Source organism: Carnimonas bestiolae (assembly GCF_051251145.1).
Classification (GTDB): Bacteria; Pseudomonadota; Gammaproteobacteria; order Pseudomonadales; family Halomonadaceae; genus Carnimonas; species Carnimonas bestiolae.
The window spans coordinates 1-56,549 of sequence record NZ_JBPCZK010000008.1 but is presented as its reverse complement, the minus strand read 5'-3'; the positions used below and the strand labels follow the sequence as shown (position 1 = coordinate 56,549).

Below are 56,549 nucleotides of genomic sequence, written 5' to 3'. Positions count from 1 at the left end.
CTGGTCGATGTACGCGCTGATGGGTATGGCGCTGGCCTACTTCAGCTTCCGCTACCATCTGCCGCTGAGTATTCGCTCGGCGCTGTTCCCGCTGATTGGCAAGCGTATTTACGGCCCCATCGGTCATACCGTTGATACCGCAGCGCTGCTGGGCGCGATTTTCGGTATCGCCACCTCGCTGGGCATTACCGTGGTACAGCTCAACTACGGCCTGAACTTCCTGTTTGGCGTTAAGGAAGGCATCGGACCGCAGGCGGTGCTGATTGTCATCTCGGTTATCATCGCGACCATCTCGGTGGTATCAGGCGTTGGGCGCGGCATTCGCCGTCTTTCCGAGCTCAACGTGCTGCTGTCGATTCTGCTGTTCGTGTTCGTGCTGTGCGCCGGCGATACGGTATTTTTGCTGAACGCACTGGTGGAGAACGTCGGTGACTACATTGGCGGTTTCATTACCATGTCGATGGATACCATGGCCTATAACCGTCCGGTCGAGTGGCAGAACACCTGGACGCTGTTCTTCTGGTCATGGTGGATTGCCTGGGCACCGTTTGTCGGACTGTTTTTGGCACGTATTTCGCGCGGCCGCACCATTCGCCAATTCGTGTTGGGCACGCTGATTATTCCGCTGATCTTCACCTTGATGTGGCTGTCAGTATTTGGCAATGGTGCGCTGTACGAAGTAATGCACGGCAATCACGCCTTGGGCGACATTGCCATCAACCATCCTGAACGCGCGTTTTATGCGCTACTTCAGCAATATCCCTGGGTCCCTTTCTCGGCTGGGCTAACAACGCTGACCGCCCTACTGTTTTACGTAACGTCAGCGGATTCAGGCGCGCTGGTACTGGCCAATTTCTCTTCCTACCTGAAGGACCCCGAGAGCGACGCGCCCAGGTGGCTGCGTATTTTTTGGTCGGCTGCGATTGGTCTTCTGACCATCGCGATGCTGTTCGTCGGGGGCATTAGCACTCTGCAAAGCGCCACCATGATCTTCGGGCTGCCGTTCTCGTTCGTGATGTTTTTCATCATGTGGGGGCTGTTCAAGTCGCTGAAGGTGGAATCCTTCCGCAAGAACAGCCTGCAAGGCAGCCTGCCCGGTCAGCTCTCTGGCCGTCTGGACGGCGAGAAGAACATCGCCAAGACCTGGCGTCAGCGTATTTCGCGCTCAATGAGCTATCCCGGCAAGCGTCAAACGCTGAGGGCCATCGAGACGATTTACCGTCCTGCGCTGCGTGAAGTTGCTGACGAACTCGAGAAACAGGGCGCGATTCTCACCCTCGATGAGGAAGTCTCGGAGGAGTCAGGGCTGCCCAATCTGAACCTGCATGTGGCACTGGGCGAAGAGCAGAACTTTGACTACTCGCTGTGGCCAACCCGCTATGCCTCGCCTGCGTTCGCGATTAACGGCAAACGCGCTGACGACTACTACTTCCGTATGGAGGTGTATCTGCTGGAAGGTACTCAGGGCTACGATCTGATGGGATACAGCAAGGAACAGGTGATCAACGACGTGCTCGACCAGTACGAACGTCACCTGCACTTCCTGCATTTGAATCGTGAAGCACCGGGTAACAATCCGCAGGTACCGGATACCGAATAGGTACCACTCGATAACGGATGCTAGAGACGTCAATGCCCGCAACAACACTGTTGTTGCGGGCATTTTTTTGGCTTGGAAAAAGCGTTTCGAGCTGATCGGCTGCGTCAGCTAACCGCCCCCTTGGCGATTAGCTGACGGGCCTAAGCGACGTTACGAGGGCACGCGCGTTAGCGCTAGCTGCTGCTGGCGTGCTACGTAGTGCGCCTTACCGTCCCGCGCAAAAAAGGCAACGCGACCGCCATTGCTGTCGGTCAAGGTGATGCCATCGGGCGTTGGACGCCAGCCGGTGGCTTCATCGATGGCACTGCACTGCCCCGCCTTGCGATCGAGCTGGAAGTCGCGAAACCGAGAGTTGGGTGACAGCATGAACTCGAGCTGACACTCGCCTTCCGCGGACGAGAGCTGCCATTCACCGCTTAGCGACTGCGGCGAAGGCAACGGCAACATACTGGCCATGGCACCTCCTGTTGTTATTAGCGTTACGACGGTAACGATACCTCGATGGATAGCGTGCATAGGGCACTCCTGAGGGCAACGGCGGGCATCGCACTGGCGATGTTAGCGGCCACCCACCGACACCAGCTTGCTTCAAGAGAATAGTCATCAGACCACGGCGAACCCGCCAGCACAATCGCTCGTTTGCGGTTTTGGGTGCGCCCGCTGCGTTCAATTAAGTATAAGACAGCTACAGCGAGCGCCGTACCGAGCAATGGTCGCCGCCTGTCGGGCGGTACTAATCAACCTCTTTCAACGATAGCCCACGCACCGGCAAGTCGGTGAAGAATTGCGCAACACGGAGGATATCCTGCTCTTCGAGCGAGCCTGCTTCCCAACGCAGCGATAGCCAGGCCAGCAGCTGATCGTAGCGGGAACGGCGCAGTTCACTGAGCGATTCGTAGTACTGCTGTTCGGCATCCAGTGCATCGAGGTTGGTACGCTCCCCCCCGCGAATACTCATACGGGTAGCGTGCAGGCGCTGCTGCGCAGCATCGACGGCTTCGGCATAGGCATCACCGCGCCGCTGGCTGCTGACCAGCGTACGGTATTGGTGATCGACATCGTTGAGCATGTCACGGGTGTCACCATCCAACTGCGCCAGCGACTGCTCGTACTGCGCCGAAGCCTGATCGGTTGAGGCCAGTACTCGCCCGCCTTCGAAAATAGGCACGTTGATCTGAACACCCAGTGAGTTGGTTTTGTAGTGCTGGCCTACCTGGTTGGCAGAATCGGAGTCGCTGATCTGATGGCGCGCGAAGGCTTGTACTACCGGCAAATGTCCGGCCATCTCAGCATTGATACGCTGCCGACTGGCTTCGACCATATGCCGCCCTGCCACTAGCTCAGGGTTGTGACGCAGCGCCTGCTCGCGCCACTCATCAATCGACTTGGCAGTGTCCAGCGACAGCACGGAGTCAGTCTTCAGCTGTACCAGCGGCTCCGTGATCATCACCGCGCCGATCATCTTGCCCAGGGTATTGCGCGCATCGGCTACCTGATCTTCTGCCTGAATCACCTGAGCATCGACCACCTTCAGGCGCGCCTGAATTTCGAACTGATCGGTTTTGGTGCCCTCACCGCCGGCGATAAAGGCATGTGCGCGCGCCTCGTCCTCGACCAGCGAACGCTTCTGCGCCGTGGTAAGCGCGAGTTGATCCTGTGCATACAAGAGGTCGGTATAGGCTTGCAGCACCTGCACGGCGAGCGCCTGACGAGCGCGCTCAAGGGTGTATTCAGCAGCTTCTGCACGTTCAGAGCCTTCGCGATACTGCGCAAAGGAGGCCGCATCGAAAAGCGGCTGGCTAAGCGAGAAGGAGGACGAATAACTGTTGTAGTTGCGCTTCTCGCGATTGGTGCCGTTGAAGTTTTCGATCCGCGAATGCTGCCAGTTACGTGCACGGCTATAGCTATAGCTGAGGTTTGGCAGCAGGCGTGACCGACCCAGCGCGCGCTCCTGGGCATCGGCATCGCGCTGATGCTGAGCCGCGCGCCAGGTGGGATCCTGCTGAAGTGCCATCTTGTAGGCCGTCGCAAAGTCGAGCGGCGCGGGCTCAACCGAACGTGTGTCGCTTTGGGCGTGGGCGGAGGCGCTTAGCAGCACGCTAGTGCTGACCAGCGCAGCCGCCAGGCCACGCATCATGTTCATCGTGGGTGCCATTAGTCCCCCCACGCGGTGCGTGCGCGGTCGAACAGCGGCTTGAACAGGTAGTTGATCAGCGAACGCTCACCAGTGCGTACGAATATCTCAACCGGCATACCCGCTTGCAGTTCTCGACCGTCCAAACGTGCCACCTGCTCGGGCGGCACCGATACCCTGATCTTGTAATAGGGATGACCATCGTGTTCATCTTCCAAACGGTCAGCCGACACCATGCTAACCTCTCCATCGAGGCGCGGAGTTACGCTTCTATTGAACGCGGTAAACGACAGCTCTACCGGCAGCCCCGTGTGCACGCGATCGATATTATCGACGGGCAGCTGGCCCTCAACCGTAAGCGGCTGGTTATTGGGTACTACTTCCATCAGTTGGTCGCCCGCCTGCGCCACTCCCCCTTCCGTGTGCACCTTCAAGTTAACCACTACGCCATCTACCGGCGCCGTAATCAACTGGTGGTGCAGCTGGAAGTCCGCTGAGCCGCGACGCTGCTGCAACTGATCGATTTCGTTACTGGCATCAGACAAGTCCTGACTGACCTGCTGCTGGAAATCCGATACCGTGCTCTGCGCGCGCATTTGCAGTTCGCCGATATCGCCACGCACCCGCCCGAGCTGGCCGCGATCGCTGGCGATATCACCATCGAGCTGGCTGCGCTGCTGGGCAATTTCGAGCAGGCGGTTACGCGCCACGTAGCCGCCATCCGCTAGCCCTTTCAGATTCTGCCACTGCTCGTTCAGCAGCTCGCGCTGCGACGTGCGTGAAGAAAGCGATGCTTCAAGCCCCGTACGCAGCGACTGCTTACCCGATAGCGATGCCTGAATACCCGCCAGCTGCCCTTCCAGCGCGGCCTTACGGCTGGCGAACAGCGCCAGCTCGAGCTGCATGGCAGGAGTGTTTGCCAGCGCTTTGGGCACATCAACGTGGCTCGCTCTGTCGCGTTCGGCAATCAGTCGCGCGCGGCGTGCCTGTGCAGATTGCAGCTGGCTATCGATTTCGCCGAGTTCACTGCGTGCCTGAGTAGGATCGAGGCGCACCAGCGGGTCCCCCGCCTTCACCGAATCGCCATCGTTCACCAGCAAGCGCTCGATGATGCCGCCGGTGAGCGTATCCACTGTCTTGCGTTCACCCGTAACCGTCACCACGCCCGAGGCGGTAACACCGTTATCGAGCGGCGCAAATATCGCCCACGCCAGAAAAGCCAGGAAAGCGATCAGCAGAATCCACCAACCCAACCGCGCTGGCTGTTTATCAGGCGTCTGCTGAGCCTCGCTGTCGGACTGCGCAAGCTTTTGCCAGTCGGGCACCGAATCCTGCTGTTCCTGCTGCTGCGTATCAGCCTTCGCCATGCTGATCCCCTTTATTGTTATCCGGCGCTTTATCGTGGCGGGACGTACTGTTATTGAAACTCACCGAGCTCGACCGATAGGGGTTGCCACCCGTGATACTCGAGGATGCTGAAGACGCTGACGGTTTATCACCCTTCTGAGGCATCTGCGCGTTATCGCCTTGAGGCGGCCCTGATGGCTGCTGTGGCTGTTGCTGTGCCTGCTGTGGCTGCGCTGCCGAAGCCCTTGAGGAAGGCTGCCGCTGCGCTGGCCCCGCCGACGGTCGAACACCCGGCGGCTGACCGCTAGCGCCCTTCGCGCCAGCCTGACCGCCGCCCTGCCCCTGCCGCGCTGCATTTAGCTGAGCGATAACCTTGCGGGTTTCGTCGATCACCTGAATAGAGCCTTTCTGCAGCACCGCCAGGCGATGGGAAACCGCCAGCAGCCCCGGGCGATGAGTGACCACGATAACCGTGACTTTTTGCTCGCGGAGCCTTGTGAGCGCCTCGACCAGCGCCTTGTCACCTTCGTCGTCGAGGCTGGCGTTGGGTTCATCGAGAACCACCAGCCGCGGTTTGCCAAACATGGCGCGCGCCAAGGCAACACGCTGGCGCTGACCGCCAGAGAGCCCTACGCCACCGACGCCAATGCGCGTGTCGTAGCCTTGTGGAAGGTTGAGAATCAGCTGATGCGCGCCTGCGATGCGGGCCGCTTCAATCACCTGCTCGGCAAGCTGCTCGTCACCGCTTTCCGCGACAGCAAACCGGGAGATGTTTTCACTCACGGTGCCTTCGAATAGCTCGACATCCTGCGGCAGATAGCCGACATGACTACCCAGCCGCTCGGCATCCCACTGCGCCATGTCGGCACCATCGATACGCACCTTGCCGGAGCGCGGTTTCCATACGCCAACCGCGGCGCGCGCCAGCGTCGACTTGCCCGAACCCGATGGGCCTATAACACCGAGAATGGTACCGGCCGGCAGCGAGAATCCCACGTTGATCAATGACGGCGCCTTGCTCATTGGCGGCACTACCGTCACGGCCTCAAACGACAGCTCTCCCTGCGGAGCAGGCAGCGGCGTCGCCTTATCCCGTTCGGGATGCTTTTCAAGCAGCTGCTCAAGACGCTGCCACGACAGCCGCGCCCCGGACCACTGACGCCACGCATTGATCAGCAAATCGATGGGAGCCAGCACTCGACCACCCAGAATCGAGCCGGCGATCATCATGCCGGGGCTAATCTCGCCGTTCAGTGCAAGCAGCGCGCCCAGCCCCAACAACCCCGACTGAAGGCCGATACGCACCGACTTCGAACATGCCGTAATGAGCGCGGTACGCTCACTGGCAATCGCCTGACGTTCGACGTAGCCGTGATGCAGTCCGCGCCAGCGACTGAACAACCGCCCGATCATGCCCATCGCCTCGATGGCTTCAGCGTTGCGCAGATGACCTTCGGCAATCTGATTAGCATGAACCGAGAGCTTGCCCGCCTCGCTGAGCGGGGCGCGCGAGAAGCGTTCGTTGATCCACGCCAGTATGATCAGAATGACCGCACCGGCCGTCGCCAGCAGCCCCAGCCACGGGCTGAACAGATAGAGCAGAATGAGATAAAGCGGAAACCACGGCGCATCGAAGAAGGCGAAGATGGCGTTGCCGGTAAGAAACTGACGCAGCGAGTTCAGATCGCTGAAGGCCTGAGAGGCGTTGGCCTGACCAGTGGCCAGGCCCCTTTCGAAGCTGGCGCCGTGCACTCGGCCGCCCAGCGTGCGGTCAAACTTGCGCCCCATCTGAATGACGATCAGGCTGCGGACGTACTCCATGGCCCCCATTAATGCCAGCAGCCCGACGACTATCAGGGTGAGCATCAGCAGCGTAAAGCCGTTGCCCGAGGTGAGTACCCGGTCATATACCTGCAGCATGTAGATGGAGGGCACCAGCATCAGAAGGTTGATGATGGCGCTGAATACCGCTATTCCACGCAGCCCGCTCTTGTTGGCCTTTAGTGCTTCTTTTATTTCACTGCGGTTGAGAGGAGTTGTCGTTGACATCGAAATCCTGTTCTTTAGCAACACGCGGGGCAACGCCTAACGCCGCTCCGACTTACGACTATTGTTGTTTGGCTGCGGATGTGCGTCTACCGCCAAGCTACTACTGGGGCTAACGACCCTCTACTGAATCAAGCTAGACGTTATCTGCAACGTTCGCCAGTCACTCAGGAAAAGCGTGCCTTCGTACCGCTGAATTATAGCATGGTGATATTTAATTACCGCTTATTTTAATGGCGCTGGGGACTACTTACTCATACGAGCACTCCCTGACAGCGACGAGAAACTCTTTTTAGCATTGCAAATAAACTGCAATACAATGTTGCTATTAAACTATCCTCACACTATCGCAACGCCCCGCTGCGGTGCTAGAAGAGCTACGAGCGGCATCACAGCGCATCGCCTTCCGCACGAAGGAGCATATCAATGCCGCGCATGCACGCGTTTATTATGAAGAACACATGACATTAAAAGAAGAAGTCACCCTACTTTTATAATCACCCGAAGCGCCAGATAACCCCACCACCAAGTAACTCTATTTGCGGCGTGCTGATTATTTCCCCATTAAAACCATGATGGCATTATCATATAAAATCGGCATATAATAAATCCGTGACAACACATAACCGGACGCGTCCATTTAGCACCTTACTTATGTTATTTAGCCGCTAACTACTTTCCCCTTTGGTGTGCCCCCTGCCGCAATGCCGCGTCGACGCTGGGTTTCCCCCACCGTTCAGCGTTCGGATTCCCGCAGCCGCGTCGCCTTCACGTGGTGCCGCTCACTTTTATTATCATTATCTTAAATTTTTTAAATGCCGACGATTATTCGTGGGCCCGGCAGCAGCGAGAGGTGGACCGATTAATTTCCACAAACACTATCGCATTCCGCGCGACATATTGCTCAGAGATGGCCTAAGGCAATGAATTGCACATCCGAACACATTTGATGGTAATGTTAATCATTATCATTACTGGAACGAAGATGTGAAACGCCGACACTCATTAGGAGGTTATGTCGCACTCAGTGCGCCGACACTCGCCGTCGTTATGCTAGTGGCGGCAACGCCTGATGTCGCCACAGCTGCCGAAAATTTGCGCAACACGTCCCTCGATAGCAAGCGCAGCTACCGGTTTGACCAACCGGCAATGCCGCTAAGCGACGCGCTCAAGCGTATCAGTCAAACAAGCCACCTGCCTCTGCGCTATCAACAAACGCCCAGCACCACCACCATGGCACCTGCTTTACACGGTGAACAGACGCTCAATCAAGCACTTACGACGCTCCTTGAGGATTCCGGCTGGCAAGCACAGCGGGCCAGCGACGGCGCTATCGTTATCCATCGCGCGCACGAGACATCGTCGCCACCATCGGCCGTGCAGCAGCTCGATCGCATTACCGTGCTGGCAAACCGGAGCGACTACGTTTACAGCGCTCCGCGCGCCGTTAGCGAGATTACCGAAGAAGAGATTCAGCGCGTTCCCATTCGCCATACCGCCGAGCTATTGCGCGATACCCCGGGGGTAACCAGCGCCGTCAACCGTTACGACCCTGGGCTGTCGATCAATATTCGCGGCATGCAGGACTTCGGCCGCGTCAACATGATGATCGATGGCATGCGTCAGAACTTCGTCAAAACCGGCCACCAGCAGCGTAACGGCCAAATGTACGTCGATTCAGAGCTGCTGTCGGGCGTTACCCTTGAGCGCGGCCCGCGTTCGAACGCTCACGGTGCCGGCGCGATGGCGGGGCAGGCTAACTTTCATACCATCGACGCTGACGACATTATCCGCCAGGGCAACAGCGCGGGCGTTAGGCTGCGCGGCAATAGCGGCCTGTTCGGCGAAGGCAATGGCGTTCACTTTATCGGCAGTGCCGCGGTAGCGGGCAAAATCGATAATTTCGAATGGGTTGCTGCGCACTCACGGCGCTCGCTGGGCGACTATCGGTTGGGCAAGCATGGCGGCATTGATCACAACACCGTGGCGGAAGTGGGCCAACCGGAAACATCGCGGCCCTATAACGACATGAAAAACGCTCGCCAACGGCAGGATTCCGATCTGCTGAAAGGCAAATACAACTTCTCGCCCGATCAATCGCTGCAGCTCAGCTATATAGCGACGAAGGTGCGCTATTCGAGCATGGCGGACATGAACACCGCGCTTAGCAACGGCCAGCAAGAAGCATGGCGCAAACTCGGCGATTCGAAGGATCGCAACCAGAATATCGCCCTCGATTACCACTTCGATCCCAGCGATAACCCGTTGGTCGATTTGAATGCCAAGCTCTACTTCGCTCACACCAAAAGCAACACCGACAACGCCCCGCCACCGCTCTCGGAACAGCAACAGCAAATGAGCGACATGGCGCATCAGTTAGGCTTTTGCGATCAGAACCCAGTGCCAGCCTCGTGGCAGGATGCCTGCGACACCGGCACCGCCAGCAATCAAAAAATTCGCACCAATACCCTCGGGCTGGTGGTGGACAATACCTCACGCTGGCAGCTCACCAATGCCACCCAGCTATCCGCCAATTACGGTGTTGAGTTCTATCAGGATCGCGGGCGTTCGGTGCGCAGTGAGAACCGCGACGGGCAGCAAATTTCCAGCCAGCCTGATGGGCTGAACGGCAACGGACATCGCAAGATGGAGAGTCTGTTCGGCAACCTGGCGCTGGAAAACGAGCTCTATACGCTGTCGGCGGGGCTGCGCTATGACCATTACTCACTCAGCGGCGACACCAACGTACCGGGCGCCAAGGGCGAGAATAGCTATGATCGCTTTATGCGCCTTAGCTGCCCCGCCAATATTTACTCTCAGCCCGATAGCTCGGTGGGTAGTGCGCGCTGGCTATGCGAGGGGGGCAGAGACCACGGGGAAGCATGGCTGGCCGACCATTACAGCCAATGGAGGAGCAATCCTAATCACAACCCGTGGGGAACCGGCAATAGCCGCCCCTCCGTGGTATCCACGCAAGAAGAGCAGCATATTCACAGATCGGGTGGTCACTTCTCGCCGACGCTGGCAGCGGCGCTGCGCCCCACTTCATGGATGGAGCTATACGCTAACTGGGGAAAATCGTGGCGTCCGCCAAGCCTCAACGAAACCCTGATGGCGGGCAGCCATCCCGAAGACCAAGCGACGCAGCTGTTTCCTAACCCTAACCTCGATCCTGAAACCTCCACCACCTGGGAGTTGGGCACTAACCTGAACTTCCAGCAGCTGTTTACCAGCGATGATCGGCTAATGGTCAAGTTCGACTATTTCAATACCACTGCCCACAACTATATCTATACCGCCATCGGCAACGGCATGCCCGCTGACACCGGCGCCGGGCTGAACCAAACCATGTTCGTCAACAACCTGCGCCAGATGCGCTTCCGCGGCCTTGAACTACAGGGCCAGTACGACGCGGGCTGGCTGTACGGTGGGGTTAGCTATACGCGCTATATCGACTCCGATAACGACGACGCCTGCAAGCTGACCTATCCGCTCGGCAGTGCTTATCCCGGAAATCGCGGCCAAGTGGATTGCGGCAACAATGCCTTCAATGCGATGGCGGTGTCGCCGGTCAATAAAACCACTGCGCATCTGGGCACCCGCTTGTTCGAGCGCCGGCTGGATACCGGCATTCGCTACAACTACACCGGCAACGGCCACTACAACCCTTCTGCCGGCGGTGGCCAAACCTCGTGGAGTGCCACCACCTGGGACTGGTACGCCAGCGTCCAGATCATTGACAACCTCAAGCTGACGGCTGCCATCGACAACCTTACCGATCAACGCTATCTCGACAATTTCTCCGATGCTCTGGCACAGACCTGGGCACCAGGAAGAACCACCACGGTAGGGATGGAAGTTGCCTTTTAACGGCATGGCGCAGTGAGCGCCGCTAGTGCGTTCACCTACTTTGAACAGCTGTACTACACACCGTGCGCTTAGCGCGACGGTTTGACTACTGCGCTCAGGCGCACCACCAAGGAGAATGAACATGAGTGCTTCGATCGCGTATGACGGCGCCACCCTGCCCAACGGGCTAACGCTGGATGACAGCCTGAAGGCAGTGCTACAGGCATTCCAGCAGAGTGGTCTGGAAGGCAGCCATCCCAACAATACCGGCGGTTTCCAAGGCGGCGATATGTTCAGCGGCAGCAGCTATAGCTACGCCAATAGTGAGCTAGGCTTCGCTTTCAAGGCAGAAGGCGACCTGCATTACTACTTCCCGCCCATCAGCGGCCCCAGTCAGGGCAACAATATTCCTGCGCACACGTTGTGGGGCGAGATTGACTCGATTACCCTCGGCGGCGGCTTGAACGCTAACGGCAGCGAGGTCATCGATCCGCTATTCACCATCGATTTCAGCACGCCTATCGAGGGCGCGCTGGACGAGGGTCGCGCCAATGACGTGCATGACATTGTGTATGGCCTGATGAACGGCTCGGTGGAAGGCTACGGCGACGATAACCACGGCGGACTGCTGGCGGCGCTGCAGGATCAGGGCGTCAACCACGACGCTTCCGTTGCTGATGTGGTGGGTATTGCGGCGCAGGACGTGGCGGCCTAAGCGCAATAGCCCCGTGACAGCAGCACTGATCTGCCGCTTGGCAGTGTGGGGCTCAGCGCTACGCGCCACTTTAGCAACGCGCAGCGGGCTGCCGATTAACCGGCAGCCCGCTGCTTTTCTTCGCGCGAATTCAGCGTTGGATACGCTACGCGGTAGGATAGCTGCCCGGCCGCAGGATCGAACTATCCACATCGGCGATGTTGCGCAGCCCGCAAAACGCTAGCGTGATATCCAGCTCGTTACGAATCAGCTCGATACATTGGCTCACGCCCTCTTCACCCATAGCGCCTAGACCGTACAGGAAAGGACGTCCGATAAAGGCGCCCTTGGCTCCCAGCGCAATCGAACGCAGCACATCCTGACCTGAGCGAATACCGCCATCGATATAGAGTTCCGCCCGATCGCCCACCTGCTGCGCTATTGCCGGGAAAGCATCGATCGATGCCGCTGCACCGTCCAACTGACGTCCGCCGTGGTTCGACACCACAATCGCATCGGCCCCCGCATTGACCGCCAGCTCAGCATCTTCGGGCTCCAGAATCCCCTTGATGATCAGCGGCCCGCCCCAGCGCTCCTTGATCCATTTGACGTCATCCCACGACAGCGACGGATCGAATTGCGAGGCGGTCCATTTCGATAATGAAGTCAGGTCGGTGGTGTCCTTCACATGTCCGACAATGTTGCCGAAGGTGCGGTGTTTAGTCTTGGCCATCGCCAAACACCAGCGCCATTTGGTGAGCAGGTCGAGCAGCGCCCCCACTGATAGTTTGGGCGGCACCGACAGGCCATTTTTCACATCCGCATGACGCTGGCCGAGTATTTGTAAGTCGGCGGTAAGCACCAGCGCTGAGCAGCCCACCGCCTTGGCACGATCAATCAGGTTATTGATGAAGTCGCGATCGCGCATTACATACAGCTGGAACCAGAACGGTGACGATACCGCGTCGGCGACGTCTTCCAGCGAACAGATGCTCATGGTGGAGAGCGTATAAGGAACGCCGGCCTTTTCAGCGGCACGCGCAGCCAGAATTTCGCCATCGGCATGCTGCATGCCGGTAAGCCCCGTGGGTGCCAGCGCTAACGGTATCGACGCCTGCTGCCCCATGAGCGTGGTGCCTAGCTGGCGATTCGCCATATCCACCATCACGCGCTGACGAAACTTGATACGCTCGAACGCCTGCTGGTTATCGCGGTAGGTGCTTTCGGTCCACGCCCCTGAATCGACATAGTCGTAAAACATTTTTGGCACGCGCCGCTTTGCCAATAGACGCAAGTCTTCGATACAGGTGATGGTGGACATGAGAGCCTCTTGCCGGAATGTGAATCACCCAACAGCCTACCTCATTCCCGCCCTGCCATGTTATTTCGACGGCGATGACTGCGCCGAAAGCCGCATTCACTCTGCGTTAGCTCGAAGGCCAGGACGTTGCTCGCGAAGATGCTTTGTCTTGCTCTACGTCAATGCTGAAAGGCGTGCTTGCAACGCCTGCTGTGCGTGTTCGAGCCGCGCTTCGGTAGTGGCAAGCCACTCACGCTGCTGCGCCAATGTGTTGCTGCTTGCGCCTAGCATGCGCTCTACCTCGGCCCGCTGCGAGCCGCCAATGCCAGCGTAATGATCGACCATCGCGTGGGCGTCGAGTGCTTGGTGCAGCTCCACTTCGCTCATCGGCAACTGCTCGGGCAGCTCGGTAGCTGCTTCGGAGAGCGCTTCACGATAAATTGCCTTGATGTTATCGAAAGGAATCTCGCTCGCTCTAAGCTGATGCTGTCTGCCGAAGGTCACTAGCCGCGAGGCAAAGGCGTGTCCCACCAGGAAGGGAATACCGTGATCGCGATAGAGCGCATTGGCCAGCTCTGAGGTGGTAGAGTACTCCTTGCTGATTTCATCGCTGCCGGCCGCATGATCGATCTGCATACCGTCGACAATGCTGATCATTTCACGCGTGAGCCTGACCGCGGTTTCGACAGCCCCTTCTGCATCGTTGCGCTTGTAATCGGTCATGCCAGAGCACACGTTATGCGCCGCCATACGTGCCGCCGACGCGTCCCCCAGCACTTGCGAGGCCAACAGGCGCGCACGATTAAGCGCTACCGGATTACGCTTTTGCGGCATCAGCGTGCTTGGCGACTGCAGCCCATCGTTTGCGAGCACCAGCCACGGGCGCACGTGGTGATACTGGGTGTGGATATCCTGAACCAGAGTGCCGATCGACAGCGCCGCAATTTCGCTGATACTGGCAGCTTCGGTACACAGATCGATCGCGCTTAGCTGAACCGCATCGAAGGCGTTATCGATAATGCTATCGAAGCCCAGATAACCGGCCAGGGCATGGCGATCCAGACGGTAGCTGGATGTCGCCAGCGCAGCACCGCCCAGCGGCGATGCGTTAAGGCGCTGGTAGCTCGATTGAATACGCGCAGTGGAGCGCGCCAGCGAATTTTCGTAACCGATCAACAAGTGAGCAACACGTACCGGCTGTGCCTGCACGCCGTTGGTGTAGGCAGGACACAGCGCATCGATATTGGCGGCCGCCAACGCCAGCAGTTTCTCCCGAATGCTCAGAAGGCCTTGGTACAGCGCTAGCACATCATCGCGCAGCCGCAATCGCTGCACCGTAACCATAATATCCTGACGGCTGCGGCCAATATGAATATGGGTCGATTTAGCCCCCACCCTGCGCGTAAGCTCCTTCTGCACATCGAGATAATCGGTAGGGCGCTCGGCATTCCCTCTAGTGGAAGCCTCAATGGCGCGCACCGCGGCGCATATTTCCTTGGCATCGCTGGCATGCAGTTGAGCATCATCGAGCAACACCGCTGCAGCGGTAAGGTCGAGCTGACACATCCAGAACAGGTTATCGCGCTCACATGAGTGACTCGTCACAGCTTCACTTCCTCCAGGCAATGCACGCAAACACACAGCTAACGGCGGCTAGCGCTACCAGCAGCACAACGCAGCCGGGCCAGCCAGAATGCGCATAAAGGCGCGCTGGCACGATGGCCCCTGCGGCTCCACCGAGGTAGTAGCCGCTTAGATAGAGCCCAATTGCCGATGAGCGGTCGTGCTGGCAATGCGATGATATAAAGCTGGTGGATGCCGACTGTCCGGCAAAGATGGAAATACACGACAGCGCCATGCCCACCAGCACACACCACACATTGCCGAGCAGCGTGATGGCTAACCCTGCCGCTCCCGCTGTTGAGAAGAGCAGATAGGTGAACAGCGGCCCTTTAGCGGCATTGATTTTGCCAGCCAGTGGCGTGGTTATTACCGGCAGCAAAAACACCAGAAAAACAGCACCTACCGCCGGCGGTGGCAGATTATAGGGCGCGTGCAGCAGCGCGATGGAGGCATAGGTAAACGAGCCTACCTGCTGGAACAGCAGCAGGAACCCCACCCCAAACGACAGCAACAGCCGCATGTCACCGAGATGGCGCCAGGCACCGCTAATGCCGGCCAACAGCGAGCGCGACGGCGTAAAATTAGCTTCCTTCTTTAATAAAAACAGCGTACCGCACAGCACCACCAGCTCGACCACGGCTAGCGCAACAAAGGTGTAGCGCCAATTGGCTACCACCTCTAGCGTCGTGCCCGCTACAAAGCGCCCCAGAAATCCGCCAAACGCCGTCCCGGCCACGTACACACTATTTACCAGCGCACGGCTGCCGGCGCTGCTTTCCTCCGAGATATAGGCAAGCGTTACGGCGAACACGAACGGAATGGTTAGCCCTTGCAGAAATCGCCACAGCAGTAGCTGATGAAAGCTGGTAGAGAGCACGCAGCACAAGGTGCAAGCGACCATCAGGGTAATGGCCCAGACAATCAGCCGCTTTCTTCCCAGACGATCCGACAGTGACCCGGCCAGCGGTGCAGTGAGCGCCACCCCTAACGTGGTAGCGCTAATGGTCAGTCCCGCACTGCCAACAGTGACGCCGCCCCAATGGGCCAACGCTGGCAGGATGGGCTGCGGCGAGTACAGGTTAAGCAGCGCACAGATACCCAGTAGAAAGACCGCGGGCAGCGATGGATGGGTGGCGGTGACGCGGGGTGTAGAGGCAATCATGGGACGCGTTTATCCGTATTTATTGTTTAACAACCACCTGAGATGCACTTTAACGGCCTGCCATTCATTTTGAATTATGCTGTAGTAGCAGGTATCGCGAATAATGCCGCCGTCCAAGATCATGTGATTGCGCAGCACGCCATCCAGCTTCGCTCCCAACCGCTCGATGGCACGACGGCTCTCACGGTTGAAGAAGTTGGTTTTAAAGCCTACCGCTATTGCTCCCAGTTGCTCGAAGGCATGGCTTAGCAGCAATAGCTTGGCCTCGGTATTTGCAGCGGTGCGCTGGGCGCTCTTGCAGTACCAGGTAAAGCCAATTTCAACGCGCTTATTGGCCTCATCGAGCAGCTGATAACTGGTCATACCGATGGTCTTGCCGCTATTGCTGTCAATGACGGTGAAGGGCAGCATCTCCCCCCGCTCGGCAAGCGCCAGGCGGCGACGAATTTCAGCGCCGATGGTCTCTGGCGTAGGAATGCGCGCATACCACACGTTAGCCAAATCGCCTTCCTGTAACGCGGCGCGCAGCTCTTCTTCATGAGCTTGCTGCAACGGCACTAGCGTTACCACCTTACCCTGCAAGGTAACGGGCTCAGCCCACGTATTCGCGCTGTTCAATGGCACTATCTCCCTGCTGATGAGTTCGGTGAATATCGTTAGCGACGCGGCGTGCGTCATCAAATAAACGCGCCCCAGAGGGATCGCCCAGGATGTTGGTAAAGTAGTGACACCCTTCGGTAAGCGGGCCCAGTGCATAAACGCCAACGCGTGCCTGGTCGGGATTCAAGCGGCCGTTACGCGAAATCAGGAAGCCCAACTCGCGCCCGTCTTGCATCACGTAGGGGGTAGCCCATCCGCCCTCCAGCAGCGCGCTCAAAAACGGACTATTGCTTGTAGAGGGGGTGATGCGGTTGATCATCGCCCGCACCAGCACATCCACTTGTGCGATGCTGTGGTGGTGCACGCGATCAGTGATAGCGAAGCTGTCTGCATGGGAGTTCGTCGCACGGCACTCGGCCGGCTGCGCGATCACGCGTAGCACGCCCGCGTCGATCAACGCGCGCCACTCGGCAGCGCGAAACCAGGGCCCGCCTCCCGACAGATAGTTAATGGCAGGCGCGAAGCGATCGTGAAACACCTGCATCGAGGCATCGCTCAACCCGTCAAATTCCACCGCCTCCCGCAACAGTCCGCGCAGATCACGCAGGGTATCGGCAATGCGCTTGAACGGATCATCGATATCACCGCGTGAAGCTCGATCCTGATCGAGTTGCAGAAACGTCTCGATGTCGCCTGAAGCGTGCTCATTTTCCCAAAACAACAGCTGCTGAATATCAGCGCTAGAGACGAAATGCCCTACTCGGCGCGCGGCGTACTGCAATTCCCTGATTAACAGCGGCAGCACGTGATGTTCAAAATCAAGACGCCCATGCTGCGCGCGCAGTGCGCTGATCGCATGCTCAGTGAAATAGCGCGGGCGATGAGGCTGGTTCAGTGGCTTCTGGCGGCGTCCACGCGCACGCAATAACCTGCCACTGCGAGAAAACAGAGTAAGCTGAGGCTCCTTTCCGGAAGGTACATAGCGCGCATCGCCGTAAGCCAGATAGTCGAACTGGCCGCCGCGCCCTTGGGTGAGCTGGGCGACAACGTCGTAGGATGAAAGCCCTAATCCTTCGATACCCACCGCAGCATCGGGCGCTATGTCATCAAGCGCAGACCAATCCAAGGGAGAGGAAAAATAGCGCAGTCTGCCGTTAGTGCCTTGATGCCGTTCAACCAATGCTTCGCGCGCACAATCCTCCTGCGATGGCAAGTTGCCGGTATGGCCGGTGGTGACCACCACTGCGGAGGAACATATTCGCCGCCCATCCTTAAGCACAACAGCACACGCAGACTCACCGGCCGGCACTAGGGAAACAGCCGTCGCACCGTATTCAGACACCACCGCGCCTAATGCCGTCAGCTTCTCCACGATAGTGCGATAGGCAAAGCACATATAGTTGCCTAGCACTGCCCGCGATACATAGCGATCCGGCGCAATATCCAGCCACTCGGCGAGCGACGGACCATCGACATAACGCGAGGCCGGATCGAATGCGCTAATGTCGCCCGCCACGGTATTGGTAATGAAGTAATCGGGCTGATCCGTCCGATGCACACCAGCACCCGGCTCACCCTCGCCAATCACATTGATTATTACGCGCCGCCGGGCCGTCGCGACTACCTCGCATAGCGCAGCCAGCATGCTTACACCGCGCGGCCCCATCCCCACAATAGATACGGTCAGTGTCATCGCGGCAGTCCTCGTTCGCCATCAGCTCACATACGCGTCCAATAGGTACGCTAGGTGCAGGTGGTTACAAGTGATAGTGACGCCCAAAGTTGGCACTAACGACTTTTGGAATCTAAATCTTCCCCGCTTTCCACGTCCACGATCGCCGTCATGCGATAATTTCGCTGAAAAAACAGGTATTTAATTATTAAAGGTGGTACAGGGATGTAGATGTCGCAAGGTAGACTTTCGTTTTATAGAGTGTTGTTTTTGGCGGGTGAATTATTGGGGGGCTGGGCAGTCTTTCATCGTTGGCGGCTTTATCGGGTGGCTTATTTGAGGCCAGGCCTACGCAGCCTTTCACTGGTGGCGTCTTAGCAAACGTTATTTATTGATATCTGAAGGGGACCTTGCAGGCCCCCTTCACCCCCGCTGTCGTCAGGCGCGTCAGACCATCCGCTTGCAAAAATGCGCTGCAAGCGGATGATTCCGCGCCTTCCTCTTACGAAGTTTGCGTATGCAGATAGCTAATCACGCTAGGGATTCTATTTGCCAAGGCATGACAGCCCATTGAATGTGTGCGCTGTGCGTGCACAGCGACATCACATTCGGGGCGCTTCCACGAGCGGGAGGGCGCGAGAGGGACGAGGTTCCTCTCGCATTAAGAATAAAAGTTAGGTTTGGAAAGACGCAAACAGAGAAGAGCTGCGCAGGTTCTAGAATCAGCCCAATAAACCGCCACCAGTGAAAGGCTGCGCAAACGCTACCATCAGCTAGCGGGTAAAGACATCGGCGGGCGGCGCTGCACTCATGCTTGAACTTCTTGCTCAATAACCTCGGCAACAAACTGATTTAAGCTGATGCCCTTGGCGGCTGCAGCCTCTGCGGCGTGAGCATGAGTTTCAGGAGGAACGCGAAGCATGAACTTGCCAGAAAATGACTTGAGCGGCTCAATATTACGTTCCTTGCAGAAATCCAGAAATACTTCGAGAGATTTCTCACCCTCCTTGTGAAGATCTGCAACATTGTCGGCATAAAAATCCGCTCCCCCATTAAGCGTCACAAATTCACCACGAAGTAGCTCAATCTCTGGATCGTACTGAATAACGGCGCGATGACCGTTGATGGTCATAATATTGTTCATGGCGTCACTCCATGTGATTCGAACCATTTACGGATACTGGCAACTGCCCCCTTATCGGTATCCGGTGTCGGATGCGGACGATGAAAAACTCTCGCCTCTTCGAACAGCTCCACTGCTATGCGCGAGCCCTCCCGTTCTTCGATATGCGCTCCCATCGCAGAGAAAAGCGACTCAATATCACTCCAGGGTATGCTGCCCGAGACTGGCCGGGAAAAGATCGCTCTTAATGTCCTTACGTGTTTCTTTTTGAGGTGCATTGCAGTCGTCTGCGGGAGATTTATCAGTATCGTAAAGTGGTATCATAATAACTGTCAATGCAGCGTTCAATTGAATTGCACTCTGGGCTTTGAGCGCTCGCATGTGCAATCTAGAACTGCCAGAAATCTTATCTACGGCTAATTTTCGGAAGCGTGCGCAGTCTCTCATTGTTGGAGCCCCTACCGGTGGCTAATTCTGGATCCTTCGCAGTTCTTCACTGTCAGCGTCTTAGCAAACGTTATTTATTGATATTTGAAGGGGACCTTGCAGGGGCCCCTTCACCCCCGCTGTCGTCAGGCGCGTTAGACCATCCGCTTGCAAAAATGCGCTGCAAGCGGATGATTCCGCGCCTTCCTTACGAAGTTTGCTGTGCTGATGATTTACCAAGGCATGACAGCCCATTGAATGTGTGCGCTGTGCGTGCACAGCGACATCACATTCGGGGCGCTTCCACGAGCGGGAGAGCGCGAGAGGGACAAGGTTCCTCTCGCATCAAGAACAAAAGTTAGGTTTGGAAGGACGCTAGTAGTGAAAAGCTGCGCAGGCTGCAGAATTAGCCACCGGGAAGGCCGCCAACAGTGAAAGCCTGCGCAGACTTCAGGATAAGCCCGCCGGTTAGAAAGCCATCACCCTCTGCTACCCCTTCGGCGCTACCACAGGCGTCTTCTGAGGCGTTAGCGCTTGCATGAAGATGTCATCCAAATGCAAGTGCTGCTTCACCAGGTCCGGGGGCGTCATGGCGAGCCACTGTTTGAGCGAGATATCGGCGTAGTGGTCGCTTTTGAAAAGTTCCAGAAAACGCAGTGTCTCGTTGCCGGTATTTTCAATGTAATGCCCCATCGCGAACGGTACATACCCTACGTCGCCGCTGTGAACATCGAACGTTCTGGCCATTCCGTTGGCCCCAAATACCCCCATCCGGCCAGTGCCTGACAAGTAGTATTGCCATTCGTCGTTGTTGGGATGCCAATGCAGCTCGCGCAGACCGCCGGGCTCGAGCTCGACCAACGCCGCTGCGATCTGTTTGGATATCTTGAAGTTACTGGAGTCGGTAATTCGAACGCTTCCTCCCGGCTGCTTGAGCGGCGCTTGCTGCAGCATGCGATGGCTAAAACGCGTCGAGGACTTGCGTCCGTGAGCTGGAAGGTCATGGCTTAGCGCGGGCGGCTCATGCCCGGCGAAAATGTATTCATTGCGGGGCTCAGGCAGATGGTCGAAATGTGCGGGATCGATGCCGAAGTTTTTTGCCAGCACCTCTCGCGGAATATGTTTGAACCAATCGCTGAGCAGGAAGGTGCTATTTTCATCGAAAGAGCCATCGTCAAAAGCGAGCAAAAACTCAACACCATCGTTGCCGATGCCCTGAATCGAATGGGGAATGCCCGGCGGGAAATACCATAAATCGCCTGCTTCGAGATCATCTACAAAATATCCGCCATCAACATCCATAACGGTGATTCGCGCATTTCCATAGGTCACGAATGCCCACTCGGCTTCCTTGTGCCAATGCAGCTCGCGAATAGCGCCTGCATTCAGACGCATGTCGACGCCAGCAATGGTAGTAGATACCGGCAGTTCACGCTGGGTGACCTGACGCGTCCAGCCGCCGCTGCTTTGGCGCATGTGAGCATCAGAGAACGAAAAACGCAGATTGGGAAGCGTTCCCGCATCGGTTGATGGCGGATTCATCAAGGTAGGATTGTCGCGATCAAGCTTCATGTCGCGCGGGCCAGGATCATCGCCTCCGACGCCCTTGCTGGAAGTTGGCTCGGGAACCGTTCGCGCGAAAGCACCTGCGGCCACCGCCATGGAACTGAATAAACCTGCGGAAACAAAACTGCGACGCTTCATGTTCGCCATGAGTGTTTCTCCTAAGCATCTTCACCTTTAATCGTTCGACGATCCAAAAATCGCCAATAACGTTCGCGGAAAGCAGTTAACGCTCAGCTGAACCGGTCTTAGCGCCCTTCCTTATGGGTACAGTGACGCCCTGCACCTTGAGGAAAGCGCACGTTGAGTATTGTGAAGACGTCAGGCTTCGTCCAAGCGATTTTTAATCTTTCCATAATCTTTCTCGCTGACGGTGAATACCTCGTAGTACGAGGCACAAATGATCAAAGCGAGAAGGGAAGGTATAGCTAGCAGTAAGGCAGCAAGAAAACGCGTGCCGCCTAGCGCGATGTCACCGTCTATATAGGTGAGGAGCCGCCATCGATCGGCTAAGCGCACGTCATGGGCAGACAGGCACAGCACGCGCCCAACCAGCAAATTTGCGCACTGAACGATGCGCTCTAAAGCAGTTAGCTAAACAGGAAAATCAGAACATTGGAGGGAATAACAAAGGGAGGCATGGATATCATCCATGGTACCAGCGGTCGGACTCGAACCGACACGGTGTCGCCACCGGGGGATTTTGAATCCGCCAACGCAAAAATCACGGCCGCGCCTGCAATGCGGTATACAGCGTAACCACGGTATTTGTCCCATCCGATTGAGTCTACAGAGCTAGGTACAACCGGATGAGTCAGCAACCAAATGGCAACCACTCGTTCGACTAAGCACGGGATGCGCACTCGGATGAATGCCCGGCACATGGCCGGACATAGCACGTCATAAACCCAGCATCATTTTACCAGCGGTAACCAGGTCATCATCTGATAGTTTTGTATTCCAAAACGCAAACGAGCTAGATTCCGGGAGATCGTCGTATGCCAGGTTGCCGCCCCATTCAATGTGTCCGGTAGTTCTCGAATCTGAGCCAGTAGAATCTGATTTCGTTGATACATCGCCGGATTTAGAGATGGTGATGTATGTATAACCAACTCCGCGCTTGAATGAGTATCCGATCACCATCGTTTCACCGACATGAATTCCCAAACCAGAACGTATGAGGATGCCGGTTTTGTTCTGCACCGTCATTTCGTAGTCGAATTTTCCGTTCAGTTCAGAGCTACTTGGGATGCCGGTGCATGCTAATTCTCGGATGTTTATATCATCGGCATCAGGATCACGATCAACGTATCCACCGAGGGCACCATGTCCTAGATTCTGAGAATACGCTAAAACAGTGTATCCATTAGATAGGTCGACGCTGCCATCGTCACCAAATTTAATGTAACTGGTTTTATTTTTAGAAACTATCCGTCCCTGTGAAATATCGACGTCACCAATAACATTACCATCACCAATAGAGCCAGAATTGGGAACAATTCCATTATCAGAAAATGCCTTAGCATAAACGAGCAACGAATTATGCTCGGGCATCTCTTTTTGTAGTATGGGGTTAGCAAACACTCCGGGGACAGTAATTCTCAAACATTTAGCCATTATTAGTTAACCTCTTTGTCAAATTGCACGCATGGGAAATTAAATTCAAACTCAAATCCCATAATTGTCATTTTGTCTCGCTTCCCGTTGCTGTCGAATAGTTGGCCGCGCTGGCCGCCCTCGCGGCCTTGGTAATTACCGCCCTTGTCTGATACTGCATATTGGATACGATCAGTTGATGCCCAGGTGCCGCTCTGGCGAGACACGCAAACTGTGCTGTCAGAAATGATAGACACATTAGCAATAGCAATATCATTGCCGTCGCGATCTACTGCGGTAAACCCATAGTTTTCTATGTCAGCGATCGGGAAATCGTCGGAACCATTTGACCATTGTAGCGGGCCGTGAACGGTGGCGAATTCCAGTAGCAACAATTTATCCTGTTTTCTAATTTTTATAGGCCTGACGCCCGTTACGTCACGCCCCTTAATGATCTTTTCGCGCAGTGCTATTGCTCTATAAACACCAACTCTGCGATACGTAATATTGTCGTGGTGCACATTATCGATGTGGTTTGTAGTGGCAAAATAGTCAGGGATTACGACACATCCATGATCCTCCGCCATCGTAAGATGCGCCTTACCTACAGCCCCCACACTGCCAGAATATTTGTGGAAATTGACAGTCTGTACGATGCACATAGGCATTTTAGATTCGTCGAGTGACTCACCTGTAATGCTGCCGACCTTTTCTCTCACGCCTGCCCAAAGCTTAGTTATTGCGGACAAATAATCGTCATAGCTTGTTCCTGCGCTCTCATCGCTGCCGCCCTGCCAAAAAAACAACATCGGCATGCTATACGGCAGATCCTGTGATTGTGCGTAATTGTAAACTCGCTCAATCATATTCATCAGGTTCTCGTAGGGCCCAGTGCCCTCTGAGATTTCGGCGATTGTCGCATCAGGGAGGGCAGAGTTCGTTGCAAAAACTGATAGACCATAGTTGCTAGTCTCGATGTAGTCAGCGCCCAATTTATCGGCGAATCCGCTAGCAGTAGTCTCTGCTGGGCCATTATACCGTGATGTGTTAGCGCCTTTTTTCTCGACTAGCGGAACTACATTGTAGCGATTATTATCATTAACGTTTTTATCAGTGTCTTTGTAATCGCGCGGCCCTTCGTTGAACATAACCGCGTATTTGTTATTACTCGTACTAATTGGGTTAATGTAGGCATCAGGCACACCGCCCTTGCGGCCCGTGGCCCCGGTCTCTTGCGATTGCCCAATAGTACCAAAATGGATTAATCCGACGAGATCATTAACGCTGTATGAATCTGCGGACGGTAGCTCTAGCGGATTACCGTTAACAGTAAACCCAGTTGCATCTACAGGTCCGTACGATTTTATTCCTCGGATATGGAAAACACCGCCTCGGTCTATAGCAGCAGCAAGTTTTTCGTCATTACCAGCTACTTCAAAGGCGTTCTCCGAATTAACCTCGGCAACTAAAGAGGTGCCAGTTTCAAATCCTGTTTTTGCTGAGAATTTGGATGCTGATAGTACGCTGTCCCAACCCAATGATGCCGCTACATTTCCGAACATATCGCGGATAATCAGCGCAAAATCATCGTTTGAAACATCAATAAATTTTAGAGCTAGAAGAAGGTTTTTTACGTCATCAGCGTTTGGTAGTGCCCCGTAACGCACGCCGTTACCATTAATATTCACATAGCCGACTGAGTAAATTTCACTCTCGTCGTACGAAACGATATTGCCGTCCGAATCGTATTCAGGAGTGCCGCCGGGGACAGAAAAGAATTCGCCATTCTCTGTTTTTGACAGCGCCTCATCTAACGATTGAAATACGTTAGCGTTCGCTAATCCTGCGTTTACAGCACTAGACCATTGGTCTCCGAATTCCTCTATTTTCCCGCTAGCATATTTATTTAGGGCGCGCCGAAATTGATCTAGAAGAATTTCCTCATCGCCGTTATCGACGGCATCCTCACCGAGGACGGTGACAATAAATGCGCCAATCATTGCTGTGCCGAATGTTCCCTGGCGCAGCACTTTATTCATCACATCGCTAGGCACTCTGCCTGACTGAAAGCCATCCTTTACAGTATCTGATGCAGCGTATTCACGCTGCCCCTGAACATTAGCGCCACCGTCAACGGCAAATGGTTTGAATTCGTTATCGGCCATTGTTTTTTCCTTCAGGCATAAAAAAGGCCGCCCGAAGGGCGGCCTGTGAATTAGGATTAGTAGTTGTGTTATGCGGCGCGTACTATATAGTTAAACGCGATATTGCGGGGGCGGGTCTCGTTACCTCCGAAACTACCGGTATTACCCGTCACGGGGTGGATGTGAGGATCGACCGCTTCCATTACCAGTTCGTGTTCATGCGCGGGCTCTACGGAGGTTTCTGCTGGCTCGTTGAATACCCGCTTTTTATAACCGTCGTCGAATCCGCCACCGTCCTCGGTACGCTCGCTGGTTTGGCGATCATATTTGTGGAAATGCTCGCCGGCAGGCGCAGTCTTCCCTGATGGCGTATGCCCGCCCGCCTCGCTAGTCGAAAGAGAGCCTTTATCGTGCTCGTGAGACTTTATTTGGTCATCTTGGGTGCTCAGTACCGCGCGCCCCTGTTCACATCCGCGGATGAACTGGCCCCGCATATCAGGCAATCGGTCACCGTATAGCTGCTTGAGCACTGGAAAGCCATCGGTCGACTGCCCTTCCATCAACAGCCATCCCTTTGGCGCTTCATCTTTTGGCCATGGGATAGGGCTGCCTACTGGTACGACGCTGCCCGGAACGCCGGTGCCGTTATTGATGAACTGGGTAAGAGCGGCTTTGATGAGATCAGCGTATTCGCTCTTTCCGAGATCAATAGTAACGTCTGTACCCTGCTGCTCTGCTACAAACTCCGAGAGCCCCGCTGCGGGCACACTGGATGCGCGCCACAGCGTGTTCGCTTGCTCACTGGACGCCGTGCCCTTCTCAAACCCTGTCGATTTATCAAGACGCTTATATGCGGCATTGGAGAGAGCGTTAGCGCTGCCACCGTTTGCCCATACGTCGATGCTATTTTCAGCCATTAGATTTCCTCTGTCCACGCGCCCTCATCAAGGCCCCGATAGATGTCGTTTTCTAGGTCAAGAGCGAATATAAAGTCATTGATTTCGCCGTTGTCTTCGTCAGAGGGGCGAGATATTTCCTTGATGCCTACTCCCTGACAGCGCAGCATCAACCCTTCGTTTGTGATCGCACCGATTAACTGATTTTCCAGCGGCCCACCGGTGATGATGACGCTCTGAGTCATGTCCTGATTATCAATAATATCGATATTGAGTTCGGTTCCCTGAAGCACGGTATCGAATAGTGGAGGGATGGTAGCGAATGTGCCGTCCCAATTATTGACCGCAATTTTCAGTCGAATGATAGTGCGATAAAGGTCATCACCTACGACCGAGTTTTCTACGCCAGGCTCTGTTGGCAACTTCCAGCGTGCCTCATCCCAGCCCAGCCCATCGGTATCCCACGAGAAGAAAACGCCAGTGATATCTGTTTGGATGCCCCTACCGATTCCTACCCAGCGCCCAAGGACGTCTAACTGCCATCCTTCGGCGTTATCAATGTCCAAAACGCCGATTATTTTTTCGAGCTGCCCTTCAATTTCGAGCTGCCCTAGCTCAGGAAGGACCGACACCCATGCAGCCAGTTTCGGCATGTTGCGATATTCGAAGTAGATGCGAGATAGCGCTTTTTTGACGTGATCCATCACACTACCTCGATGCTTATGGTGTCCTCGTCGAATACGGCCAACTCGTTAAATCCAACATTCATGATCGAGCCCTGATCACTATCTGAACGCCCTATCGTGAGCGCCTCGATATATCCCTGACCGCGTAGCACATAGTTAACCGGCGTATAGAGTGGCCCCATAGGAACATTCTGTCCTATCTGAAACCCACGTTTGGCGAATCCTGTCGTTTGCCCAAATCCATCATCAGCGTATTTAAGGATTTCTGACTTGATGGTCGCTTGTTCTTCAGCAGTCATCGTCCCGCTGTTAATGCGCACGTGTACATAGGCAGTCACGTACTGAGGGCGAAAGAAGGTAATAGGGAGTGAATTTCCACCACTGGTCACAACCTCATCAGTGATTTGGTTGGGGAAGTCACTGTTTCGGTTAAGGCCGCAGCCGGGATTTTTGCGCGATGCTATCGCCGCCAGAACGTCATCATCACTGCCACCGTCTACAAAAATGGCGAGTGAATGCCCGGCGACGCCGTTTTCGTCAGTGCCCGACTCTTGGTTTTCATAGATGCGGAAATTGTTCACGCCGATAACATTACCAACCGCGGCGTTCATCGAGTCGAGTTGATTATTACCGGGGTTTGCTACAGCGATATTCCTGCGAGCGCGGAACGCCTCATCGCTCTCGCGATCTGTTCCTGGCGATGCCGCATCCTCATTGGTAACGCTGCGGATACCACCTATCGGGGTGTAGATAGTTTTGATGGTGTTGGGGGCCGCGTAGATAGCGCCTGAGGTCTGGCATTCAGCAACGACGCTAGCGGATCCATTTTCAATAGTCGTGTCAGTGTTAGTCCGCCAGATATAGCCATCCGCTGACCCGCGCGCCTCGGTGCCGGCGGGGATTTGTGTTCCCTCAGCCCCTTTAAACGTTAATAGGACGCTGGATGCCGTTGCGCGTTGACGCTCGATGCCTACGACCAGCGCAATACGATCTAGCTGTGCGCCAACCGCGGTATCAGGGTCAACAGACTGATAGGCTAGCGACACCTGCTCATCTAAATTCGCGAGATGCTCTGACCATGCAGCTATTAGCATGCCGTCCGGTGTTTCAGGCGAAATGTTCCAGTTAGGGTCGATGTCCTGATAGGCCGTGGTGATGTTGGCCTTGTATTCTGGAAGCGTGGTTAGCGTGACGCCCTGCTCGGTGATTTGCGCCATTAGAACAACTCCTGATCAATGCTGAGCTGCACGCTCTCGTTATTTTCATCGATGACCGTCGCCGCTATCTGAATGCGACGGGTTGATTGGTCGAAATCGAATGAAAAATCTGTAAGGTTCACGACGCCGGGTGCAGAAATGATTCGCTGTTTCAAATTCGCTTCGGCCATGTCGCGTGACGCCTTGCCTAGCACCCCTTGAAACCACGGGGTGCCTTGGGAGTAGTCAAGAATGTATTCGCCCAAAAACATCTGTAGGCGGTACTTGATGCCTTTTCCTGTCGCCTCTCTCCCGAAGGCAAATTGCTCACCGCTGGTGACTAAATCGCCATTTTCTACATTGCGAACTCTCATTGCGGCGTCCCTGTGGTTGAATCGCCAGACTGAACGCCCGGATGGGTATGTGTAGCACCTACATCGACGCCATTGTGTGTCAGCGTGCCGCCGGTGATTGATATTCCGCTGCTGGATATTTCAATAGAAGCGCTGCCTAGCGAGAGCGTGATCGAGTCATCACTCATCTCAACGTTAGCGTTACCCTTGGTTAGGGTTAGCGCCTCTCCGGTGGCATCAATGCGGGTTGTGCCATCACGGCTCATCATCCCCATGCCTGATGTCGGGAAATCAGGGATAGCAGCCGCCTGATGCCGGACGCCGGGGATAAAAAGCGCATCCGACATGGCGAACATGCGGTCATCGGCAGGTATCGTCGCCCCGCCTTGGTCCATCCATGTATCAGTGTTGCGGTGGGCGAATATGATCCAGCCGGGGGTGTTGTCTGGTATCTCGTGGTAGGCAACCCAATCGCCCGTGCCAGCAAAATAAACCGGCACCTCCGAAATGATGGGCGGCTCTACATATTCGCCATTTAGGCGGCGCTTCACTCCGACACGCACTTGGCAGGTTTGCAGCTCAGGGGTAAACGCCAATGCCTCACCCGGCAGTGACGTCAGTATTTCCCGCTTAGACTGGTGGCTTGCCCTAGCAAGCAGTGTTCCCAGCGGGTTGATATCGCTGTCATGGATACTCATCGCGGACGTTGTACCTCAAGGCTGGTTTTCCATTCGCCGCCATAGAAATCGCCAGAGTGGCTGACAGAAAATATCTGGTACTCACCTGAGCCAGCATTAGGGTCAATGTTTGATGGATTGATGCTAGAAAGCTCTGATCCGGAATAGATGCGCGACTGAGCGATCAGGTTAATGCGTTGATGAACAATGAAGTTCGGGTCAAGAAGCGTCTCTACGGTTATAAAATTGAGCCCTATCTTGGGCATGCCAATCATCCCCGTAGTAGCGCTCACCTCTATCGGCGCATCGGGCGCGCTGCCACCTAGCGCTTTGATGACCACCACGCCGTTATAGATAGACCACTCAAAGCCCCGTAGAGCGTAAAGCCCCTGCTTTCCTACCAGGGTGTCTCTGAGCTTGTTTAGCTCAACCTTGGCACTCCCCTGAACCGCATACCCCTTTAGAGCGCGCCCAAGGTCCAGATTGCCCAGCACCCTGACTGGCAGGCCATATGCGGCAGCAATATCCCGGACAATATCCGCGTAGGGCGTATTGGCAGGCCATCCCCGCACTATGTAGGCGTTTTCCTGCTGCTGGTTAAATCCACGGCAGTGAAAGGTGATGTACTGGTTGGGTGCCTGACGGCTCATGCTGGTGGTGATGATGGTGGCATCCATGATCTGCCCGATGTCGCCCTCATACCCCGCTTCAATCTTGATATTGGTGTAGTCGTTTTGCCTATCGCCTTTGCTGGTCTCATGGGATGACAGCAACATATCGATGGTTTCACGTTTCAGGCCAAATACCGTTATTTCGGCTACGTCTACGTTATTCCCGCCAGGGTAATTGTCGATTCGAAAACGTATTTGCATGGGCGGCTTAATGATGACTTCCGCCCCCTGATCGGTGGAGATAGTGACCTTATAATCCCTTCCCCAGCGCACGCCATTCGGTGTTGTCATACCATTTCAGCTCGTTATCAATGCCAAGGTTTTCGAGAGTCGCAGGCTCGCCCTCAAGGACTAAAGCGCCAAAATCTGATCCGATACCGCCCAGAAGGTTAATATCTGGATGGAGTCCGCGCCCTAGAATAATTGGTTGGTTATCCTGCCCGTACACCTCAGCGGAGTAATAACCGGCCCTCTCAAGCCATGACAGCCTAAAACGAAAAAACCCAGCGGTTAGCTGGGCTGTAAATTCCATATATCGAGATGGAGTAGGAAGGCTAATCGTAGCGGACACTGCGCGAACCTCCCTGTTTTCGCTCCTGGGCTTGGCCTATCTTGAACTGGTCGGGGACGCGGTCGGTGGTAGAAACGATGTCATCAACGAATTGGAACACCTGCATTTCAACTACCAATTCAAGGCCTTGCTCGTTCTGCTTATTGGTTTCCTGTCGTGTACTGGTAATCAGCACTGGATAGTAAACACGCTTAGCCCCAATCACTGTGATGAACTGACGCTCGCTCTGAATGGCCCTGATCGTCTCTAGGGCGCTTCCTGATCGCGTCGTAGCAGATTGGTTATCTCTCGACTGAACGACGCGAGAAGCAACGCCAGCGGCCGATGATAGCGCCTCTGGCAATACCGATAACGCCGTGCCAGACACTGCGCCCACCGCTGAGCCAATCAGGTCGTTGCCGTTACTAAAATCTGAGATAGTTGAGCGCAACGGGTTATCAGACAGCGCCACCACCATCGTAAGCCTAAGCGGCATATTGACGGCGTTGTCGAAGCCGTAGGATCCAGTCTCCAGCGGGTACTGAGTCGTATTCGTGCGTTGCTCAGTTGTCTCCCTCAGCAGCGCATCAAACGTGAACCCCTGAATCTGCGGTCGAGACTGGGTGAAAATGGATGTTATCGCCATATCATGCTGCCGTAGAGTCGTCGGGGAAGTTGCCGGATGCCACGATGGAAGCATTGATCAGCAATCGGTTAATGCCTTCTTCCACCGCTGCCTGCGTAGCAGCAGGATCATGAGAGCCACGGGCATCAATGTTGTATTGGTGAGTTGTATTTCCTCCCCCGCTAGCCCCAGTGCCCTGGTTGCCAAGTATGGCCGGCACATAGTTGCGGGTTTCCTGCGGAGCACTTGCGAGCCAGTTATCACCATTTTCTCGAACACTCCGATCAACATTTCCCATTCCCCAATTATATGCGGCGAGAGCCTTACTCTGATCGCCTGAGTATCTGTGGATGAGGGCTGATAAATAAGCCCTACCAACTCGCTCATTTTCCTCGCGAGAATCATCACGAATTCCCTCTATCCCGAATCCTGGATTTTTCGCTGTGGCCGGCATTAGTTGTGCAACGCCGAACGCCCCTTTCTGCGACACGGCATTATGATTACCACCAGATTCCTGCCGGATTAGGCGCTGCCAGAGGCTGTCGCTGACTCCTGATGCAGATTCTAACCTATTCTCATTGGCACGAATCAGTGCCCGATCACCATCAGATGGTGAGCGTTTGGTTCCTTCGTCGTTAATTCCAGCCATTTTCCTGAATTCTGGGCTGAATTTAGACTGTACCCAATTCGAAAATTTATCTGCTAGGTCTCCACCAACAGACACTGGTGTTTTATGATCATCGATATAGTTAATGATTTCTGGTATTTGTTTGCCGTAGGCATCAACCCATGAGTTGATATTTCCTAACAGTCTATTAAAACTAGGAATGACGGACTGGCCAACGGTAGTGCCTAGCGTTTCGAGACTCTGTCGCGCCGTTTCGAGCTGCCGGTTAAACTCCTGAGAGTTGCGCACCTGTTCATCAGTTGTGATGTTCTGAGCATTCTCAATGCCACTGTCAATTGCCTGCGGGCCACGTGCCAGGAACTGGGCAATCTGCGGATTGAATAGGCCGAACTGTTGAGCCGCCTGTCGTTGCTCTGGTGTGCGCTCCTGATACTGTCGCGAAAATTCTTCAACAGCTTCCCTGTTACTGCCAGTACGCGTGATTGCCTGTGCATCGAAGCCTGACCGTGCCAGCGCCTGATAGTCAGGTGAATCTGGCGTCAGATGATTGCGCCAGTCAGATAGACGTGTGATGAAGCTATCGAGCGAACTGGTATCACCAATACCTGTCAGATTTCGGAATGCACTCTGTAGCCGTGATACCTGCTCGACACTTTCACCAGTGCGGATAGAAAGCTCGCTGATGCTCTGCGTTGCCTTGGCAGAGTTGATAGCGAAACCGCCGAGTATGCCCGTGACACCAGCGCCAATTGTGGCAATTCCCGCAATGGAACCAGTGAAGCGAGAGATAGCTCCGGTCAGAGATGAAATCTGCACATTGGCCTGATCGAATGAGCGGTTATCAACATTCATCCCAAGCCGAACAAGCAGTTCGTCAATCACTTCTGGCATTGTCACGACTCCTGATGAAATTGATTTCAGCCATGACGCGGTGCATTTCGTTCACGTCTTCTAGACTGTAGGTGCCATCGAGCATATGGCGATATTCGGCAAGGGGGGGGTCATTCGTGCATGGAAGCCAAAGAAACCAGTCAATGCCTTGGTTTAGCTCGTCGCTGCCTGATCGGCTTTGGTAGTACTTTGGCCGATCAGCTGCCAAAAAGGGCCGATGTTCTCCTTGATTACTTTGCCGACAAGGAGTGACCAGTGGTGAATGCCGTCAGAGAACAGGTTTTCACCTACTTCTACATTATCCGCTGAACGGAATACGTGGCCAGTCACCAGCAGCGACACAAGCTCATTGGCTTTGGATTCTTCAATTCCGTTGTAGGCGACGATTAGGCCGACATCGTTGGTCTCATCGTTGATATACTCGATGATTCCGGTCTGTGTGGCGATTCGTAGCGCGCGTGACTGATTTTTAGCGCTGGCGGTATCACCGTGGAAGCGCTCGCCATCAATTTCTATGTCAAATCGGCGTGACATGCTTTTCTCCAGGCAAAAATAAACCCGCCGAAGCGGGTTATTTGTTCAGTATTTTTCAGTTAGCCAATCCCAAGTATCTAGCACCTTTTGCCGATACGTGAGTATTTCCAGAGTTGGGTTACCTGCTCTGGATGCTCCAACAATATTCATGTAGCGGACATGTTCTCGCTGTGAATATTCAAAGAATACCTTATCGCTTTTAACAAAATTCGTTTGCACGTCGTTCCTGAACCTGATGCAGCTTTGCGATTGTGCACCATAACCGGATGACTCAGCAGACATAAGGCTAACCTCACAGTGTGAGGCTAGAGCATATGATGTGGCATAGCTCGGAAGAAGTCTTGTTATGGTGTTCAAGTATCCTTCATAGCTGTGATCTACAGCCTGATGTGCCGAACCATTGCTTTCTGTTTCTTTGCTTGGATTAGGAGCAAGCATTTTTTTCAATGCGTCATTGGCTCCTTCATATGCCGAACCAACACATGAGCTATCCGTGCAATATTCAGTGAACAACTTGATAATCATCCCGGATTTAACTTCTCCCGGATTTTTTAGATGTTTCGTTGCAGAATATTGATTAAAAAGCTGATCAAATGTCGTCCGAAGCCCGCCTAGCCTACTATCTTGACATGTTGCCTTGAAGAACCAGGGGTCAGCGTCTGAACACTCAAAGGCAATAGCTTGTGAACTGAGCAAAAGAATAATTAGCGGAATAAATCGTTTCATGGCATCACCTTGGTTAGATGACGCCATTATAACCGATCAGGTTTCCTCAGAGTCGTTAAATTCGAAGATCAACTGTTCGTCACTGATTGTTGACCGGCCTGCACGCTGTACCTGACCACGGCGAGTCATAACGCCGTCCCAACCTGCGAAATACTCATTAGCACCGGACTGGCGAAACGTGAATGAAGCATCACCGCCGGCTTTTTCAGCGGCCAGAATCTGGCGGACCTGAGGGGAACCCGGCATTAAGTTGATGGTCAGGCGTTTGGGACGCGTCATGTTATCTAGCCGTACGGCTGAACGACCAACGCCGCGCTTCAACGTTGCACGGTCTTCGAGGTCTTCAATCGTGATGGCGGGGTTAGACTCACCCCACTCATCAATGGTGATGCCGAACACGGTTAGATTCGCCCCAGCGGAGCCATACTGTCGAAGTGCCATTTTTTACTCCTTACTGGACGGTTACATCAATTTGCGCGGTATGACCGGCGCGGGCGAGAATGATGAGCATTGTTACCGTGGGAAATTCGCGGTTGCGACGCTGCGCGGTGGTGAGATTGTTTACCTCGGTGACATCAGTCAGCACGCGATATCCAAAATCGGCTGTTTCGGTGTCGCCGGTCTCGGGGTTGGTGTACTGACCTGCGCCAAGCACGCCATTGTCGTAGAACCGCTTGCCAACTTGTGATGCAGCATCAAGAAGCCCAGCAAAACCCAGCTCATCTAGCGCACGTTTGGTACCTCCGTTCGCTAGGTAGTTGTAACCATCGACTTGCAACTGGTTGCGCAGCACGTCGATATTCACAATGTCATCGATAAACTCGCCGTAACTAGACATCGATTTGGAGTTGATGACGCGGCTGTTATCGACCTCGCCCGCGGTTTCGATCTTGGTGACGAACACAACATTCTTGGCCTTCAGAGCGCTGTAGGCGGTCGGTGATAGGTCATCGCCACTAACCCCTGGCAACACCTGATATTCACCAGTAATGGCCGTGCGCGTGCCCTGCGGATTGAATTTGTTGAATGCTGCGGCGAGCTGAACCATCCAATACGCCTGAGATGGGTCATTAGCCACGCTGTCCGGGTCTTTGTACCCAACGAACACGTGCCGGTTACCCTTGTCCTTCAATATCGATGCAATATCATCGGTGGCGCTTGAAGAAATGGTGTCGGCACTGGTCAGAGTGATCCAGATAGGGTGATTGGTGGCGTCGGCCCAATCGGCCAGTCCGGTCACGGTATCAGCTGTAATATCACTGTTCTTGAAAAACGCGTGATAACGCCACCCTTTCTCAACCGACGCATTGGCCGCATCGATAGGCGATTGATCTTCTGCTTTCATGTAAACAGAAATGCCAGCAGGTTTCGGCGTGTTAGCAAACCAGCGCGTCGCGATGCGATAGATGTCGCTGTCGGTTCCGAAATCTTCGGCAACCTCATTCACGCCGGAATAATCACGAAGATCACCGGCATCAAACGTAACGTTATCAGCGAGATCGGAGGCATCGGCAAACACCATTGCAGTGCCAAAATTTGCATACCCTAGCCCCGAGGGCGTGAGCAGCACGTTAACGGGGATGATTTCATCAGCTGAGTAAGCCATTTTCTGCCTCTGCGAGTTGGCGATTGTCTTCGTCGAGTACACGTATCTGCCAGCCGTGAGCGCGAAGCACGCCGTAGGTGGTCGATACGTCAATCCACATGGATACGTCTGCCTGATAGCGCTGCTGTACGCCGGCATTCATGATATTGGTTAGTTTTCTGGCCTCGCTGACATCTCGCCAGCCAATGCCGTATTGATTCAGGAGTGCATAAACATCACTGCGACGGTCAGCATTCATTAGCGATAGCGCGGCGTCATTGGCACCACGATTGAAGAAGTTGCACGACAAATTTATCTGTACCGATGAAATAACCGCCTCCTCCCAATCGGTCCATGGCTCAATTTCAGGGTTTACGTCCTCTATTGGCCCATCTGACTCTTTGCGCTCTCGCCTGACGCCACCAACGGCCTTCACGGGCACGATCAGATACGTTGCGTAGACGTCTAGCCCGCCGGGCGGTGCGCGCCCTTGATCGGCTAAAATAACGCGCTCAAGAGGAATTTCGGTAGCGGTTGAGATGATGCGCTGCATGGCCGGATTAAGGTCATCGATATACATCAGTCAGCACCTCGGTACCGCTCAACGATGACACGACAGAAATTACGCCAAGGGCGGTTGTCACAGCTCATGACACGCCACTTTTGCTGTTTGATGCCATCGTTGAATTGGAGTAGCTGGGCGAATTTTCCGGTATCGTCTGGCTGTAGGTATGTCACGCCATCGTTAATATGAACAACGCGAGAATCATGAGGGTTTGCGGTGCCACCCATGCCAATGAGGAATTGAATATCCTTCCAGTTCGACGGCTGCACGTTGTAGTAGGTGACCTCTGTCACACTGTCTTCGCCGTCCTCCCATGTTCCGCCCGGCCCCGTGTACCCACCTTCTCCCGGCGTAATAACCCTCAATCCACCAGGCACGCGTGATCGGAGCGCGCCATTGACGTGCCCTATTCGGTTGAGTGCCATTACTATTCCTCGATTTTGTGAGTAATGCTCTGCCAGAGTTGGCCAGTGTCGATAAGCGGCGTGTCAGAGCCTTTTTTATTGATAGTTGACTGAGCGTTAGCCGGCGCTATACCCGCCTGAATAGCTTCACGCGACACGCCTACAGCATCATTCCCCAAAAACTCCATGAAATCGTGCATCGTCATTTCTCCGCGAGCCACGCGGGGCATTAGTGCCACGAAAACACGGCGGAAACGATCAGAGCCGTTTTGTAGAGGTATCCGAAGGAATGAGCGCTCAGGAATGCGGCCATCGGCTGAGCCAAACTCTTGCACAGCTCCTATCACGGCCAATGGAACGGTTTTCCCGTCATAGTTGCCCTCAGTGCCACGCGGCAACCCTACCAATACGCCTCGGTTCTTTTTGAACCGGTTGGCATATCGAGTGATGCGCCTGTTGATCCTGTCTCGGATACGCGAACCGCTGTTATGCATTGTGACTGTTGGTTTCACGTCACACCATCCATGCGCCAGCAGTAGCGCGGTTTCGTAGCCGGATAAACTCAATTCCGTAGGGGGTCAGGTTCAGTGTTCCATTATTTGCCTGATCCTCTGTGGTGACAGCCGGAACACCATAGCTGATTGACTCATCACCCACGCTCTCGGATGTCGTGGGATACATGAATGCGGCCGACGCAACGCCATCGCCGCCTTTAGCGCTCGCGATCTGAGTGCTGCGGAAAGCAAGCCAGTGCGCAGCCCACGAAAACATGCCGCGCTTCTTGAGAGAGTGCCGAACGCGCTTGGAGTGGTATTTACCCCATGCGGACCCTGTCTCAACATCGGCGTCTTCTAATGCGGCTACCACCATAGGGCGCGGGAACGATTCCTCATCATCAAATTCGGGATAGGTCTTTAGGAATTCGTTGATAACATCGTCGGTAATATCCAGAGGCTTGTAGCCGCGCGGGAGCGACCGAACATCTGGCGTCCAAAATCCACGCATAAAACCTCCGGGTATCAAAAAGCCGCCTCAGTGGGCGGCTTAATCTTTGTCATCTTTTGGCGGCGAATAACCTATGTCGATATTTCTCATGTACTCGTCAAGGTGCCCGCCTGTGAATGCACGATACCTAGCATCATGCACGAACCGTCTGCCCATGCTGCCCCATATGTCTCTGGGGTCAGCCATCATGTCAGACGGTCGATAACTGCGCTCATGCTCGAAAATGACGTTGCCATTATCGTCACTGAGCTGAAATTTCAGAGTCGCCTTTTTCATATGATCCAAACAGATGGGGCCGGAGCCCCATCATAATGCATCAGACGCCGTCCATGTACTGTGCGGCAGCAGGAATACGCCACTCAGTGCCACCGGTACGAGTCAGTGCCGCTACGCGGAAATTCACGTTGTCAGCGGTAGCCGGTTGCATAAACTGCAATGGCATCACGTCGTGCCCCTTAACTACGCGAATATCTTCCTTGTAGCAGATTATACGGCGAGCATTATCTGCGCCTGCGGTTTCGAGATAGATGTCATCATCGAATTCGCAATCGTCGAAATTCTCGCGCAGGAACTGCAGGAATGTGTAGTTAGAGCCGTTCTGCGGGTTGATAAGCGTCTGTCGAAGCACCTGCATCACAGAAGGAGGCAGCAAGAACGTGGTCGGACGGTGAACTGTTTTGGTATTTTCAACGTAAACCTGATTGTACAGGCCGCCAAACAGTTTAAGAACGCCCTGGGTATTGCCCGCTTCAATCAATTCGTCCAGCTTTCCACCCGCAGCAGTAACGCCAACATTGGGAGAGGTATATAGGCCCTCGCCGATGTTTTTATCGCCCAGCAGGTAAATTTGATTGAGACCCTGCTCGGTAATATCACGAACAGCCGTCGCACGTTCGCTGTCGAGATTCACGTTGTTGAGATACGCGTAATTGATCTCCTCCAGGGAGTACGTGTAACCCAGTGCCGCAGTTTTAATCTCGTGCCAACCCTGGCTCATCGCAATGTCTGCGGTCGGGATGTCGGTCGAGTTAGGGCCAAGAATTTTCAGTTCCCCGCGAGCATCAACTGCCGAGAACTGTACAATTTTCGTCCAATCAGGTGCCGACGTATCCAGCGGCAACCGAGTCAGGTATTTAAACTGAGGGTACTCAATGCGGTAGACCTCAGATTCCAGATATGCACCCTGCTCCACTAGGAATGCGAGCGCACCCTGCGGATTGGCATCAAATGACTGTCGAGCCATATTTATTTACTCCCTATAATTAGCTGCCGCTAGCAGGCTGAGCGCCTACGTCACTAGCGGAGATGCTGATGTCTTTTGTGCCGTCAAAACTTTTGCCAGCGATTTTGCGAGCGTTAGCCAATTTGGTAGCTGATGCTGCTGTTCCGTCGACATCTAGTTTTTTGTTGAGCGCATCCTGCAGACCAGATACATCATTCACCGACACCGATTGAGAGCTGGAAGTCGCTTCAATATGCAGCAGTGCATCAAGCTGAATTTCGCCAATCTGGCCGGCCTCAACGTCCTCCACCCAATGAACCTGGTTTAGCTCTACACCCTCACCATCAGGGCCGGTCAGGCGGCCGATGTCGTCGCCGGTGTTAATGACCTTCACAGTGTCGCCAGCACTAGCGCCATCAACAGAAAGCACATAGACACGACCACGACGCAGCACTGAAACGTGCTGACCGGGCGCATAGTTAATGTCGTAGTCAGTGTTACCAGAAGCGTTGCCGTAGGGATTATTGACGGATGGCTGGGCGAGTGAGCGAACAGCAACACCGATCACATCAGCAGCGGTAGCGTTGGCATCGAATGCCTCACAGCTGCGCTGGTCACCATCGCCACGGATAACAACACGGCCGAATGCGATACCGTTGTCGCCGTCGTTGCGCCGCGAGAGAACGTCATTAACGTCGATAGTGGACTGCATGCCCTCATATCCGACGCCGCGCAGCTTGTTAAAGTTACTCTGGGCAATAGCCATTATTTTTTCTCCTTACGCGCGTGGCGTTTCTGCATCCATTCATTACGGACGGCATCGCGTGTGGCCTGTGCGCCTTTGGGCTTAGAGTCCTTTAGCGCCAAACCTAGACGGCGGTGAGAATCTTTGGCCTCTTTTTCTGACCATTCCTCATCGTCGTCCTCAGTTTCTTCGGCTGACTCCTCCATGGCATCGAAATACGCGTGGATATAGCCGTCGGGCGCTTTGTCCCACGAGCCGTGCTTGCGGCATTTGATTCCTGCTGAGTCGAGAGCGGCGCGCTTAATCTCAACCGACCTTTTCGAGTCGCAAACGAAATCCTTGCCAGCGATCTTGCGAGCACTGTCCATCGCCTCACCGGCTGCGGCTTCTTCGAGCTGCTCTTCCAGTTCCTCGACCTTACAAGCGGCTTCTTCCGCCTTGGCTTCGGCGGCATCGGCCTTTGCCTCGGCTGCTTCCTGTGCTGCCTCGGCAGACTCGGCCTGCTCCTCAGCGTCTTTCACGCGCTTCTTGAGGCTGTCGATGCTGTTTTGGATGCGAATCTGAGCGGCTTCGTCACCAACGGTGACTTTCTCGCCCGAATCGAGAATCACTTGATGCATGTGACCTTCCTTTTTCGTGTCAAAAATTCGAGCGAGTGAGCCCGCTCTTGCGGTATCGCACAGCGCAACATGATTGACTTTGATGTCACGCTGTTCGAATTCGTACGGCGTCCCGTCATCGGTAACGCCCTGCGTGGGGATGTATTCGGCGGTATAGCCGACCGATAGCTCGGCCTTACCGCTGTTAATGGCGTCGATAGCGTTCTGAGACTTGAATAGCAGGTCTGAGCAGACCCAATCGCCGTCTTGACGCCCTTCGCTAATGACTGAGCCAACAGAAACATCTTGATAGGTACTTGCATCGACCATTCGGTCAGGGTGCTCGACTGTGATGTCGCAGTTGTCGTAGCTAGCCAGCGATTCTGGTTTGAAAACCTCATCAGGCGACCGGTAAACATTCACCAACTCAGATGGCGAGCGATCATTCAGCCCCAGCTCTGAGGCCATGTACTGCTGAATACCTGTGCGCGCTACCCGCCCTGGAACTTTCAGGTATCCGTTGTCGAGATATTCGCGCTTTGATGAGACCGGAACCGTCGAGCGATCCGTTAGTGTGATGCGCATCGGATTTCCTCTAGGCAATAAAAAACCGCCTCGGCGGGCGGTTGATTAGGCTGATTTTGGAAGTGATAGCGTTAGCTGTAGTTGGTTTCGCCAGAAGTCTACTTGGCTTTCAAGCGCTGGCCTTTTCCACTTATTGGCACAAAGTCGTCGTCCTGCATCGCTGGCGTCGGCAATTTGCTCATCAAGACGAATGCAAGCCTGCTCAAAGTGATGCATGGCATTAATCTCTCCGCGCAGGAGAGTATCAATCTGCATGTCACACCACACTGCAAAATCATCGTCCAGCCATCGAGCGAATGAAACAGCAAGTTTTGGGTGCAGCCATGTTCCAGCCTGATGGCCGCCTCGGCTTGTCTTGACTAACCCAAAGTCCGATTTTCGGACATTGCTCACACCCAGCGCTCTAGCCAAAGCAGCTATATAGCTTTTGGTCCTTGGTAGCTCCAGCCACTTGACTGGCTTCTTACCAAACCTCTTGGCTACGTCAGTTGCATTGATCCATCCGTCCAGATTGAACCGAACCGCTTGGCCTTCATACGGGAAATTAATGATATTACTCATAGTGTCGTTTCCTTATGGTGATGAGCCTGCTGTTCACACGGGTTGATGGCAGCCCAAAGAGAGCACGACATTACTGCCGACCCCAGTAGACCCATCCCGTAAGGCTCTTTGGATTGCGTCGTGTGAATGACGCGCATGAAAAAGCCCGCACTAGGCGGGCTATAGGTGTGTTACCAGGCGTTTCGGTAACGCTTATTCATCATCGTAATCCACTCCTGGTATCAACACGCGTTGAACGCATCGGCAGTTGATGTGAGCGCGACCGGGGAATAGTCCAGATTCGCCGTTGTAGCGAGCACCGTCATTGAGTGAGTACACGCCAGCGCCCATGCCAATATCTTGCTTTGCGATTTCGTAGCACTTGATGCTGGCATTGGGGTATCTACCCGCAGGATTTCCGGATACTCGCTGATCCTGTGCAGTCATCCACTTAAACCGCGTTGCCCCGATTTGCTGGGCGCGCTTGCGGCTTATGTCGCTGTTGACCTTAGCTAACTGATCGCGAGCTATCAGTTTTGCCCTGCTCTCGCTAGCGCCGGTGCGTTCAACGATGTTTTTGCGTAGTTGCGTGGATGTTTGCCCCGTTCTAACGGCCTCCATTACCAGTCGCTCTATATCTCCGAAATAATCTTCGGATAACGACCTGATCAGTCCGACGTTTTCCATCACAGCCGCATCTAACTCGTTCTGAATGCCACTACGGTTAATGATGGCCGACATATCGACGCCAACGGCATGGTTCACTGATTCCACAAAATCACGATCAGTTTCAGCTGCGGCGCGTGAGATAGTCGATTCAGCCAATCTGTCGATTTGTTTGCCGAACAGCCCGCTAATAAACCGTGAGGCTATGTTCCGAATGACACCGCCTATTTCTCGGATTCCGGCATCTTGCGTGAGACCGTCGCCAATCGTCCGATTATCGATAAGGGGCAACACCTCATAGGCAACCGATTGCGCCATCATTCGGACGTAATCGATTAGCTCATTTGAGTATCGCCGCTCGTTACGCCGGCTGACCGCTATCGCCCTAGTCCTCCTCGGGCGGCCCCTGCTCTTCGCTCTCTGATTCGCCTCCGCCAAAGATTGAAGCGGCGTCAGGGAGTCGACTTCCCCCTTCAAACTCTGCTTGCTCATCTTGTTCAAGACGCTCGATGTCGTCATCGCCAATGGCATATTGAGCTTGCTCCTTGAGTTTTCTAGCAACCTGAGAGCGACGCACGACACCTTGGGCGATTCGCATTTCGTCCGCTTGGGCGTTTGCTAGGTTCTGCTGAGCGACTTCGTTTTCTGAAGGCTGGGAGAGCGGATTAAACTCAAAGTTGAGGTCTTCTGGATAGCTGCCTAGGGCTGACCGCACGAGCACCTGATTTATCTGTTCGATTACGGGGCGGTAGTCATTTTCCTGCCTAGAGCGAATGCTGTCGTAGTAGTTAGTGGTGTCGCCCTGACCGGTGTCGCCCATGCCCTTGGACTGAACGCCAAACAGTCGTGTCATCGGCTGTCGAGCTGCGCCCGCCGTCCACTCCATCATCGTTGACAGCACTTCACCGAGGCCGCCGAACGATGCGCCTTTGCGCTCGTATGTTTCTTCGCCAGAAAGCAGCGCAATGCGGAACATTGATTTCATCATTCCGAATAGGCGGTAACGCTCACCCATCTCAACGTCGCTATCACCAGCAGCTAACGCGCTTTTCAGCGATTCGTTAGTAATGACGTCAACGTTGGCTTCTTGAATCAATTTAGCGATACCGCCCTTGGCAGCGACGGCATCGTTGAGGTCTTCCATGCAGCGGCGTAGCTGTGAGTCATCCCATCCGCCGTTGAGCTGACGTAAACGCATCGGCAATTGAGCGCCGGGGGCACGCACAAAGTGGCTGCTGTGAATCAGCATCGTGCCGCCGTACACCAAGTAATATTCCGGGTGCATGAAATTGTCAGCGAGAATGTCGGTGTAGTTAAACTCGCTGCCAGTGATGTACATCCGGTCGAGCGGGAGTAGCTTCTTAAGAGAACCCTTCTTGATCCTATTGACGTTGAGCGGTCTATCTAACGGCTGGTCGGTGACCATCAGGATGCCAGCGCCGCCATACAGCCCTGACCATTTGAATGCGCCCTGTATGACCGCTTGCAGCTTCATCTGGCGAGCGTGTTTATCAATATCACTCGCCGAATCATGGTTATATGACAGCCATTCGCGAGTGGCATCCTCAACAGGGTTGTCGATAACTGCGCGTGCGATCCAGTTTTCGCTATACGCAGCTTCGAGCTGATACCAGTCGTTATAGATGTTTCCAAACTGCCAGAAAGACGCCTGGCGCTGGTCTCTATTAGTTCCCATGCCCGACAGCATGTTAGCCAGGCCATCGGTCGTGCTGACTCGAAAGCGCGGCTTCGTGTTATCAGCCATAGTTACACCCATGAGGAGAAAGGAGAATTATCGTTTTCCACTAGCTCGTTCGCTATCGCGTCCATGATCGTATCCACTACATCATCGTTCGCATGAGAATCATCCGCGGCGAAATCGCTAAATTCCGTGGTAGCTGTCATGACCCAATTGGTTTTCGCTGCAACCCGTCCGTCGCAGTAGTTAACCTGCTCGATTGGATGGCCGTTGGCATCGTGTGTGGCCGGCATGAATACCTGGCCAGATTTGATTTGCGGAACACTGTTGAGCGCTCGAACCAGTTTGTTCTGACCGGCACCGCGAGGTATCTCATTGACCGGCACGTGCACATGTTCAGGATCGCCACGAAGCCGCCTTTTCTTTAGCGTGGTGATCAGCCCCTGACCGGCCTGCTTATCCTCAATAGACATATAGCGCAGTGGTTCGGGTCGCTTCTTGTTGACTACAGACCATCGTTTCCACAGATCGCGAGCAGTTTTTAGCAGGTCGGCGGGATCCCATCTCCCGCGTACAACGTCAATTACATACAGATAACCATCATCACGGCCAACGCCCACCAGGGTGAACACGGTGTAGTCGTTGTAATCCTCGACCTTGCCGCTGTTTGTATCGACGTACACGGCGCGATGAGACAGTGGCGGTAACTCCGTATAGGTTTGGAACCAGTCGGAATCGAATACGCCACCTGTGAGCGCCTGCGGACGTTGCATGTACTGCGACATGAACGTGTAGTTATCGCGATCCCAAAACCTGATCAGGTCGTCAATGTCTTCCTTGCCCGGCCAGTAACTCCAATAGCGGGTGCCGTTAACCACCCTGCTGGGCGAATCCTTGACGCACTCCCAGCACATTTCACGAATGCCGTCAGGCAATGACGCGATGTACTGCTCATCGATCAGTGCAGGAATGTTCACATGGTCGAAATCGAGGCCCATTCCACCGCGCAATGCAAACCCGCTGGCATCATCGGTGTGCAGTCGCTGCTGAACGATAATGACGGGCGTCGTCGGCAGAGCACGGCGTGAGCGAATAGTGCTGTTTAGAATCTCGTTCGATTTATCACGCCTAACATTCGACAGCATGTCGATCGGCTTCTGAGGGTCATCGAGCATGATATGCCCGGTGTACTTGCCCTCTTCCATGAAGCCTGCGCGGGCACCAGTCACTGGGCCAGACAGAGAGCGCGCAAACGCTTGGAATTGAACCTTGCCGCGCTCATTCAGTATCGTGAAGTTGTCGACCGACTGCCGGCCCCATAGGCACGGCCATAGCTCACTGAATTCTTGACTAGAAAACAGCGCCTTAACGCGGTTAGCGTGCTCTTGCACAAGTGGTTGCGAGAATGAGGCAGTCAGGATGCGAACGCGGTCGAAATTAACCCGCGCTAGTGCCGGCATGAATATGCACCAGAATTCCGATTTGGTGCTGCCGGGCGGCTGATTTACGACTAGGTTTGTAGTCTGCCCAGTTATGACCTCAAGGAATTTTCGAGCAACATACGCGTGATGCCAGTTAGGTATGAATCGCTGCCCCTGATCTAAACGGAACCACTGCCGCAGGAATGTATTGTCGGTAATCAGCTCTTCGGCGCAGTCCAATTGGTGCTTGAGCGCCTCAGCCTGAATCTTCATCGCTAGTTTTGCCCGTTGTGGCATATCATCCCAATCGACCATCAACGAAACTCCTTCGCCAGCGCCTCCATGTCAGCCTTGCTCATATCCTGAATTTTGATTGGGCCGCCACCCTCACCAGTTAGCTCTGATTTGCTCTGTTCGCGGAATGCCTGGACGGAAATATGTTTTCCGATCAGCTCAATGTTCTTTACCTTGTCGGGGAATTTGAGCTTGCGAACAATCGTCTCAACGTCACCGCTCATTAATTCCTGCAGGTCAATTCCCGAAATAGATGTGCGCCATGCCTTTGGCCAACTATGGACAGCGAGCATGTTGCCGTTGACATCGAGGATGTCGGCAACATCGAGTTGATCTATTTCAACCAGCCGATTTAGCACATACTGAGAGTCGATATGCGCCTTATTTGCTCGCTCATCCATGGCCTCTTGGATCACGCTCTGAATGTCAACATTTGTCAATAGTCTCTGGCCTTGAGAGCGCGCCGTTTTCTCACTGTAGCCAGCCCGTATTGCCGCCTGAGTTGCATTCAGGTCTTTCAGGTATTCATCAACGAACGCCGACTGCTTAGGAGTCAGCGCCCCTTTAGCAGTGGTCGCCATTTCTATCACCTATTTTCTGATTTCTTCGAGAGCCGATCCATCATGGTGGCCGTCTCCGTCATCGAGATCACCTACCCACTTACCTCTAACAAAGACGCATATTCCGCAGGGGTGAAATTGATCTACTTCTACCTCACCTAACCGACACCCGTAGTAACTAGCAATCTCTAAACGATCATGCAGAAAATCATCGCGATCCTCTCTAGCACCCCATTGCCGACGGATCAGAGATTCATGATTATTAACCTTCATGGCAATATTCTTTGTTCCTGCAGGACGACGAATGCTCATTTAACGGTAAATTTATTAGCAATATTGGAATTTTATTGCTCAATATCCGTCGTCTTCGTCATAAAGCCCATCGTTTTCATCACGCATCACTGCTTCTCCAATATTCGTCTGATTGCCGCCCTGTCTGCGTCAGCACGCTCTATCACTCCCGCCTGCTGCAATATGCAGTCGCCTAGATTAGCGTTTGAGTGAAATAGGCAGTTGGGCCGATCAAGCGGCTGCGTTAGCTCAGCGGGTATCTGTACCTGAGGTGCTGGAATCGTCTTGTACACCGGTTGCGGCGCGCAAGCTGCGAGCGACAGCATCAGGTACACGCTGAGTAGCCCAATCACGATCGCTATCCAGTGCCTGCCTGTAAGCGCTGCGGTTTGCGTCGGCACGCCTCTGTTGGGTTGCCAGTTGGTCGCTGCGTGCATTGAGTGATTCCACGAGAGTGTTGTTGCGGGCGTTGAGAGTGGCGTTAGCAGTAGCGAGAGTGTCGTTAGCTTGTTCCGCTGTGTCAGCCCTATATTTTTGTTGCTGAGAAGTGCGCTGCCACTCCGCTGCTAAGCCTCGGTAGTGCCAACATCCGTATGCGAGTGTCGCAATTAGCACGATCAGGGGGCCATAGAAGTATTTGCTCATTGCTCGACCCCGAAGCTGCATACAGCTGCCTCCAATTCCCGGCGTGTTACCAGGCCTTTAAGTTTCACGCCCTTCGAGTAGACCCAGTCACGGAGAGCGTCGCAGGCACCTGAGTAATCCTCGCTGTTCAACCGCTTAAGCAGCGTTGACTGCTTGAAATTGCCTTGGCCTACGTTAAACACGAAGTCGTCCAGTGCTCCCCGCTGGTAGGCATTCATCGGCACCGTGACATACCGTTGGACAGCGCGATCAGCAACAGCCAAATCCTGATCAAGGAGCGTCTGGCACTCTTCGCGCGAGTACGTCTTGCGAGGGTCGATGTCTGCACCGGTGTGCCCGTAACAGACCGTCAACGTGCCGGTGGGATCGCTGTAGGGGCGAGATTCATACCCCTCGAAGGTGGTGGCAAGCAGGGCTGCGATACCGATCGCGCCGCTCCCGGCAGCTGCGATCAGTTTTTGTCGCAGCGTTCCGGGGACGCGCATAGGTTAATCCTCTGTTTTGCCGCTCGGTAGCGGCGGCATTTTCCCGTTTCGCAGAGCCGCTTTAAGGGCCTGACGATACGCCTGTGAATTTCGCCATTTGAACCAAAGGCCGCCTATACAAGTAGCGGCGCCGAACAGAATGCCGATAACGATCGACGCGGTATTCAAATCTATGTGTCCAAGCCAACTGAACATCCCTCCGCACGCGAGGGCGCCGGACGTGCAGTAGCTCGCTGCGGTAGAAATCTTCTCAGGCATAACGGTCATATCGGCTGGACTCCCAGCTGTTAGAGGGTGGCGACGCTTCGCAGCGTGGCCTAAACAGAGAAAACCCAGCGCGAGGGCTGGGTTTGATATTAATTCATTGGTGTCTGCTCGTTTGTCGCGCATGAAACGCGGAGTATGAGACACAAACAGAAAAGCCCCGCACTAGGCGAGGCTTGGTATAGGTGGCTTCGATGATAGGGGAACAGGGACCGTCATCGCAGCCTGTCCACTGGGTTTGGGGCAATGCGGCTGATAGATGCCGATGCGCTTAGTGCCAGATGAACTATGCTTTGGCTCAGTATGTAATTCACGCCAGCATAGAAATATAATACCATCATGACTTAATCAGTCAAACGCTTAGTGCCATTAATATCTCGACTTTGGCCTGGTGAGCACAATTCTTTAATTGCTTAATATCTTTAAACGACACCTTCGCAATCTTCTCCGGCTTCATTCCTAGCAAGCGGCAATATTGGTTCACGCAAGGCAGAATTTCTTCATACTCACGGCACCAAACGTCCCTGATCGAATCGTTAGCCGCGTCATACCGATTGGGAAGCCGCTTCCTGCGAGAAATCAACAATGCCGCCATGCGCCGTGGCGGCAGAGATTCCAATATTCTATGCGCCCAATCGTGATCGCTCTCGGAGCGGATGCCCTTTTCGTATGCGGTCGCCATCTGATCGCCCTTCACTCCCCCGCCAACTGGCTGGCCGATAAGCTCGGTGGGTGAAATGCTAGACCATCCGCGCCCACGCTCCATACCATCTTCTCGGTATTGAAGATCAAGGTCGATAATCCTCTCGACAAGCTGAGAGCGCGCCTCATCTGCGTATCTAGTTTCGCCGTACGCATACCGCTTTACCTCATGAAGAGGCATGCGCGAAAAGTCGAGCACTTCCGGCTCTTTAGGAATAGCACTCATGCCTGCACCTCCGGAACTTTCGGTAGCGGCATCCAATGGGAAACATGCTGACCAGACGAGCAAGCATTTCCTTCCATTGCGAAATACTTTTCCTGGTTACCGCTTTCTGGGACTAGATGCGCCATTACAATAAGACCGGTTTTCGATACGGTAAGAACGCGCCGGTAAAACTCGGGAAGCTCATCCTTAATCGCAATCCAATCACTCATGCGGCTTCTCCTTTACTCATCAACTGGCGACCGTATTCAGCGATGCACAGCGCATCAGCCATACCGTCATGCGGTTTTTGTTTGCGCCCAGGGGCTAGATCAAGGTCTGGGAATGCTCGGCTTACAAAGGCTATGGCGGCGTTCTTGTCTTTTGCTGTGCCTGCCAGAACCTTCTTCTTCCAAGCCTGCGGGGTAACCAATCTGTAGGGAATGCAGTTCGCCTCAAGCACTCCCAGCACCTTCCCGTAGCTCATTCCGAAATTGAACATGCTGGTGACCCCCTGACCGGGCATAGCGCCAACTTTCTCGACCATCACCAGATCGGGCCGCAAGCTCACCAGAAGCTCGCAAATTGATTTGCCATCCACTTCCTTGCCCATCAGGGGCATCGGCTCTGCATGAGCGTTCTTGCCGTCTATGGCTGCGATAGCGCCTGACTTGCCTATATCTATGCCAACGATCATTTAACACTCACCTTCCCGTAGATAAGCCGGTTTACGAACCTTGGAATACACGGCACGAACAAGTAACCAAGAAGGTTAAAGCGCCATGACGGCTTGCAATTTGAATCTTGATATTCTTTGAAATATTCGTACTGATGAGATCCTATCCGCACACCGATGAATCCCCATTTAAAAGAGGTGAGATTCAATACAGGGCCGTGAAGCATATCGATCCTATGTACTGCCCATTTATAAATCCCAAGGGCTATGTAGTAGCCGAAGAACAAAGCTATTGAGGTCAAGGTGATCAGCCCAACTAACCAAATAAATAAATTCACGCCACCCCCTTGATCTTCATCAGCCCTTCTTCAATCCACTGTTGCTGTGTTTCTGCCAGTGCCCTCGTGATGTCTCGCCAATCAATCTCTGCGCCTTTTGTGCGTGAGTCGAGCCGGTCATGGCATGAGCAGCAGGCATAGACAGCAAGATTATCTGGGCTCTTCATCCCCATTCCGCCCACACCTGTCGGTAAATGCGCCAGCACTGTGGTCTCAGGATTGTGATTGCAGCCCGGCAGCCGCAGCGTGCAGTTTTTGCCGCGCGCAGAGTTGCGTAGCGCCTTGCTGATGATTCTCATAAGGTGGCCTCTCGATATTGTTCATAAGATTGAAGCGCTCTCTCTGACCACCTCACGCCCTTCTCGCTACCAAACCAGTAAATGAATTCGATCAGCTCCGAAAACTGCTTTTTCTTCATCTTGCTAGTGCGCCGTCCGAGAATGACGAAGCCGCCATCAATTCCGGCAGCTACGCGCTGATGCTTATCTAGGCCAGCAGTAAGAATGTCCTTCCAGTCTTCGCGCGTCAGGTAATCGAGACGGCCGTTAATCGGCCATTGAACCTGTCGAGCAATGTCAGAAAGCATCGGCCACAACTTGGCGTTTTGATCGAGTGATCTATTTTCTCGCCCTAGCGTCAAAACCACGGGACCAGCCCGAAGACCCTTGATTACCATCTCCTCGATATTTCCGAACATTCCGTATGCACGCTGTTCATCACTGATCAGATATGAGAGCCCCTTGCTCATGACGCCACCTGCAAATATCCAGAGTCTCCCCACAGCGACCAATCGCTATATCCCAATTCAACCGACCTGCGAGCCTTATTCTTTCTCTGCTCAGCTTCGTATGCCTGCCGCCCTTTCTCCCATCCTCTAGCCCACGCGTCGTATAACTCATCGGGAATGTCTTTTACTGCATCGCACTCGCGCCCATTGATACCGGCGTCGTATCCCAGCGCCTGATACGTTTTTTTCCGATTGATCAGTTTTTTCCTGATTCCAGAGCAGTTTTGTTTTGGATGTGCGGTCGCCATCACACGATGGGGATTTTCGCTATAACCTCTCTCGACCACTAATAAATTGCCATCGCCATCTTGCTCAATGACATGAATGTCGCCGGTGCGGTCTGCTAGACGCTGAGCCTCTTTTAACGCGTTTTTGGGGGTATCAATTTTTTTCACACCAGCCTCCTAACCAACAATTGACCGCCCATCCTTTTAATCTCTACGCCTAATCCTCTCTCGCGCACCTTATGTACAGCGTCGATAATTAGGCTGTCGCTAGGACGTTTTTCCGTAATAGGGGCAAGCTGTTCCCTGATCGAATCAGCTGATATAGGCATTCCGCTCATCGGCATCATATGCGGTAGACGGGCAGCTATTTCTGTTGCATTGCAGTAGTCGTATTTCATGCCGCTGCCCTCACTAGCCACACGTAGCTATCCTCAGTGGCCACACGATTCGCTAGCACCAGCCCCATCAGCTCAGAAATGATTTCGTCGTTCGTGTGGTGGCGATACGCGTTTGCGTTGACGACCTCAGCAAGCTCATTGATATGAGCGGATTCGTAGGTGCCTAGGTGGATTAGGATGATGTTTTGAATGATGCTCATTGCTGGCTCCCCGCTAGCTGTTCCGCTTGCGCCAGAAGCTGCCTACGACGCTTCGCTTCTTGTTCAATTTGTTCGCGTTTTTCTTGCGCCTTTGCTTCGTCGTTAGAAGTGACAATGTCGCGCAGCATCCCTATAATTTTTCTAACCGACGCTTTGCTTTCCTCTGTCTCAACGGCTTTTTTGGGAGGCTCGATCAGGTTTTCAGCGTGGTGCTGGGGCAGAAGTCCCTTACGCACTCCTTCGTCTAGCACCGATTGCCTGCGTGCGGGGTCGTTTCCAAGACTGGCCTGCCACTTAGGGGAACGGTTGCTTGATTTAGCCGTGTCGACTAGGCGGGCGTATTTCTCGATGAACGCCATTCGAGCGCCAACCTTGTCGCCACCATCCAGAATCGGACGTGCCGCACCCATCGCCTCGGCAATCTCATCGGTCCAGATAACAGTGTCGTTTTCGTCCTGAGCCGATAGAGCGATGGCCCATGCCTCGTTAGGTGACGGGAAGGCGTTCGCGCTAGGCATGCGCTCAAGGATCGCCTGCAGTGATAGCTTTCCCTTCAGTTCGGCACGGCAGCGAGATAGCGCGTTGCTCACTTCGCTAGCTTCGTACTGGCGCAAATCCTTGACCATTAGCCGCACAGCTTGGGGCTTCAGTTCGTGGCCCAGAATTTCAGCGGTTGCGTAGATCGTGTCGGCACACTGGTTGCACTGCTCGGCGTTCATTGCCAGCCCTCCGCCTCGGCATCCATCGCCAGCAGACGCTTGGTTTCGGCAGCAGCGTCGGCATTGGTCTGCGTTGAGTCGAGCTGTCGCGCTTTCGATGCAGTCATGCCCTGACCGGTGCGGGCCTGAGTAGCCAGTGATTCGCAGTCATTCAGCATGGGGCCTACGGCGTGCCCCTTGGTGACGTAAAACTGGTTGTTAGACCGGACGTAGTACGCTGCCACCGCCGGAGCTAGATCAGCACCAACGCGGTCAACAAGATTCGAGAACTGTCCAGCAACCTTTGCGTTCCAGAGCGGCCAGACGCTATACCGGTTTCGATAACACATGGCGTAGTTAGCCCATGAGCGATAGGTTTTCGCCGATTCGGCTTTGGGGCCGGGCATGTCGTCGGGAATATCAACCCGTGGTTTGGCAGACTGAAACTCAACTACGTTTGACCCAGCGACCGGGGCGTTAGCCTCGGGGGCAGTCTTGTTATTCTCAGTACTTGTTAATTCTTCAGTACTTGTTAACCCCTCAATACTTGTTAGTGGCGGATTTGCCGTATGCGGGTAATCCGTATCCGGCTGATCCGTATCCGGTGAATCCACCACATCCGGATTTTCCGTATATGGTGTTTCTGAAATGGTGTAATCGGTTTTGCCAAACTCTCCCTTTTCCCCACGACCACGTGAACGCCGAAGGTATCCCGCATCCTCAAGCTCGCCCAAAATCGAATACACAGCATCACGGCCAGACTTGCGGCTGCTTCCCTGTGTTTCTTTGATTAAGTGAGAAATGGATATAGACCAGTTGTCTGGCTTGCCCAGAAGGAATACAAGCATTCCTCTAGCGCCCCATGAAAGGCGCTTGTCTTCGCTGATATCCTTGTCCAGCAGATAGAAATTGCTGTCAGGACGAGCAGCACGTTTGATGGTCATGCAGCGCTCCCAATCATGTAGCCGTAGGAGTTCGCCAGATAGTCGATGCCGTCGCTGGTGACTCGCGTTTGTGTGAATGCATGGCCGTTAGCCTCACCGGTTTTTACAGTGAAGCGGCCAGCGTTGTGATGTTTCTGGTGAGGGAGCAAATTTCCTGACTGGCGATACAACAGCTTGTCGTCGATCAGCTGCTGGATGAATTGCTTTTCAGGAATGCGCAGAATCTTGGCCGTCTCACGCAGGCTCTTGCTGTTACCGGCCTTTACATAACGGTCAACAAACTCGACAGCAGGTTTCGCAGCCTGTGCTTCGGCAATTGCCTTCATCTCAGATTCTTTGGCATCAGCCCATGCGCGAGCTGCCTCTACCGGATTGGAGAAATCAGGCAGTGATGGCGATGATGATTTTGTTTCAAGCTCAATCCATCGATTAATGACAGAAGCCCTGCGCTTAACGTCATATCCAGTCACAAGGATTTCAGTGTTGTAGCGGTCTAGGAGAAATTCAGCGGTGTAACCTCGTGAATCCTTGACCTCGGAGACATGACGCAGATTTGCGTCATCCCCTAGCTGTTCAAACATTGAGCGAATGTCACGAATCACGTCTCCATGACGTTTACCGAGAAGATCTGCTATCTCACGGCTACTCATTACCGTTTGCGTTTCTGTGCTAACTTGATTCATACTTCACTTACCCCTTGAAAGCCTCGGCCCGACCTCCACAGTCGCCGGGGTTTTGGTTTATGTAGGGTGCCGACCTATGCCCTGTGCTATCGTTTTGTTTCCACACTCAACGACCACAGGAGGTCGGCATGACAATTTCATTGTCTTCAGAAGACGAACAGTTCTCGAAAGAGCTTCTCCTTGCTCTAGTTAGCTCGCCACAATCAAAAGAGATAATTGATGGTCGAGTCGATATAGAACCAATCGTCAGAGGAGCCATGCTCACTCATGAGCTAATACGTGAATTTGTTCACAAATGGCGCATCGACAACAAATCCTGATCAAATTCGATAAATTCCCCTTTTGATGCCGTCTAGGATTTTCTCCACGGCATCAATTGCCTCTTTCCTGCTTAGATGTTTTATTCCGATTACCGCTGGCTTACCCTCTTCTTTGAGCTGAAGAACAGCAGCTTTGTAGGCTTCCACACCCTCAGGGCTTGGATTGCTCGTTAGAATTTCCTTCGCCAGAACGTCAGCTGCCTTCGCAATTTCGGATAGACTTAGCGCTGATTTTGATATTTCACTCATTTCGCCTCCTATGCGGCTGTAGTGCCAAAAATGTCAGGCCGAAGCCCCTCGATGGTTAGCTCACCGCCGGTGGCGTCTTGCAGTGCCTTTGCGGTTTCTATGGACGGTCTCTTGTGACCTCCCGAAATCTGCCAAAAGTAACCAACCGTTACCCCTGCCCGTTGAGCAACATAGAGACGCTCTTCTTTGGTTTTTTGGTGCAACCAGCTCTTCATTTGCATAGACATCAAACTGTCCTCCTTTCGATAAAGTTTATCTGACAAGGAAACATAACGCAAAGAGATGTTTATTTGATAGGGAATTTCACCACAAGATAAAGATGGGTATCTTCTTTCCCATAAATTTATCTGAGGGGAACACATGGATATCCACCAAATTAGGCACGCCAACGCGATCAACCTGATTGAACAAAAGAAAAGGCAAAAAGACTCTGCTGAGGCATGGGGCGTCTCTGACTCATACATCGCGCAGATAAAGGGTGGAAAAATCATTGGCGATGTTTTGGCTAGACGTATCGAGGTGGCTGAGGGGAAAGAGCGCGGCTGGATGGACCACGACCACTCAGATAACAACCCATTTTTGCCGATTAAAATTGCAGATGACGAAAGTGGCGAAGACTATGCATTCATACCAATGCTTTCTGCCAAAGCTGCGGCGGGAGCAGGCTGCGACAATGAGAACGTCATCGAAAAATCTTCGTACGCATTCGGGCGAGAGTGGATGCGACAGAATCATTTGAAGGAAGAAAATCTGCAATTGATAACCGCCTGCGGCCAGAGCATGGAGCCTAATATCCAAGACGGCGACGCCCTTCTAATCGATCTTTCTCAAACCGATGTGTGCACCAACCGCGTGTACGCCATTCGCCGCCCCGACCATTCCATTAGCGTAAAGAGGCTGATTCAGCGCTTCAGCGGCAAGTGGTGGATTATTAGCGACAACGACAAGGTTGAGGATGAAGAAATAGGCGACCTGTCGGCCTTTCATTCACCGATCATAGGCCGAGTAGTGTGGCGCGGAGGGATGATGTGAGGGAGAACCTTCTTTGAAATTTATAGTCAACTGTATATACACAGAGTCGCAACTGAAATATAGTTGCAACCCTATCGGGAATCTGTCGAGGTAGAGGATGAGTGATAAGCGCCTGGACAGGTTGCTGCAAAAACCAAAGGATTTCTCATGGGATGAACTTGTATCGTTGTTGAGATCTCTTGGATACAGTCTTAGGAGCAAAAAAGGTGGCTCTTACAGACGATTTATCGATGATAGCAATAGGAAAATCCTTCTTCATGAACCTCATCCTCAAAAGGTTCTCAAGGCATACGCTATTGAACAGGTCATCGAAAATCTCAAGGAGCATGGGAAGATATGAGCTCAAAAGTGCTGAAATACAAAGGTTATCAAGGGTCAGTTGAAGTATCTCTTGATGACGGAATTATGTTTGGAAAAGTTCTCCATATAACAGATCTTGTAAGCTATGAAGGATCAACAGTCTCGGAGCTCAAACAGGCTTTTGAAAGCCAATTGGATGCTTATCTTGAGTTCTGCCAGGAGGAGGGAATTGATCCTGACAAACCATACAGCGGAACCTTTAATGTTCGTGTCCCTCCCGAAATTCATGAGGCTGCAGCAAAAGCTTCATCACGCGAAGGGATAAGCTTAAATGATTATGTGTTTAGATCCCTGAAACGATGTATTGACCATCCAGATGAGCAGCTAGCCGTTTCTCATACTCACGTTCATAAGCATATCGTGGAGAAGGATGCAGACTACTCAACCTCGATGTATATTGAAGAATTGGTAAGAAATTCAGGCGGATACAGCATCATAGGAACTAGAGCGACTGTCCAATGAGTACAGCAAATTTTTCTTTGACAGATTTTCACTTTGATAAAATAAATGCCTCTATTCCGGAAGAAAATAACCCTGGAGACGATCATCACAACTTCAAGCTGGAAATATCCATGCGGATCAAGGATCCAGATGAGGAAGAGGCCTCAGGGTTTTGGGCAAACATCATTGTTTCTCTTGAAACTGTAGGAGATCAGAAAGATGACGTTAAATCTGTGATAAAAGTAGTTGGAGCTGGCCGCTTTCAATTCGACAAGAACGTGGATGCTTATAAGATCACAGATCCGCTCGAAAGAGCGTATGCCGTCAATCTGCTTTATACATCTATGCGCCCCATGTTGAATAGCATTGGACACGGCTTAGGACTAAGTGGCCTTAACTTCCCTTTCGCCTTGCCTAGCGATGTCGCCCAGGCCCACCCCCCCCAAAGATGATAAGGTTCAACATCAGAAGTAACACTTTCCTTCTTCCCCAACCCGCCCAACGAGGCGGGTTTTCTTTTGCCTGCCTCACACCGCCCCGCTTAACCTCACCTGATGCCGCCCCTCTCGGGCGGTATTTTTTGGTCTAAAAATTCTAGGCCAGCTCGAAATATTTCCTTAACAGAGAAACTTTTTTCGCCAAGCCTCTTTACAGAACTTTATCTGTTGGATAAAGTCTACCCATCGCATCAACACAGCGACTGCTCTCTAACAATAAGGATGGTTCCCAGCTACCTAAAAGCTGGCGGTCGATGACCAGTGTTATCGAACGAGCGCATGTCCCCTGCCAGCGTCAGCCGTCCAGTAGACGGATTTGCATGGGGTATCAGTCAAAGCGTGGCAGTGATGATTGGTAAAGCGGAGCAGTTAGCCGTGTGAGCCGTAGAGCGAGGCTCAGATGCGCAGAAAAGAATATCTGCCCATTGGTTAGCCAGTGGGCATCGAGATGGGTTAGGTCGGCTGTTGGGCATACCCGGCGGAAGCGCACCGGCCTAGCCTATCTCGATGACAATAGGAGGAAAAAATGAACGTACTTGTAGTGTTTCAATTATTACCTGAAGAAACCCATCAGTATTTGATTCGAAACGTTAGTAACGACTCTGCAAACGATCTGAAGCAAATTCATGGAAAATATGTTAACTGCGACGACTTCACCGAATATCAGCAGTTAACTTGGGACGGCCTTAACTCTGGCATCGAAAATTCGGGCAAGGAACGAAATATCGAGGATGTAACCGATACTCCGGTAGAAAATCCCGACTTGGTGATTGTAACTGGAATTGTACTGTAAGACGCCGCCCCATCAGGGCGTTATCTGGTGGGAATCGGGATAAGCAGAACCGGTTACGTCGCTATGACTGATAGATATTTATTAGTCTGTGATTAGCAAGTTCGACTCTTGGCTG

The 56,549-nt window shown here is 53.7% G+C and carries 63 protein-coding genes (1 of these 63 running past the window's edge); 9 read left to right on the top strand and 54 right to left on the bottom strand.

The genetic code is table 11. The features are described 5' to 3' along the window. Positions 1–1,600, top strand: the 3' portion of a protein-coding gene (betT, locus tag R84865_RS10405; RefSeq protein WP_435631366.1) for a choline BCCT transporter BetT. Its footprint begins 455 nt before the window's first position; 1,600 of the gene's 2,055 nt are visible here — the last part of the coding sequence; its start codon lies beyond the left edge, outside the window; the stop codon is at positions 1,598–1,600. Between the two features lie 150 nt (positions 1,601–1,750). Here betT and R84865_RS10400 read toward each other — a convergent pair whose 3' ends face one another. The 4 genes from R84865_RS10400 to R84865_RS10385 form a co-directional block, all read right to left on the bottom strand. Continuing rightward, entirely contained in the window at positions 1,751–2,056 is a 306-nt protein-coding gene (locus R84865_RS10400; RefSeq protein WP_435631365.1) for an AprI/Inh family metalloprotease inhibitor, read from the bottom strand. 277 nt (positions 2,057–2,333) lie between these two features. Continuing rightward, a complete protein-coding gene (locus tag R84865_RS10395) occupies positions 2,334–3,755 on the bottom strand; it encodes a TolC family outer membrane protein (protein WP_435639625.1) in 1,422 nt (473 codons plus the stop codon). After that, positions 3,755–5,101, bottom strand: coding sequence for an HlyD family type I secretion periplasmic adaptor subunit (locus tag R84865_RS10390; RefSeq protein ID WP_435639624.1), 1,347 nt, complete (start codon positions 5,099–5,101; stop codon positions 3,755–3,757). The genes R84865_RS10395 and R84865_RS10390 overlap by 1 nt, the downstream gene beginning before the upstream one ends. Then, a complete protein-coding gene (locus R84865_RS10385) occupies positions 5,088–7,130 on the bottom strand; it encodes a type I secretion system permease/ATPase (RefSeq protein ID WP_435639623.1) in 2,043 nt (680 codons plus the stop codon). The genes R84865_RS10390 and R84865_RS10385 overlap by 14 nt, the downstream gene beginning before the upstream one ends. Positions 7,131–8,114: 984 nt before the next feature. Here R84865_RS10385 and R84865_RS10380 point away from each other — a divergent pair. Both R84865_RS10380 and R84865_RS10375 read left to right on the top strand, forming a co-directional pair. Next, positions 8,115–10,997 carry a TonB-dependent receptor gene (locus tag R84865_RS10380; RefSeq protein ID WP_435639622.1) on the top strand — a complete coding sequence of 961 codons (2,883 nt, stop codon included), beginning with the start codon at positions 8,115–8,117 and terminating at the stop codon, positions 10,995–10,997. A 121-nt stretch (positions 10,998–11,118) separates the two neighbouring features. Continuing rightward, on the top strand, positions 11,119–11,691 hold the full coding sequence (locus R84865_RS10375; RefSeq protein ID WP_435639621.1) for a heme acquisition protein HasA: 573 nt from the start codon (positions 11,119–11,121) through the stop codon (positions 11,689–11,691). 145 nt (positions 11,692–11,836) lie between these two features. On the opposite strand, the gene R84865_RS10370 is transcribed toward R84865_RS10375, so the two are convergent. The 48 genes from R84865_RS10370 to R84865_RS10135 form a co-directional block, all read right to left on the bottom strand. Then, positions 11,837–12,991 (bottom strand): alpha-hydroxy acid oxidase, encoded by a 1,155-nt coding sequence (locus tag R84865_RS10370; RefSeq protein WP_435639620.1) that lies wholly within the window; start codon positions 12,989–12,991, stop codon positions 11,837–11,839. Positions 12,992–13,144: 153 nt separating this feature from the next. Further along, a complete protein-coding gene (locus R84865_RS10365; RefSeq protein ID WP_435639619.1) occupies positions 13,145–14,575 on the bottom strand; it encodes a lyase family protein in 1,431 nt (476 codons plus the stop codon). A gap of 4 nt (positions 14,576–14,579) precedes the next feature. Next, positions 14,580–15,755, bottom strand: a complete 1,176-nt coding sequence (locus R84865_RS10360) for an MFS transporter (protein ID WP_435639618.1) — start codon at positions 15,753–15,755, stop codon at positions 14,580–14,582. Positions 15,756–15,764: 9 nt separating this feature from the next. Next, positions 15,765–16,373, bottom strand: a complete 609-nt coding sequence (locus R84865_RS10355; protein ID WP_435639617.1) for a GNAT family N-acetyltransferase — start codon at positions 16,371–16,373, stop codon at positions 15,765–15,767. Next, entirely contained in the window at positions 16,348–18,048 is a 1,701-nt protein-coding gene (locus R84865_RS10350; RefSeq protein WP_435639616.1) for an FAD/NAD(P)-binding protein, read from the bottom strand. The genes R84865_RS10355 and R84865_RS10350 overlap by 26 nt, the downstream gene beginning before the upstream one ends. A gap of 787 nt (positions 18,049–18,835) precedes the next feature. Next, positions 18,836–19,171 carry a type II toxin-antitoxin system HicB family antitoxin gene (locus R84865_RS10345; protein ID WP_435631353.1) on the bottom strand — a complete coding sequence of 112 codons (336 nt, stop codon included), beginning with the start codon at positions 19,169–19,171 and terminating at the stop codon, positions 18,836–18,838. Beyond that, the gene (locus R84865_RS10340) at positions 19,168–19,428 is read right to left on the bottom strand and encodes a type II toxin-antitoxin system HicA family toxin (protein ID WP_435631352.1); all 261 of its coding nucleotides are present in this window, start codon (positions 19,426–19,428) and stop codon (positions 19,168–19,170) included. Before R84865_RS10340 ends, R84865_RS10345 begins: the two co-directional genes overlap by 4 nt. A gap of 637 nt (positions 19,429–20,065) precedes the next feature. Further along, complete coding sequence (locus R84865_RS10335; protein ID WP_435639615.1) at positions 20,066–21,289, bottom strand: cupin domain-containing protein; 1,224 nt, start codon at positions 21,287–21,289, stop codon at positions 20,066–20,068. Between the two features lie 750 nt (positions 21,290–22,039). Beyond that, positions 22,040–22,756 carry a hypothetical protein gene (locus R84865_RS10330; protein WP_435639614.1) on the bottom strand — a complete coding sequence of 239 codons (717 nt, stop codon included), beginning with the start codon at positions 22,754–22,756 and terminating at the stop codon, positions 22,040–22,042. A gap of 2 nt (positions 22,757–22,758) precedes the next feature. Next, positions 22,759–24,900 carry a hypothetical protein gene (locus tag R84865_RS10325; protein WP_435639613.1) on the bottom strand — a complete coding sequence of 714 codons (2,142 nt, stop codon included), beginning with the start codon at positions 24,898–24,900 and terminating at the stop codon, positions 22,759–22,761. Positions 24,901–24,968: 68 nt separating this feature from the next. Further along, the gene (locus R84865_RS10320) at positions 24,969–25,796 is read right to left on the bottom strand and encodes a phage tail protein (RefSeq protein WP_435639612.1); all 828 of its coding nucleotides are present in this window, start codon (positions 25,794–25,796) and stop codon (positions 24,969–24,971) included. Beyond that, positions 25,796–26,479: a baseplate wedge 1 family protein gene (locus tag R84865_RS10315; protein ID WP_435639611.1), complete on the bottom strand. Its 684-nt coding sequence runs from the start codon at positions 26,477–26,479 to the stop codon at positions 25,796–25,798. Before R84865_RS10315 ends, R84865_RS10320 begins: the two co-directional genes overlap by 1 nt. Next, the gene (locus R84865_RS10310) at positions 26,479–27,678 is read right to left on the bottom strand and encodes a baseplate J/gp47 family protein (protein WP_435638313.1); all 1,200 of its coding nucleotides are present in this window, start codon (positions 27,676–27,678) and stop codon (positions 26,479–26,481) included. Before R84865_RS10310 ends, R84865_RS10315 begins: the two co-directional genes overlap by 1 nt. Next, positions 27,678–28,031, bottom strand: coding sequence for a contractile injection system sheath initiator (locus tag R84865_RS10305; protein ID WP_435638312.1), 354 nt, complete (start codon positions 28,029–28,031; stop codon positions 27,678–27,680). The genes R84865_RS10310 and R84865_RS10305 overlap by 1 nt, the downstream gene beginning before the upstream one ends. Further along, a complete protein-coding gene (locus tag R84865_RS10300; RefSeq protein WP_435639610.1) occupies positions 28,028–28,708 on the bottom strand; it encodes a Gp138 family membrane-puncturing spike protein in 681 nt (226 codons plus the stop codon). Before R84865_RS10300 ends, R84865_RS10305 begins: the two co-directional genes overlap by 4 nt. Continuing rightward, a complete protein-coding gene (locus tag R84865_RS10295; protein ID WP_435638310.1) occupies positions 28,705–29,649 on the bottom strand; it encodes a baseplate hub protein in 945 nt (314 codons plus the stop codon). Before R84865_RS10295 ends, R84865_RS10300 begins: the two co-directional genes overlap by 4 nt. Then, positions 29,609–29,890, bottom strand: a complete 282-nt coding sequence (locus tag R84865_RS10290; protein ID WP_435639666.1) for a phage baseplate plug family protein — start codon at positions 29,888–29,890, stop codon at positions 29,609–29,611. Before R84865_RS10290 ends, R84865_RS10295 begins: the two co-directional genes overlap by 41 nt. A gap of 22 nt (positions 29,891–29,912) precedes the next feature. Then, entirely contained in the window at positions 29,913–30,554 is a 642-nt protein-coding gene (locus R84865_RS10285) for a phage baseplate protein (protein WP_435639609.1), read from the bottom strand. A 1-nt stretch (position 30,555) separates the two neighbouring features. Beyond that, positions 30,556–32,052: a lytic transglycosylase domain-containing protein gene (locus R84865_RS10280; protein WP_435639608.1), complete on the bottom strand. Its 1,497-nt coding sequence runs from the start codon at positions 32,050–32,052 to the stop codon at positions 30,556–30,558. A 153-nt stretch (positions 32,053–32,205) separates the two neighbouring features. Further along, positions 32,206–32,586, bottom strand: a complete 381-nt coding sequence (locus R84865_RS10275; protein ID WP_435639607.1) for a hypothetical protein — start codon at positions 32,584–32,586, stop codon at positions 32,206–32,208. 45 nt (positions 32,587–32,631) lie between these two features. Further along, the gene (locus tag R84865_RS10270) at positions 32,632–33,312 is read right to left on the bottom strand and encodes a hypothetical protein (RefSeq protein WP_435639606.1); all 681 of its coding nucleotides are present in this window, start codon (positions 33,310–33,312) and stop codon (positions 32,632–32,634) included. A gap of 36 nt (positions 33,313–33,348) precedes the next feature. After that, entirely contained in the window at positions 33,349–33,753 is a 405-nt protein-coding gene (locus R84865_RS10265) for a hypothetical protein (protein ID WP_435639605.1), read from the bottom strand. Between the two features lie 10 nt (positions 33,754–33,763). Continuing rightward, a complete protein-coding gene (locus R84865_RS10260) occupies positions 33,764–34,918 on the bottom strand; it encodes a DUF3383 family protein (RefSeq protein ID WP_435638302.1) in 1,155 nt (384 codons plus the stop codon). Next, complete coding sequence (locus tag R84865_RS10255) at positions 34,902–35,477, bottom strand: phage neck terminator protein (RefSeq protein ID WP_435639604.1); 576 nt, start codon at positions 35,475–35,477, stop codon at positions 34,902–34,904. Before R84865_RS10255 ends, R84865_RS10260 begins: the two co-directional genes overlap by 17 nt. Continuing rightward, positions 35,477–35,887 (bottom strand): hypothetical protein, encoded by a 411-nt coding sequence (locus R84865_RS10250; protein WP_435639603.1) that lies wholly within the window; start codon positions 35,885–35,887, stop codon positions 35,477–35,479. The genes R84865_RS10255 and R84865_RS10250 overlap by 1 nt, the downstream gene beginning before the upstream one ends. 2 nt (positions 35,888–35,889) lie before the next feature. Further along, positions 35,890–36,378, bottom strand: a complete 489-nt coding sequence (locus R84865_RS10245; RefSeq protein ID WP_435639602.1) for a hypothetical protein — start codon at positions 36,376–36,378, stop codon at positions 35,890–35,892. A 1-nt stretch (position 36,379) separates the two neighbouring features. Beyond that, positions 36,380–36,871 carry a DUF4054 domain-containing protein gene (locus R84865_RS10240; RefSeq protein ID WP_435639601.1) on the bottom strand — a complete coding sequence of 164 codons (492 nt, stop codon included), beginning with the start codon at positions 36,869–36,871 and terminating at the stop codon, positions 36,380–36,382. 316 nt (positions 36,872–37,187) lie between these two features. Beyond that, on the bottom strand, positions 37,188–38,114 hold the full coding sequence (locus tag R84865_RS10235; RefSeq protein ID WP_435639600.1) for a major capsid family protein: 927 nt from the start codon (positions 38,112–38,114) through the stop codon (positions 37,188–37,190). 19 nt (positions 38,115–38,133) lie between these two features. Then, the gene (locus R84865_RS10230; protein WP_435639599.1) at positions 38,134–38,859 is read right to left on the bottom strand and encodes a structural cement protein Gp24; all 726 of its coding nucleotides are present in this window, start codon (positions 38,857–38,859) and stop codon (positions 38,134–38,136) included. Then, positions 38,859–40,022: a DUF2213 domain-containing protein gene (locus R84865_RS10225; RefSeq protein WP_435639598.1), complete on the bottom strand. Its 1,164-nt coding sequence runs from the start codon at positions 40,020–40,022 to the stop codon at positions 38,859–38,861. Before R84865_RS10225 ends, R84865_RS10230 begins: the two co-directional genes overlap by 1 nt. A 45-nt stretch (positions 40,023–40,067) precedes the next feature. Then, positions 40,068–40,583 carry a KilA-N domain-containing protein gene (locus R84865_RS10220; RefSeq protein WP_435639597.1) on the bottom strand — a complete coding sequence of 172 codons (516 nt, stop codon included), beginning with the start codon at positions 40,581–40,583 and terminating at the stop codon, positions 40,068–40,070. Positions 40,584–40,775: 192 nt separating this feature from the next. Next, positions 40,776–41,549: a phage minor head protein gene (locus R84865_RS10215; RefSeq protein ID WP_435639596.1), complete on the bottom strand. Its 774-nt coding sequence runs from the start codon at positions 41,547–41,549 to the stop codon at positions 40,776–40,778. Positions 41,550–41,613: 64 nt separating this feature from the next. Then, positions 41,614–42,993: a DUF1073 domain-containing protein gene (locus tag R84865_RS10210; RefSeq protein ID WP_435638293.1), complete on the bottom strand. Its 1,380-nt coding sequence runs from the start codon at positions 42,991–42,993 to the stop codon at positions 41,614–41,616. A gap of 2 nt (positions 42,994–42,995) precedes the next feature. Continuing rightward, positions 42,996–44,387: a phage terminase large subunit gene (terL, locus tag R84865_RS10205; RefSeq protein ID WP_435639595.1), complete on the bottom strand. Its 1,392-nt coding sequence runs from the start codon at positions 44,385–44,387 to the stop codon at positions 42,996–42,998. A gap of 275 nt (positions 44,388–44,662) precedes the next feature. After that, entirely contained in the window at positions 44,663–45,223 is a 561-nt protein-coding gene (locus tag R84865_RS10200; RefSeq protein ID WP_435638291.1) for a terminase small subunit, read from the bottom strand. Between the two features lie 911 nt (positions 45,224–46,134). Then, positions 46,135–46,623, bottom strand: a complete 489-nt coding sequence (locus tag R84865_RS10195) for a lysozyme (protein WP_435639594.1) — start codon at positions 46,621–46,623, stop codon at positions 46,135–46,137. 3 nt (positions 46,624–46,626) lie between these two features. Next, positions 46,627–46,881, bottom strand: a complete 255-nt coding sequence (locus tag R84865_RS10190; RefSeq protein WP_435639665.1) for a phage holin — start codon at positions 46,879–46,881, stop codon at positions 46,627–46,629. A gap of 358 nt (positions 46,882–47,239) precedes the next feature. Continuing rightward, the gene (locus tag R84865_RS10185; RefSeq protein ID WP_435639593.1) at positions 47,240–47,815 is read right to left on the bottom strand and encodes a hypothetical protein; all 576 of its coding nucleotides are present in this window, start codon (positions 47,813–47,815) and stop codon (positions 47,240–47,242) included. Further along, a complete protein-coding gene (locus tag R84865_RS10180) occupies positions 47,812–48,024 on the bottom strand; it encodes a DUF551 domain-containing protein (RefSeq protein WP_435639592.1) in 213 nt (70 codons plus the stop codon). Before R84865_RS10180 ends, R84865_RS10185 begins: the two co-directional genes overlap by 4 nt. Further along, on the bottom strand, positions 48,021–48,488 hold the full coding sequence (locus R84865_RS10175; protein WP_435639591.1) for a RuvC family protein: 468 nt from the start codon (positions 48,486–48,488) through the stop codon (positions 48,021–48,023). The genes R84865_RS10180 and R84865_RS10175 overlap by 4 nt, the downstream gene beginning before the upstream one ends. 313 nt (positions 48,489–48,801) lie before the next feature. Next, entirely contained in the window at positions 48,802–49,104 is a 303-nt protein-coding gene (locus R84865_RS10170; protein WP_435631479.1) for a nuclease domain-containing protein, read from the bottom strand. Continuing rightward, positions 49,101–49,553: a recombination protein NinB gene (locus R84865_RS10165; protein ID WP_435639590.1), complete on the bottom strand. Its 453-nt coding sequence runs from the start codon at positions 49,551–49,553 to the stop codon at positions 49,101–49,103. The genes R84865_RS10170 and R84865_RS10165 overlap by 4 nt, the downstream gene beginning before the upstream one ends. Further along, positions 49,550–49,987: a hypothetical protein gene (locus R84865_RS10160; RefSeq protein WP_435639589.1), complete on the bottom strand. Its 438-nt coding sequence runs from the start codon at positions 49,985–49,987 to the stop codon at positions 49,550–49,552. The genes R84865_RS10165 and R84865_RS10160 overlap by 4 nt, the downstream gene beginning before the upstream one ends. Further along, a complete protein-coding gene (locus R84865_RS10155) occupies positions 49,984–50,217 on the bottom strand; it encodes a hypothetical protein (RefSeq protein WP_435639588.1) in 234 nt (77 codons plus the stop codon). The genes R84865_RS10160 and R84865_RS10155 overlap by 4 nt, the downstream gene beginning before the upstream one ends. Then, entirely contained in the window at positions 50,214–50,417 is a 204-nt protein-coding gene (locus R84865_RS10150; protein WP_435639587.1) for a hypothetical protein, read from the bottom strand. The genes R84865_RS10155 and R84865_RS10150 overlap by 4 nt, the downstream gene beginning before the upstream one ends. Next, positions 50,414–51,136 carry a hypothetical protein gene (locus tag R84865_RS10145; RefSeq protein WP_435639586.1) on the bottom strand — a complete coding sequence of 241 codons (723 nt, stop codon included), beginning with the start codon at positions 51,134–51,136 and terminating at the stop codon, positions 50,414–50,416. The genes R84865_RS10150 and R84865_RS10145 overlap by 4 nt, the downstream gene beginning before the upstream one ends. Continuing rightward, the gene (locus R84865_RS10140) at positions 51,133–52,059 is read right to left on the bottom strand and encodes a hypothetical protein (RefSeq protein WP_435639585.1); all 927 of its coding nucleotides are present in this window, start codon (positions 52,057–52,059) and stop codon (positions 51,133–51,135) included. Before R84865_RS10140 ends, R84865_RS10145 begins: the two co-directional genes overlap by 4 nt. Beyond that, entirely contained in the window at positions 52,056–52,742 is a 687-nt protein-coding gene (locus tag R84865_RS10135; protein ID WP_435639584.1) for a phage antirepressor KilAC domain-containing protein, read from the bottom strand. Before R84865_RS10135 ends, R84865_RS10140 begins: the two co-directional genes overlap by 4 nt. A gap of 128 nt (positions 52,743–52,870) precedes the next feature. Here R84865_RS10135 and R84865_RS10130 point away from each other — a divergent pair, with 128 nt between their 5' ends. Next, on the top strand, positions 52,871–53,062 hold the full coding sequence (locus R84865_RS10130; RefSeq protein ID WP_435638497.1) for a hypothetical protein: 192 nt from the start codon (positions 52,871–52,873) through the stop codon (positions 53,060–53,062). On the opposite strand, the gene R84865_RS10125 is transcribed toward R84865_RS10130, so the two are convergent. Both R84865_RS10125 and R84865_RS10120 read right to left on the bottom strand, forming a co-directional pair. Further along, entirely contained in the window at positions 53,063–53,311 is a 249-nt protein-coding gene (locus R84865_RS10125) for a hypothetical protein (protein ID WP_435638496.1), read from the bottom strand. Positions 53,312–53,319: 8 nt separating this feature from the next. After that, positions 53,320–53,673 carry a hypothetical protein gene (locus tag R84865_RS10120; protein WP_435639583.1) on the bottom strand — a complete coding sequence of 118 codons (354 nt, stop codon included), beginning with the start codon at positions 53,671–53,673 and terminating at the stop codon, positions 53,320–53,322. Here R84865_RS10120 and R84865_RS10115 point away from each other — a divergent pair. From R84865_RS10115 to R84865_RS10095, 5 genes are all read left to right on the top strand, one after another. Next, the gene (locus tag R84865_RS10115) at positions 53,672–54,343 is read left to right on the top strand and encodes a S24 family peptidase (protein ID WP_435639582.1); all 672 of its coding nucleotides are present in this window, start codon (positions 53,672–53,674) and stop codon (positions 54,341–54,343) included. The two genes, R84865_RS10120 and R84865_RS10115, sit on opposite strands and share 2 nt — an antisense overlap. 97 nt (positions 54,344–54,440) lie before the next feature. After that, complete coding sequence (locus tag R84865_RS10110; RefSeq protein ID WP_435639581.1) at positions 54,441–54,683, top strand: type II toxin-antitoxin system HicA family toxin; 243 nt, start codon at positions 54,441–54,443, stop codon at positions 54,681–54,683. Beyond that, positions 54,680–55,165 carry a type II toxin-antitoxin system HicB family antitoxin gene (locus R84865_RS10105; RefSeq protein WP_435639580.1) on the top strand — a complete coding sequence of 162 codons (486 nt, stop codon included), beginning with the start codon at positions 54,680–54,682 and terminating at the stop codon, positions 55,163–55,165. The genes R84865_RS10110 and R84865_RS10105 overlap by 4 nt, the downstream gene beginning before the upstream one ends. Beyond that, positions 55,162–55,596, top strand: coding sequence for a hypothetical protein (locus R84865_RS10100; protein ID WP_435639579.1), 435 nt, complete (start codon positions 55,162–55,164; stop codon positions 55,594–55,596). Before R84865_RS10105 ends, R84865_RS10100 begins: the two co-directional genes overlap by 4 nt. Before the next feature lie 571 nt (positions 55,597–56,167). After that, positions 56,168–56,434, top strand: a complete 267-nt coding sequence (locus R84865_RS10095) for a hypothetical protein (RefSeq protein ID WP_435639578.1) — start codon at positions 56,168–56,170, stop codon at positions 56,432–56,434. Positions 56,435–56,549: the final 115 nt, after the last annotated feature.

Coding starts and splice junctions, on each gene's coding strand:
- R84865_RS10145 (WP_435639586.1), bottom strand. CDS start 51,136: ATGAACGCCGAGCAGTGCAACCAGTGTGCCGACACGATCTACGCAACC.
- R84865_RS10360 (WP_435639618.1), bottom strand. CDS start 15,755: ATGATTGCCTCTACACCCCGCGTCACCGCCACCCATCCATCGCTGCCC.
- R84865_RS10285 (WP_435639609.1), bottom strand. CDS start 30,554: ATGGCGATAACATCCATTTTCACCCAGTCTCGACCGCAGATTCAGGGG.
- R84865_RS10175 (WP_435639591.1), bottom strand. CDS start 48,488: ATGATCGTTGGCATAGATATAGGCAAGTCAGGCGCTATCGCAGCCATA.
- R84865_RS10265 (WP_435639605.1), bottom strand. CDS start 33,753: ATGGCACTTCGACAGTATGGCTCCGCTGGGGCGAATCTAACCGTGTTC.
- R84865_RS10340 (WP_435631352.1), bottom strand. CDS start 19,428: ATGCACCTCAAAAAGAAACACGTAAGGACATTAAGAGCGATCTTTTCC.
- R84865_RS10345 (WP_435631353.1), bottom strand. CDS start 19,171: ATGAACAATATTATGACCATCAACGGTCATCGCGCCGTTATTCAGTAC.
- R84865_RS10190 (WP_435639665.1), bottom strand. CDS start 46,881: ATGCCTGAGAAGATTTCTACCGCAGCGAGCTACTGCACGTCCGGCGCC.
- R84865_RS10370 (WP_435639620.1), bottom strand. CDS start 12,991: ATGTCCACCATCACCTGTATCGAAGACTTGCGTCTATTGGCAAAGCGG.
- R84865_RS10115 (WP_435639582.1), top strand. CDS start 53,672: ATGGATATCCACCAAATTAGGCACGCCAACGCGATCAACCTGATTGAA.
- R84865_RS10220 (WP_435639597.1), bottom strand. CDS start 40,583: ATGAGTAATATCATTAATTTCCCGTATGAAGGCCAAGCGGTTCGGTTC.
- R84865_RS10140 (WP_435639585.1), bottom strand. CDS start 52,059: ATGACCATCAAACGTGCTGCTCGTCCTGACAGCAATTTCTATCTGCTG.
- R84865_RS10395 (WP_435639625.1), bottom strand. CDS start 3,755: ATGGCACCCACGATGAACATGATGCGTGGCCTGGCGGCTGCGCTGGTC.
- R84865_RS10375 (WP_435639621.1), top strand. CDS start 11,119: ATGAGTGCTTCGATCGCGTATGACGGCGCCACCCTGCCCAACGGGCTA.
- R84865_RS10305 (WP_435638312.1), bottom strand. CDS start 28,031: ATGAGAGTTCGCAATGTAGAAAATGGCGATTTAGTCACCAGCGGTGAG.
- R84865_RS10110 (WP_435639581.1), top strand. CDS start 54,441: ATGAGTGATAAGCGCCTGGACAGGTTGCTGCAAAAACCAAAGGATTTC.
- R84865_RS10165 (WP_435639590.1), bottom strand. CDS start 49,553: ATGAGCAAGGGGCTCTCATATCTGATCAGTGATGAACAGCGTGCATAC.
- terL (WP_435639595.1), bottom strand. CDS start 44,387: ATGCCGGCACTAGCGCGGGTTAATTTCGACCGCGTTCGCATCCTGACT.
- R84865_RS10230 (WP_435639599.1), bottom strand. CDS start 38,859: ATGGCTATTGCCCAGAGTAACTTTAACAAGCTGCGCGGCGTCGGATAT.
- R84865_RS10295 (WP_435638310.1), bottom strand. CDS start 29,649: ATGACAACACCGAATGGCGTGCGCTGGGGAAGGGATTATAAGGTCACT.
- R84865_RS10125 (WP_435638496.1), bottom strand. CDS start 53,311: ATGAGTGAAATATCAAAATCAGCGCTAAGTCTATCCGAAATTGCGAAG.
- R84865_RS10350 (WP_435639616.1), bottom strand. CDS start 18,048: ATGACACTGACCGTATCTATTGTGGGGATGGGGCCGCGCGGTGTAAGC.
- R84865_RS10130 (WP_435638497.1), top strand. CDS start 52,871: ATGACAATTTCATTGTCTTCAGAAGACGAACAGTTCTCGAAAGAGCTT.
- R84865_RS10385 (WP_435639623.1), bottom strand. CDS start 7,130: ATGTCAACGACAACTCCTCTCAACCGCAGTGAAATAAAAGAAGCACTA.
- R84865_RS10270 (WP_435639606.1), bottom strand. CDS start 33,312: ATGAAACGATTTATTCCGCTAATTATTCTTTTGCTCAGTTCACAAGCT.
- R84865_RS10275 (WP_435639607.1), bottom strand. CDS start 32,586: ATGTCACGCCGATTTGACATAGAAATTGATGGCGAGCGCTTCCACGGT.
- R84865_RS10325 (WP_435639613.1), bottom strand. CDS start 24,900: ATGGCCGATAACGAATTCAAACCATTTGCCGTTGACGGTGGCGCTAAT.
- R84865_RS10315 (WP_435639611.1), bottom strand. CDS start 26,479: ATGGATCACGTCAAAAAAGCGCTATCTCGCATCTACTTCGAATATCGC.
- R84865_RS10170 (WP_435631479.1), bottom strand. CDS start 49,104: ATGAGAATCATCAGCAAGGCGCTACGCAACTCTGCGCGCGGCAAAAAC.
- R84865_RS10100 (WP_435639579.1), top strand. CDS start 55,162: ATGAGTACAGCAAATTTTTCTTTGACAGATTTTCACTTTGATAAAATA.
- R84865_RS10135 (WP_435639584.1), bottom strand. CDS start 52,742: ATGAATCAAGTTAGCACAGAAACGCAAACGGTAATGAGTAGCCGTGAG.
- R84865_RS10320 (WP_435639612.1), bottom strand. CDS start 25,796: ATGGCTGAAAATAGCATCGACGTATGGGCAAACGGTGGCAGCGCTAAC.
- R84865_RS10390 (WP_435639624.1), bottom strand. CDS start 5,101: ATGGCGAAGGCTGATACGCAGCAGCAGGAACAGCAGGATTCGGTGCCC.
- R84865_RS10290 (WP_435639666.1), bottom strand. CDS start 29,890: ATGGAATTTACAGCCCAGCTAACCGCTGGGTTTTTTCGTTTTAGGCTG.
- R84865_RS10210 (WP_435638293.1), bottom strand. CDS start 42,993: ATGGCTGATAACACGAAGCCGCGCTTTCGAGTCAGCACGACCGATGGC.
- R84865_RS10310 (WP_435638313.1), bottom strand. CDS start 27,678: ATGGCGCAAATCACCGAGCAGGGCGTCACGCTAACCACGCTTCCAGAA.
- R84865_RS10150 (WP_435639587.1), bottom strand. CDS start 50,417: ATGAGCATCATTCAAAACATCATCCTAATCCACCTAGGCACCTACGAA.
- R84865_RS10180 (WP_435639592.1), bottom strand. CDS start 48,024: ATGAGTGATTGGATTGCGATTAAGGATGAGCTTCCCGAGTTTTACCGG.
- R84865_RS10195 (WP_435639594.1), bottom strand. CDS start 46,623: ATGCGCGTCCCCGGAACGCTGCGACAAAAACTGATCGCAGCTGCCGGG.
- R84865_RS10255 (WP_435639604.1), bottom strand. CDS start 35,477: ATGTATATCGATGACCTTAATCCGGCCATGCAGCGCATCATCTCAACC.
- R84865_RS10280 (WP_435639608.1), bottom strand. CDS start 32,052: ATGCCAGAAGTGATTGACGAACTGCTTGTTCGGCTTGGGATGAATGTT.
- R84865_RS10400 (WP_435631365.1), bottom strand. CDS start 2,056: ATGGCCAGTATGTTGCCGTTGCCTTCGCCGCAGTCGCTAAGCGGTGAA.
- R84865_RS10095 (WP_435639578.1), top strand. CDS start 56,168: ATGAACGTACTTGTAGTGTTTCAATTATTACCTGAAGAAACCCATCAG.
- R84865_RS10330 (WP_435639614.1), bottom strand. CDS start 22,756: ATGGCTAAATGTTTGAGAATTACTGTCCCCGGAGTGTTTGCTAACCCC.
- R84865_RS10235 (WP_435639600.1), bottom strand. CDS start 38,114: ATGGCTCGACAGTCATTTGATGCCAATCCGCAGGGTGCGCTCGCATTC.
- R84865_RS10215 (WP_435639596.1), bottom strand. CDS start 41,549: ATGATGGCGCAATCGGTTGCCTATGAGGTGTTGCCCCTTATCGATAAT.
- R84865_RS10225 (WP_435639598.1), bottom strand. CDS start 40,022: ATGCGCATCACACTAACGGATCGCTCGACGGTTCCGGTCTCATCAAAG.
- R84865_RS10260 (WP_435638302.1), bottom strand. CDS start 34,918: ATGGCTTACTCAGCTGATGAAATCATCCCCGTTAACGTGCTGCTCACG.
- R84865_RS10335 (WP_435639615.1), bottom strand. CDS start 21,289: ATGGCGAACATGAAGCGTCGCAGTTTTGTTTCCGCAGGTTTATTCAGT.
- R84865_RS10155 (WP_435639588.1), bottom strand. CDS start 50,217: ATGAAATACGACTACTGCAATGCAACAGAAATAGCTGCCCGTCTACCG.
- R84865_RS10300 (WP_435639610.1), bottom strand. CDS start 28,708: ATGAGTATCCATGACAGCGATATCAACCCGCTGGGAACACTGCTTGCT.
- R84865_RS10105 (WP_435639580.1), top strand. CDS start 54,680: ATGAGCTCAAAAGTGCTGAAATACAAAGGTTATCAAGGGTCAGTTGAA.
- R84865_RS10240 (WP_435639601.1), bottom strand. CDS start 36,871: ATGCGTGGATTTTGGACGCCAGATGTTCGGTCGCTCCCGCGCGGCTAC.
- R84865_RS10200 (WP_435638291.1), bottom strand. CDS start 45,223: ATGGCGACCACTGCTAAAGGGGCGCTGACTCCTAAGCAGTCGGCGTTC.
- R84865_RS10250 (WP_435639603.1), bottom strand. CDS start 35,887: ATGGCACTCAACCGAATAGGGCACGTCAATGGCGCGCTCCGATCACGC.
- R84865_RS10185 (WP_435639593.1), bottom strand. CDS start 47,815: ATGAGTGCTATTCCTAAAGAGCCGGAAGTGCTCGACTTTTCGCGCATG.
- R84865_RS10120 (WP_435639583.1), bottom strand. CDS start 53,673: ATGTGTTCCCCTCAGATAAATTTATGGGAAAGAAGATACCCATCTTTA.